Source organism: Colidextribacter sp. OB.20 (assembly GCF_009911595.1).
In the GTDB taxonomy this organism is placed as follows: Bacteria; Bacillota; Clostridia; order Oscillospirales; family Oscillospiraceae; genus Lawsonibacter.
The window spans coordinates 1-56,285 of record NZ_QWKG01000004.1; the positions used below are offsets into that span (position 1 = coordinate 1).

A 56,285-nucleotide genomic window follows, 5' to 3' on the forward strand; every position below is an offset into this window, starting at 1 on the left:
TGGTGGCAGCACAGCACCGGTTCTCCACCTACTACATCAACTGCCACCAACTCATTGAACAGCTCAAGAAGGCCCACTTTGAGAACCGTCTGCCGGACAAGCTCAAGGTTCTCGCCAAGTACAGGATGCTCATCATCGACGAGATCGGCTACCTCCCCATGGACATCCAGGGCGCAAATCTCTTTTTCCAGCTCATTGCCAGACGGTATGAGAAAACGTCCACCGTTTTTACCTCCAACAAGACCTTCTCCCAGTGGAACGAGGTCTTTGCCGACGTCACCATCGCCTCCGCCATCCTGGATCGTGTCCTGCATCACTGCACTGTCATTAACATCAAGGGCGAGTCTTACCGCTTGAAAGAACGCAAGGAATTTATGCGCCAGAAGCAGCAAATTGTGAACACTCTTTTTGAGCAAGGCAGCTGCTGATTTTGTTACCCATCCCCGCCGAAAAACTACAAAATTTCTTCGGCGTTTTCTTACAATTTCATATCGGCGTTGACAGCCCGGGATGTGGACGAATATGAGTCTATGGGCTTCCCGGTCTATGCCAAGGGTTTAGTCTGCCGGACTGCGCGGGGGCGCATGGTCCAACTCAGTGTCAACCAGCCCATCCGCTTCGGAGAGGCCCAGGTTCGTCCCGGCGATATCATCTACGCCGACCGCAACGGTATCTGCATCATTCCCCCGGACCGGCTGATGGAGGTTATCGAGCAGGCGGAGATTATCGAGGCCAATGAAAACGCGGTGATCGAGGAGATGAAGCGGGGCATGAGTGCCGTAGAGGCCAGCCAAAAGGCCAACTATGAGGATATGCTGAAGAAAAACTGAGGACAGAAAGGTGTGAGGAGTTTGGGGAGCACAATCATTGAAAAGGTATTTGCCCGGACAGCCGGAAGGCCGGTAAAACCCGGTGAAATTGTGGGTGTCACCGTAGACCGCCTGTTCATCAATGATTTCCAGGGCCCAATCGTATTTTCTCAGTTTGAAACATTGCATGCGGAAGCCGTAGTCCGTCCGGAGATGATTCTGTTCGGCATGGATCACCGGGTTCCTCCGGCGGATGTGAAGTCGGCCAATAACCACAGGATTTGCCGCAAATTCTGCAAGGAGCACGGGATCGAGCGTTTTTCTGAGATCGGCCGGCATGGGATCGGCCACCAGATGATGGTAGAGCACTTTACCCGCCCCGGCGAGGTGGCCTTGGGGACGGATTCCCATGCCACTATGTACGGCGCTCTGGGGACGCTGGCCTGCGGCATCACCTCCTCAGATGCCGCTGTGATTATGGCAACCGGGAAAATCTGGCTCCAGGTCCCGGCAAGTATTCGCATTAACGTGGTAGGCAGGTTGAAGCCCGGTGTAACAGCCAAGGACATCTCACTGGCTATGATCAAGCTGGCGCCTTTGAACCAGTTTATCTACAAGGCGGTGGAAATCGGCGGCGAATGTATCCGTGAGATGAGCGTCTCCGGGCGGCTGGTCATTGCGAATATGGCGGCGGAGATGAATGTAAAATGCGCCATTCTCGAGGCGGACGAAAAGACCTTGGATTTTGTGGGCTGTACTGCGGATGAGTGCCACATCGAGCGGCCTGACTCGGACGCCGTCTATGAGCGGGTACTTACCCTGGATGTATCGGAGCTTGCGCCGCTGATTGCCTGTCCGCACAACGTGGATCAGGTGCGGACCATCTCCGAAGTGGAGGGCCTGGATGTGGATCAGGTTTTCCTGGGCTCCTGCACCAACGGGCGCATTGAGGATCTGGAACAGGCGCTGGAAATACTGGATGGAAAAAAGGTGCATGAGGGAGTCCGGCTGATTGTCGTACCGGCCAGCCAGGAGGTTATGCTGGAGGCAGTGCAGAAGGGGTATATCGAAAAGCTGTTGAAGGCGGGCGCGGCCATCATGACGCCCTCCTGCGCCTCCTGTGCAGGCGCGGGCGCAGGCCTGATCGGCGACGGCGAGCGGGCCATCGCTACCACCAACCGTAACTTTAAGGGCCGTATGGGCAGTCCCAACAGTGAGGTTTACCTTGCCTCTGCCTATGCGGCGGCGGCAGCGGCGGTGACTGGAAAAATCTGTGACCCGCGGGTGTTTTTAGAAGGGGAGGCGGTCAAGTGAAGCGCATCATCAAAGGTAGCGTCTATCTGTGCGGCGACAATGTGACCGCATACCAAATCATTGCGCAAAACCGCTGGGGCCTCGGTCTGAATCCGGAGGAGCTGGGAAAGTGGGCCATGGAAGGCGCCTGTCCGGAGGTCCTTAATGTGGAAAACGGCTTCCGGGATAAGGGGTACTCCATTGTTATCGGAGGTGAGGACTTCGGCGGCGGCGGAAAGAGTATCGAGCATCCTATCGCCGCCCTTCAGGGCGCGGGAATTGAGCTGTTAATTGCCGACTCCTTCTCCCGCTACAGCTTCCGCAATGCCATCAACCGGGGGCTGCCCGCAATTTTGTGTCCGGGTATTACAAAAGTGGTCCACACCGGGGATATCATTGAGGCAGACCTTACCACCGGGACCGTCCGAAACTGCACCACTGGAGCGGAAATCCAGAGCGCGCCGCTCTCTGATCTGGTATTGGAATTTGTGGAGTACGGCGGTATGCTGGCGTATTACCGCAAGAAAAATCAGCAGGACCCGGCCTAAAACGAGATTTTGAGGGAAATGCCGGTATATAAAACTGGCATTTCCCTCGTTTTAGTGGATCAATATGGGACTGCGTCCGGGTAAATGGAGCGAATCACCTTAATGAATTTGGATATGGGAGGAGAGAGGTGTGCCGCCCGTTTCCAGAGGAGGAGATGAGAGATTTCCACAGTGTCCAGGATCGGGATCAGCACGACATTGTTCAGCTGTTGAGCCAGGCTGTCTGAGATAATGGCGCAATCGTGTCCGTTCTGCAGTGCGGATTCAATGAGACTGCTCTGAGCCGTATAAAGGAACACATTGGGCGTGATTCCCATCGCTTGAAACCGATTTTTCACTTGGGTTGTCAAATGGGAATCCTCCTTGGTGAAGATAAGGGATTCATTTGCCAGATCGGCAAAGGTACAGCTGGGAAGGTCGGCCATATGGTGATTTTTTCCGATGGCTAGTATACTGGATGTTTTATAGAGCTGCAGCCCGTCTACAAAGGGAAGCTGGTGCAGATAATCAATGGTCAGTGCCACGTCAACTTGACCGCTTTTCAGCTTCTGAGCCGCTTCCTGCGCATTGCACTCAAACACCTGCACCTGTGTGTTGGGACATTGGGTACGGTATTGCTGAAGAATAGACTGAAAAACCTGGGAGAATGAAAGTGGGACAACGCTGATTCGTAATTGCCGTACATTGCTTTGCAGGGTCTTCATGCGGTTGTACATGGCGTCCACATTGGCCAACAAATCATTGGTCAGGGAGAGAAACGTGCGTCCGGCATCTGTAATTTCAAAGGTCCGGTTATCACGTTTGAGCAGCGTGACGCCGAATTCCGACTCCAGATTGCTGATTGCGATGGAGACGGCGGGCTGGGAGACGTGAAGAAACTCACTGGCCCTGGAAATACTGTTGAATTTGCAGACAGCTTGGTAGTAATATAGTTGTGTTAAGGTCATAGAGCACCTCCATGGACGGCCAGCGGGTCAGAGAGCAAGGTTTTTAATAAGACTATCACAAATATGAAAAAATGTAAAGCGACCGGGATAAGATGCGTCCTGCTTTGGACATTTTCGCAAAGAAGAAGGGATCGACTTGACAAGACAAATCGACTTCACTCAAGGCAGTCTGAGCAGACAGTTGATCTTGTTTTCCGTTCCGCTGGTTATGGGAGAGCTGCTCCAAAATCTATATAACACCGTGGACGCCATTGTGGTCGGAAATTTTGTCAGTGACACTGCGCTGGCGGCAATCAGCGTCTGTTCTACACTGTCCAATCTGCTGATTGGCTTTTTTAATGGCATGTCCATCGGCGCGATTGTCATTGTGTCACGGGTGTTTGGCAGCAAACAGGAGGAACTCTTGCGGCGGTATATCCGGGTTACCTTTACGTTCTCGGCGATATTGGGCGTATTCCTGTCGGTGGCCGGTATTTGCGGGACCGAATTTTTGCTCCGGCTTTCCGCTGTCCCGGACGACGCCTATGGAGAGGCAGTCATTTATCTGCGCGTCTATTTAGCGGGGATCATGTTTACTGTAATTTATAACGTAAGCGCGGGAATCCTGCGTGCTATCGGAGATTTTAGCACACCGTTTATGATCTTGCTGCTGACCTGCTGTATCAATATCGTACTGGATGTCCTCTTTGTGGCGGTTCTTCACTTAGGGGTCGCGGGCGTCAGTGTTGCCACGGTAATTTCCCAGTTTATTTCCGTTGTGGTTGTGTACATGAAAATCTGCAGACAGAGCCGTGCTCCGTGCTTTTCCATTCGCGAGACGATGTACTATGGAAAGAAAATTGTGTTGGAGCTGCTGAGCATAGGGATGCCATCCGGACTGCAAAGCTCCTTGGTTTCCTTTTCCAATCTATTTGTCTGGCGGTATGTCAACCAATTCAGTTCGGTGGCCACGGCGGGCATCGGTGTGGCCCAGCGGCTGGATAAATTTATTGCCATGCCCTGCAAGGCGTTTGGGACAACGGTCACAACCTGCGTCAGCCAGAATATTGGAGCAAAAAATTATAAGCGGGCCAGCAGCAGCGTCCGAATTTGCATCAGGCTGTCGCTATCCGTCACAATTACACTGGAGCTGGTCGTCCTTCTGTTCAGACGGCAGTGTGTGGGACTGTTTAACGATAACCCAGAGGTCATTGCAATCGGTGCGGCTATGATGCGGACAATCTTGCCCATGTATGTGGTTTTTGCTTTGAGGGAGATCCTGTACGGTGTCCTGCGTGGTCACGGCTATACGCATATTACCACAATTCTGTCGCTGATTGGGATGGTTGGCGTTCGTCAGCTGTTCCTGGCTGTTTCTATGGCGGTCAATCCAACAATTACCAACATTTATTGGTGCTATCCAATTGCGTGGGGGAGCACTTTGGTTCTGATTTATGGCTACTACCTCGTTGTGAAACACAGACCTGAATGGGAAAAAGAAGCAAATAAGGAGGAGATAATCACATGAAGCCAACAATCTACATCCCGCGCGTCATCGCAGAAGAGGGAACAAATTATCTGACAGATCGCGGCTTGGCCGTTCGAATTGGGACTGCCATGGATGAAGAGTCCATGTGCCGTGAAGTGAAGGGCTGTCAGGGCATTCTGGTCCGCACCGCACAGATCACACGGAAGGTGATGGAGGCGGAGCCGGAGCTGAAAATAATAGCCCGGCACGGTACCGGGCTGGACATCATTGATGTAGACGCCGCGACGCAACTAGGCATTCAAGTGACCAATACACCTGAGTCGAACGGCCCCTCTGTGGCGGAACTGACAATGGGCGGAATGATTGCAGCGGCCAGAAAGCTTCCGCTGCTGAATGAGTCCGCAAAACGGGGAGACTTTTTCTTCAAGACCCACTGCCCGGGCGCTGAGTTGACCGGAAAAATGTTGGGCTTGGTGGGCTTTGGTGACATTGGCCGGCGGGTCGCTCAAATTGCCGCACTGGGCTTTCAAATGGACATAGCTGTTTATGAGGGACACATGGAGGGTAAGCCGGTCCCGGATTATGTGCGGTTGGTCAGCTGGAAGGAGTTGTTCCGGTCTGCGGATTTTGTCTCGCTGCATATTCCGATGCGTCCAGAAAATGAGAATCTGGTGGGCAAACGGGAGTTCGGATGGATGAAGCCGTCTGCAATTTTTGTCAACACGGCCCGAGGCAAGGTGGTATGTGAGCAAGCGCTGCTGGAGGCACTGGAGTCCAGCGAGATCGCCGGAGCCTTTTTAGATGTTCTGAGCGTGGAGCCGTTCTCCGCCGGTCATCCGCTTCTGAACCAGCCGAACGTTATTGTAACGCCGCATATTGGCTCAAACACCGGGGAGGCGCTGGCACGTTCGGGCCTCCATGCGGCCATGGATATCGTCTCTTTCTTCCGGGGAGAACCGCTGCGCTGGCCAGTCAATCATGTATATTAGAAAAGACAGCCACCCACTGTGTTTATAAATCAAATTTATACATAATTTATATTCTTAATTTTACAATTGATACCCACTGTGATATAATTTTCATACACAAGTTATCCAAATTGAAAACGTAAAAGGGGTAAGGAGGGTGACCGTGAAGAAGACGATAGCAGAAACAATTATCGCGGCATACACCGGCCTGGAGAGGTCCATCCTGGTGATAAAGAGAGGGGTATTTTGATATGGCAATGGGAAAACGGGTATTTACGCAGCGCAAGCTGGTTGATCCGGACATTTTAAAGGGCTTTGTGGGCCTGCCCGCCTCTAATATCGGCGATAGCTTTGAGCGTATTGGTTGTATGGATCCCCGCATTAAGCTGATGTCGGCCCCTCAAGGTGTGTCCTTTGTGGGAAGTGCGTTGACCATTAAGTCCCGGGGCGGGGACAATCTGCTGATCCACTATGTTTTGGAGAACATTGCCAAGGAGGGCGACTTCCTGATCGTTTCCAACGAGGGCTGTCCTACCCGCTCTGTGATTGGCCAAAATATGGCCTGCTCCATGCAGTCGCTGAAGCTGGCCGGCATCGTGATTGACGGCCCCATTCGTGATCTGGATGCCATCAGGGAGATGGACTTCCCTGTATACGCCACAGGCGCCTGCCCGGGTGGGCCATTTAAGGACGGCCCCGGCGAGGTCAACGTTCCTGTGGCCTGCGGCAACATTACGGTCAACCCCGGCGACGTGATTGTCGGTGACCAGGACGGTATCTGTGTGATTCCACGCCAGGAGGCCACAGTGATTCTGGAGGAGGCCAAAAAGAAGTTTGAAATCGACCAGGCCAGTCTGGCCAAGGCCAAGGCGGGCAACAGCTACGGCCAAGGCAAATGGGCCGCCGCACTGGAGAAAAAGGATTTTGAAATTATTGATGGCTGCTACACATTCTAATTGAGAAAAGTAATTCCGTTGAATTAGAACTGTGCTGGGAAGATGAATTTTTATGATTATTGATGTTCGTCCCTATAGGCTGCAACTGTGCTATCGAAACGACTTTGCTGAGAAGTATCCCGAGTTTACAGACGAGGAATACGACGTAGTTATGGGCGGAAATGCGAAGAGAATCTACCTCCTATAAGTCATAAAAATTCTGCGCAAGAAACATTCAGCTTTCAGGTAGCGTCTGAAAGCTGAATTTATATATCGAAATCAATATGATGGAGGTCGTAGTTGTGCTGAATCTTGACAGAAGCAAGTTTGTAACGCCAGAGGTTGCCGCAGAAAAAGCGGTTCATTCTGGGTGTTGGGTTGATTATGGATTCGGCGGTGGATATCCGGAGCTGATGGACCGAGCTTTGGCCGCCCGGAAAGAGCAGCTGGCTGATGTCAAAATACGTGGTGGACTTGTGCTGCACCCCCGGATTGAGGCAGTGGAGTGTGACCCGGAACAGACCACATTCCATTACTACAGTTGGCATATCGGAGATTATGAGCGCAAGCTGCAATCCCGTGGTCTGGTACAGTTTATGCCCACGATGCTGCGCTCACTGCCCTATCTCTACCGGGACCGCCATATTCGGTGTGATGTTGCGTTTGTTCCGGTCTCCCTGCCGGATAATCAAGGATACTGCGGCTTGGGTATCTCCAACTACGCCTGGCACACTATTATTAAAAGTGCCCATACAGTGGTTTTTGAGATCAACGAAAAACTGCCAAAGCTGCAAGGAATCAGTGGTTCTCATCAGGTCCATCTTTCTGAGGCCGACTACATTGTAGAAGGGGAGCATGAGCCGTTGCCTCAGCGTGTCTATCGGGAGCCTTCGCCTGTAGACTTGAAAATTGCTGAGCTGGTTGTAAAGGAAATCCCGGACGGAGCAGTCCTTTCCTTGGGTGTAGGCGGTGTGCCGTTTGCCATTGCGAATATGTTGGCGGAATCTGATATCAAAGATTTAGGCTGTCATACCGGCACCATCAGCGACGCATTTATGTGTCTGTACCAGCGCGGAAAACTGACCAATGCCCGTAAGGAGATCGACCGGGGTTATTCTACCTGGAATTTGGCAATGGGTTCCCAGGAGATCTACGACTGGTTAGACCGTGAACCGGAACTGTTTCACCCTGGTGATGTGGACTATGTCCATGCTCCGGACCGCATAGGGCAGATGAGCAATGTAATCAGCATCAATGGAGGTATTGAACTGGACCTGATGGGGCAGGAAAACGCAGAAAGTGCCAGTACCCGTCAACTATCCGGTATCGGTGGTCAATTGGATTTTCTGGAAGGGGCATTTCGCTCTAAAGGGGGAAAAGGATTTATCTGTCTCAACGCAACACATCAAAAAAAGGATGGTACACTGAAATCTAATATTGTGCCCTGTATCTCTGGTGAAAGTACAGTTTCTGCACCTCGGACGATGACTCAATGTGTGGCAACAGAATATGGTGTTGTTAAATTAAGCGGGTTAAGTCTGCTGGAACGCGCTAAGGCGATGGCGTCAATTGCTCATCCGGATTTTCGGGAGGAATTGCTTCAATATGCATTTGTTGCCTTTTCGAGGTGAAAGTCTATCGAAAAAGGCGCTATAGACAACCCAAAATTTGTGTAAAGCTCCGATGTGATGTAGAATATGAGCGACACATTGGAGGTTTAAGAAATGGCCAGAAAGAAGCATACGCTTTTCCGCTACCTCCTTTAGCCCTGAACTAAAGGATCGTTGATTCTTCGGTGCTGACAATGGAGCTCTTTTTATTCTTGGCCTTAACGTTTTTGTACCATTGTACTTCAAAATGTTATAAAAAAGCACAAAACCTTCGGATTTTCCGGAGGTTTTGTGCTTTTGTGGCACCCGCGGGAGGATTCGAACCTCTGGCCTACCGCTTAGGAGGCGGTCGCTCTATCCATCTGAGCTACGCGGGCTTATGAAAATGCCGGACTGAAATCGAACTTTAGACGGTACGCTTGTGCCCCTGAAGTGGGATGCTCTATTCCCTGCTTAGAGGGCGGATATCTCTGCTATTTTAGCCCAACCCGGGCCATCTGTCAACGGTAAAATGACCAACTATCCGCAAAAAATGACCGACTATCCCAAATTGGTGGACAGAGTGGGCCGGAGGGGCTATACTGGAAGGCGGAGAGGGGGAAGGGGCCGTGGAAGTGGAGATTAAAGTGGAGCCGGGCCGGCAGGAGCCGAAAATTGTCATCCTGGCCGGGGAGGAGAGCGGGGAACTGCGCCGCCTGGCGGAGGAGCTGTCCAGACTGGCCCTGAGTCCCGTCCCGGTGAGCCGGGGGGAGGATAAGCTGCTGCTCCCCCAGGGGGAGTTTCTCCGGTTCTATACCGACGGCAAGGGTGTGTCCGCCCAGACTGCTCAGGAGGTATTTACTGTCCGCCTGCGGCTGTATGAGCTGGAGGAGCGGCTGGATCAGACCCGGTTTGTCCGGATCTCAAACAGCGAGATTATCAACCTGGACCGGGTTACGGCGGTGGATCTGTCTCTGGCGGGCAGCATCTGCATGACCCTGGACGGGGCGGTAAAGGCTTACGTGTCCCGGCGGTACATGAAGAAAATCAAGGAAGTGCTGAATGGAGGAAGGAGGAGCCGCGGTGAGAGAGGATAGATGGGCCTGGCTGGTCCGGATGCTGGCCGGAGGGGGGGCGGGCCTGCTGGCTGCGCTGATATTCGTCCCCTATTTTATGGATACCCGGCTTGTGAACCCTGTAATGTGCTTGCTGTGTGTCGCCCTGGGGGTGGCGGCGGGGCTGGCCACCCTGCCCTTCGCCGACGACGGAAAATCTCTGCTGCTGCGCTCCGGCGCCCACTTCGCGGTGACCTCCGCCCTGTTTGTCCTGCTGATGGCCCAGTTCTATGGCTGGTGGTGGGAGGGACTGCTACTGCTGGAGGGGATGCTGGCTCTGCTGTACGCCCTGATCTGGCTGGGGCGTTGGATCGGCTGGTATATGGAGGTGATGCAGCTGCGGACCCTGCTGGGGCTGGACGCCGGGCCGTCCCCCCTGAAATGGCGGGAGACCCTGCCGTATGCGCCCTTTGTCCTGCTGCTGTGTGACGGCCTGCCCCTGCTCCTGCGGTGGGCAGAGCATGAGATACAGAGGGGCAGCATTCTTGAGCTTCCCGTTCTGTCCGCGCTGATTCTGCCCTTTGTGCTGCTGCCGGCGGGGGGCTTCTTCGCCGGAGTGTCTCTGGGCAAGCGGCAGGGTGTGTGCCCCCTGTACCCGCTGGCCTGCTTTGTGTGCTATCTGCCTATGCTGTCCCTGCTGTCCACCGCCGAACTGTTCCACGGCTTCCTGGCGGCGGTTCCCGCCCTGGCAGGCAACGTGCTGGGATGGATGTACCGCCGGGCGGTGCCAAAGAGGGGAGATGCGTAATGGGGAGCATTGTGGAACAGGCATTTTATAATATCTGCGCTTCCGTTATCATTTGGCTTGTACTGGTCCCATGCGGCATCTTCTTTTTAACGGCGTTCATCTTTATTGTGATGAAATGTATCCGAGAACTATGGAAAGAATAAACGCAGAGGCCCCGCCGGTCGGCGGGGCCCTTTTGTGCTCAGGACAGCTGGAACTGTCCGGTGTACAGCCGGTAGTACCGGCCTTTTTCCTCCAGAAGGTGCTCATGACTGCCCTTCTCCTCAATCTCTCCGTGCTCAATAACCACAATACAGTTGGAGTTGCGCACGGTGGACAGGCGGTGGGCGATAACAAACACCGTCCGGCCCTCCATGAGGGAGTCCATGCCCCGCTGAATGAGGGCCTCCGTCCGTGTGTCGATGGAGGAGGTGGCCTCGTCCAGAATCATCACCGGCGGGTCGGCCACGGCGGCCCGGGCGATGGCTAAGAGCTGCCGCTGGCCCTGGGACAGGTTGGCTCCGTCGCCGGTGACCATGGTCTGATAGCCCTCGGGCAGGCGGCGGATGAAGGAGTGGGCGTTGGCGCTCTTAGCGGCGGCGATACACTCCTCGTCGGTGGCGTCCAGCCGGCCGTAGCGAATGTTGTCCATAATGGTGCCGGTGAACAGGTGGGTGTCCTGGAGCACCGCCCCCAGAGAGCGGCGCAGATCGTCCTTGCGGATGGCCTTCACGTCGATGCCGTCGTAGGTGATGAGTCCGCCCTCGATCTCGTAGAAGCGGTTAATCAGGTTGGTGATGGTGGTCTTGCCCGCGCCGGTGGAGCCCACAAAGGCGATTTTCTGCCCCGGGTCGGCGTAGACCGACACATCCTTCAAAATCCGCTTTCCCGGGACATAGGAGAAGTCTACATTTCGGAAGCGCACCGCGCCTTTCAGCTCGGTCAGGCAGAAATCCTCCCCGGGGACGTTGCGTACCGTGCCCCGGATCAGGTGGAGGCTCATCTCCCCGTCGGGACCGGGGTATTTCCAGGCCCAGCCGTGGTCGGCCAGCATGGCCGGGTCGGGGACGGACTCCGGGTCGGTGATCTCGGTGAGGACCTCGTCCTCCCCCACAAAGACGGGGACCAACTCCATGCCGTTGCCCTGGGGAGTCCTCCAGGCCCAGACCTTGGGCCGTCCCTGGCCGGTGAAGGGGGAGAGGGTGCCATTCTGATCCTTTTCCGCAGGAACCAGGGTGACAGAGCCCTGATTTACCTCGGCGGCGGTGTCCATCACCTCGAAGATGCGCTCCGCCCCCGCCATGGCGGACAACAGGGTAGTCATCTGCTGGGAGATCTGGTTCAGAGGCTGGCCCACCTGCCGGGAGTAGTTGAGATAAATCGCCAGTCCACCCAGGTCGAAGCCCTGGAGGACGGAGAGCAGCCCGCCGAAGGCGGCGGTGAGGGCGTAACTGATGTTCATCAGGTTGCTCGCCACCGGCATGATGACCCCGGAATAGAAGTTGGCTTTCTGGGCGGCATCCCGGTAGGCGTTGTTCAGCTCCTGGAACTTGGCCTTGGCCGCCTCCTCGTGGGTGAAGGCCTTTACCACCTTCAGCCCCTCGATGGTCTCCTGAATTTCTCCGTTGACCGCCCCCAGGGCGGCCTGCTGCTTCTGATAGAACTTTCGGCTGCGGCTGCCCAGCTGCTTGAACAGGAACATGGTGAGCACCAGCACCAGAACAGTGGCAAAAAACAGCTTCCAGTTGATGACCAGCATGAGGACCACCAGCCCCACGAACATCAGGCTGCTGGAGAACAGGGAGACCATGCTCTGCTGAAGGGCCATCTGCACGTTGTCGGCGTCGTTGGTGAACCGGCTCATCAGCTCCCCGTGGGGGTGCTGGTCGAAGTAGGACAGGGGGAGCTTCTGCAGGGCGTCGAACAGGTCCTTTCGCAGGCGGTTGACCCCCTTCTCCGCCAGACGGACCATGGCGGCGGACTGGCCGTAGGTGGCCAGGCAGCCCAGCAGATAGACCCCCGCCAGCTGAAGGATGGCGATGCCCAACCCGGCGAAGTCGGTGCAGCCCGACCAGATAAAGCTGTTGATGATAGGCCGCACCAGATAGGACCCGCCCAGATTGGTGCCCACCGACACCAGCAGGCAGAACAGCACGAACAGCAGGGGCAGCTTGCTTTTGGTGAGGTAGCCCACCAGCCGGATCATGGTCTTTTTCAGGTTTTTGGGTTTGACATAGCCCCCTCTTGGGGCACGATTGGGTCCTGGCATTATCCGCCCACCCCCTCTTGCTGAGATTGATAGATCTCCTGATAGATTTTGTTGCCTGCCAGCAGCTCCTCATGGGTGCCCCGTCCAGCGATGTGGTCGTCGTCCAGGATGAGAATCTCGTCGGCGTACTGCACCGAGGAAATCCGCTGGGCGATGATGATGACGGTGGTGTCCTTCAGGTTCTTGTGGAAGGACTCCCGGATGGCCGCCTCGGTGGCCGAGTCCACGGCGGAGGTGGAGTCGTCCAGAATGAGGATGGCCGGCCTGCGGAGCATGGCCCGGGCGATGCACAGCCGCTGCTTCTGCCCGCCGGAGACGTTGGTGCCTCCCTGGGTCAGCTCCGTGTCGAAGCCCTGGGGCAGGGACATGATAAAGTCGTAGGCCTGGGCATCCTTCGCCGCCTGGACGATCTCCTCCTCGGTGGCGTCCGGCTTGCCCCACAGCAGGTTCTCCCGGACGGTGCCGGTGAAGAGGATGTTGGTCTGGAGCACCATGCCGATGCGGGCGCGCAGCTCCTCCAGGGGGTAGTCCCGCACGTCCACCCCGTCCACCAGCACGGCCCCGCCAGTGGCGTCGTAGAACCGGGGAATCAGGTTGACCAAGGAGGACTTGCCGGTGCCGGTGCCGCCTACGACAGCCACAAACTGCCCTGGCTCCACGGTGAAGCTGATGTGGGAGAGTACGTCGTCCCCAGTGCCCGAGGCGGCGTATTTGAAGGACACGTCCTTAAACTCCACCCGGCCTCTGGGGACGGGGAGGGAGGGGGTGTCCTCCTTGTTCTGAACGGAGGGGACGGCGGTGAGCACCTCGTTGATCCGCCGGGCGCAGGCCTGGGCCCGGGAGAGCTGGAGCAGAGACATGGCTACCATCATCACACTCATGAGAACCTGCATGATGTAGCTGAGAAAGGCGTTCAGGTCACCCAGCTCAAAGCTGGCCCCCATGACCATTTTGCCGCCGAAGTAGAGGACGGCCAAGGTGGCCCCGTTCAGGCACAGCATCATGATGGGCATGATGGCGATGATCCGCATCCCTACGGTGAGGCCGGCCTCCATCAGCTCGTCGCTGGAGCGGTTGAATTTCTCCCGCTCGTGGTCCTCCCGGACAAAGGCCTTCACGACCCGGATGGCCACCAGATTCTCCTGGAGGACATTATTCAGCCCGTCGATCTTTTTCTGCATCGCGTCGAAGAGCCTGGTGCACACCTTCATCAGTACGGCGATGGCCAGCACCATCAGCGGGATGATGACCAGCAGGATCAAGGCCAGCCGTGCGTTGAGGTACAGGCTGACCCCAAGCGCGGCAATGAGCATCACCGGTGCACGAACCAGCATACGCAGGCCCATGGCCAGCATCATGGTCATGGCGTTCACGTCATTGGTCATGCGGGTAATCAGGGAGGCGGAGGAGAAGCGGTCGATATCGGCGAAGGAAAAGTCCTGCACCTTGTTGAACAGGCACTGGCGCAGGTTGGCGCCGAAGCCCTGGCTGGCAAAGGTGGCGTATTTGGCGGAGCCCACGCCGCAGGCCATAGCCAGCAGGGCCAGCACCAGCATCAGCCCGCCCAGGAGGAAAATGTGGCCCACATCCCCCGAGGGGATGGCAACATCCACAACCTCCGCCATCACCAGGGGAAGGACGAGCTCGCAGACGACCTCCAGGATGATGAGAATGGGGGACTTGACTGCCTCTTTTTTGTAACCCTGCAAATGGGTCAGGAACAGGGAAAGCAAGGTAAAATCACTCCTTTTTGTGAGAATTTGTCAGATTGTCCAGCATCCGGCGCTGAAACTGGGCCAGCAGCGCCAGCTCCTCCCGGGAGAAGCCGGCCAGCATGCGGTCGGAGACCCGGACGAAGACCTCCCGGCAGCCCTCTACGGCGGCGGCACCCTTTTCGGTGAGGATGACCCGGTTGCGCCGGGCGTCCCTGGGCCAGGGCTCCCGGCGGACATAGCCGTCCCGCTCCAGGCACTTCAGCGAGTTGGCAACGGCGGGAGGGGAGACGTGAAGCAGGTCGGCCAGCTCCCGCTGAGCCTGGCACTGGCCCTCCGGGTCCTCGTCGGCGGACTGGAGGATGGACACCAGCAGGGGATGGCCCACCTTTTCCAGCCCGGCGGCGTTCAGCTCCGCCTGCACCGCCGCGCGGTGGGCGTTGCTCAGGCTGCGGGACAGCAGCTCCATCTCGTGAAACGAAGCTTCCACGAGAAAACCTCCTTTCAAAATAGTTAATCTGTTAATGATTAATCCGTTGATTATTTTACTCGGAAAGAAAAAAATGTCAAGCGGTTTTTGCCGGGTTCAAAAATTGTTTACAGATGAAAAACAATCTGGTTGTGGAGCTTGCTGAAAATCCCGCTGTCATTTCTGGCGGCGGGTTACACTTGCATTACTTAGAGCGTGACGCTATACTATTGTTAAGTGTTAGTGAAATGAGGTTTACAAATGTACGATGTAATTGTTGCCGGCGCTGGCCCTGCCGGAGGCACGGCTGCTCCCTTCTGAATGGGGCCAGGCGGTTTCATAAAATGCTGAAAACGGTTTTTGTCCTGCGGGCAGATTGACAAATCGGGCCGGCGTGTTATACTAAACAAAAGCGGTACTGTATAGACGGAGGTGATTTTCTTGCTGATTACCCGGGAGACGGAGTATGCCCTGCGAATCCTGCGCGCGCTGAGTCGGGGAGAGCAGCTGCCCGCTGCCGCTGTCGCCCAGCGGGAGCATATGTCCAAGGCGGTCACGCTGAAAATTTTGAAGTGCCTCCACGCCGCCGGCCTGGTGGACAGCCGTCGGGGGCCCAGCGGGGGCTACCGCCTGGAGCGGCCCTGTGAGGAGCTGTATCTGTGGGATCTGTTTTGCGCCATGGGAGATCCCTTCCTGGTCAACCGCTGCCAGCAGCCGGATTACCACTGTGAAAACCGGCCCCAGGGGGAGTGCGGCCTGTGCCGGGAGCTGACCCGGATTCAGGGCGTGCTGGACGCCGAGCTGCGCAAAACGCCGCTGAGCGTCATATTCCAGGAAATGGACGGATAAACAGGACAAAGCCTGTGCGCTGTGCACAGGCTTTGTCGTGCATCCGGGGCGGCTGTCAGGCCTCCAGCTTTTTGGCCGCCTTGGCCAGAAAGCGCTCGTCGATGATGATGAAGCGCTCATGGATGCCCTGGCCGATCAGACCCTTTTCGTCGTAGGCGGACACCCTCAGGACAAGGCGCTTGCCGTCCACCTGGGTGACCTCGCTCTCCGCCCAGACCTTCAGTCCCACCGGGGTTGCGCTGTCGTGGGAAATATCCAGCTTGGTGCCTACGGTGCTCTGTCCCAGGTCCAGATGGGGGGCGATGGACTTCCAGGAAGCCTCCTCCATGAGGGCGCACAGAAATGGGGTCCCAAATACGGGCAGGGCCCCGGAGCAGGCCGCCTGAGCGGTGTTGGCGCCGCTTACAACGGCTTCTGCCCGGCCCTTCAGGCCGACTGTAACAGGCATAATGATGTCCTCCTTATCTTTGGTTGTCTGATTATAGCACAGGGAAAAGGAAAAATCCAGTAGGGGGCGGCCTCCGTGCCGCCCCGCTGTTTAATTTATGACCTGGCCGAAGGGGGCGGCCTCCGCGCCGCCCCGCTGTTTAATTCATGACCTGGCCGAAGGGGGCGGGACAGAGCCCGCCCCCTACATCTCAGACCGGATATCCGTCATCGCGTTGATAACTACCCAGCCCTGGGGGAAGGGCCGGTCCAGGTTCCAGACGCCCAGGCCGTACAGGCCGTAGTCAAGGGCCAGCTGCGCCTTGGCCTGAATGGAGCGGGCGTCCTCGAACCAGACCTCGTGCTCAGCCCCCCGATCATCCACGTAGCGGAACCAGGGGGACTGGGCGCTCTCGTCATACCGGATGGCTGTCCGGCGGTTCCAGGCCAGCCGGACGGCCTCCACATTGTTCAGGGATTTGGCCCGGCCTCCCTCCCGGAAGGGCAGGGTCCAGTCGTAGCCGTAGTTGGGGACGCCGAGGAAGAGCTGGCTGGGGGTAAACTCAGTGAGGGCGTACTCCACCACCTGGCGCACCTGGGGGAGGGGGGCTACTGCCATGGGCGGGCTGGCGAGGTTGCCCCACTCATAGGTCATCAGCAGAGCGAAGTCCACCGACTGGGCGATGAGGCGGTAGTCAATGCCCTCATAGAGCCGGCCGGGCTGACTTGCGGAGGTCTTGGGGGCCAGGGCGGCGATAAGGGGCCGCCCGCTGGGGGCCAGAGCCCGGCGCAGGCGGGCCAGGAACCGGGCGTAGGCCCGGGCGTCCTCGGCCAGGACAAGCTCAAAGTCCACATCCACCCACCGATAGCCCCTGCGATCCGCAGTGCGGATAATCTCCTCGATCAGCTCCTTCTGGTCGTCCTCATCCTCCAGCAGCTCGTGGGCCAGCTCACCGGAGAAGCGCTCGTTCTCGTCCAGGTTGGACAGGTGGAGGACGGGGGCCACCCGGCTCTGGAGGGCGGCATTCACCAGCGGCTCGTCCCGGAGAGGGATCAGGTCGTCCCCATCAAAGCGGTAGGTGAAGGGGGTGAGCAGGGACAGGTAGGGCAGGGTGGCCCGGAGCAGGTCCCGGTCAATGGTGGGGTAGGCGTAGGCGTTGACGGAGAGGGTCCCCTGGGGCGGGACGCCGTACCGGACCACGATGACCTGCCCGGGACAGATCAGGTCCCGGCCCTGAAGGCCGGGGTTGTTGCGCAGCAGCTGGGCGGCGGTGGTGCCGTGCATCCGAGCGATGGAATACAGCGAGTCCCCCGCTTGGACGGTGTGGGTCAGCTCGGGGTACTGGATTACGATGGTCTGCCCCACCACCAGCTGGGAGGGGTCGGGGAGCTGGTTGTCCTGAATCAGCCGCTCCATGGGGACGCCGTATTGCTGGGCCAGCCGGTACAGGGTGTCGCCGGGCTGAACAACATGGATGTCCATAATATTACCTCCAATTATGTAGGGGCGCATATTATGCGCCCATTTTTGAGATTTCGAGGATTTGCGGCTCATATCCGCCCTACAGCTTACACCACTGTCACGTACTGGCTGCTGGCGTAGCCGATGGTTCCGTTATAGTTCACCAGGTGCCAGCCGCCGGCGGTATTGATAATGGTGAGAGGCGCGCCGTCGGGGGCCTGGGCGACGATGGCGGCGGAGGTGTTGGGCCGGGCCCGGATGTTCAGACTGCCCCACTCCACGTCTACCACACCGGGGCGGCGGTGCTCCGTCTCGAAGAAGGGGATGCCGAAATATTCCGTCAGGGCCAGGGCGATGACCCGGGCGGCGCTGTCGATGTTGGCCTTGATCCAGTCGGCGTCCTCCGGATTGTCGTGGAAGGCCAGCTCGATGAGAACGGCGGGGGCCTTGACCTTGGCTACCTCCCCCAGGGTGGTGGTGGCCTCGGTGCGCACCCTGTTGGGGTCGGGGTAGATGGTTTTCAGGCCGTCGGCGATGAGCTCCGCCGCCCGCTGGCCGTCGGCACTGCCGGGGTAATAGAAGACGATGGAGCCCCGGGCCTTTCCCGCCTGGTCACCGGCGGCGGCGTTGGAGTGGAGGGCCAGGTGCAGGTCGTAGTTTCCCGCGTTGGAGGCGGCAATGGAGGACGCGGCAGTCATATCCGGGGTGTTCCGGGCGTACCGGATGCCGGAGGCGTCCAGATAGGGGACGATCTTGTCGGCCAGCAGATTCATCCACTCCTCCTCTGTTCCCCCGTTGACGTAGTGGTTCCAGTCCTGTGTAGATGGAGATAAATATATAATGGGCATAGCAATGCACCTCCCGAAATTTACCTATCCTATGAAAAAATTTTGGAATCTGTGCAACCTTTTCTTCTGGCTTGCGTCTATACAAATGAAGCGGTATTATGTAGGGCACGACGACCCGGCGTGCCGATTACAGAGACATGGGGGCGGCGTGCCCGGTGGTCACGCCCTACACGCTGAGATTAGGAGGGGTGTTATGAAAAGAAGAAAGCTGTTTGCCATCAGTCTTGCGGCCATGCTGCTGCTGGGGGCGGGGTGCGGAGCGAAAAGAGCAAATTCCGCCTCCCCCAGCGTGGGCCAGCCCGCCACCAGCGCCGGGCCCATCGGGCCCTGCGGGGAGGCGGAGAACGAATACTGGGACATGAACATGGGGGGCGAGGACTTTTTGCCTGCCCCCGAGGAACCCGGCGAGCCCGACATGCCCCAGGGAGGGGCTGAGGGCGGCTCCATCTACCAGAACCCCCAGGCCAAGCTGATCCGCCGGGCGGAGCTGACCATTCAGACGGAGAAATTCGACGAGAGCGAGGCCGCCCTGAAAAGGCTGACGGCGGAGTGTGAGGGCTACTTTGAAAACGCCTCCCTCTACGGCGGCAGCCGCCGGGACGCCTACGCCAACCGCTCCGGGGAGTACACCGTCCGGGTGCCGGCGGAGAAGTATGATCAGTTCCTGTCTGGAACCGGGAACCTGGGCTATGTAACGAATAAAGCCGAGAGCAGCAAGGACGTGGGGGAGGAGTATTTCGACATTGAGGCCCGCCTCAAGACCCAGCGCACCAAGCAGGAGCGGCTGCTGGCCCTGCTGGAGAAGGCGGAGACCATGGAGGATATCATCGCCCTGGAGAGCGCCCTCAGCGATGTGGAGTATCAGATCGAGATGTACTCCTCTGATCTGCGGCGGTACGATGCCCTGATCGGGTATTCCACCTTCAACGTCTACCTCAATGAGGTGAACCGGGTCACCGAGGAGGTGGGAGAGACCGCCTCCCTGGGCGCACGGATGGCCGCCGGCTTCCAGGCCAGCGTCCACGGCTTGGGTCAGGGCTTCCAGAATTTCCTTGTTTGGGTGTCCTACAACGTGTTCCTGCTGGTGGTCCTGGCCGCTGCTGCCGCTGCGGGTGTGGTCATTGGAAAGCGGAAGCTGAAAAAGCTGCGGGAGCAGGAAAAAAAGCCGGATGGGGAATAAAACCAGAGCCGCCTTGTCACATTTGACAAAGCGGCTTCTTTTTTGAAAAAACTCTTGACATTGCCGTAACGTCAGCGGTTAAGATAGTCCCAGGAGGTGATCGTTATGGAATATACCATTCAGAAGCTGTCGCGCCTGTCGGGAATGACCACCCGCGCCCTGCGCTGGTACGACAAGATCGGCCTGCTGAAGCCAACCGGCCGGACGGAGGGCGGATACCGCCTCTACGGCCCGGCAGAGGTGGACCGGCTCCAGGACATCCTGTACTACCGGGCCCTCGGGGTGGAGCTGGCCCGGGTGAAGGAAATTCTGGATGACCCCTCCTTCGACCGCCTGGCCGTCCTGCGCAGCCATTTAACCGCCCTGGAGGCGGAGCGGGACCGGGTCCAGGGGCTGATCGACTCCGTAAGGGAGACGATCCGAACACAGGAAAGGGATGAGAGCATGTCAGACGAGAAGAAATTTGAGGCCTTCAAGCGGCAGTTTGTGGAGGAGAAGGAGCGGCAGTACGGCGCCGAGGCCAGGGAGAAATATGGAGACGCGGAGGTGGACGCCTCCAACGCCCGGGTGATGGGGGTGACCCTGGAGCAGTATCAGGAGTATGAGCGTCTGGGGGAAGAGATTCTGGACAAGCTGTCCGCCGCCGTGGCCGCCGGGGCCGACCCGGCAGGGGAGGCGGGGAAGGAGATTACCGCCCTCCACCGCCGCTGGCTCACCATTATGGGTGACAGGTACGACGTCCAGCGCCACAGGGGCATCGCGGAGCTCTATGTCCAGGACGAGCGCTTTACCGCCTGCTATGACAGAGAGCGGCCGGGCTGCGCCAGGTTCCTCCGGGACGCGGTGACCCACTGGACCAAATGATCGAGGGGCGCGGGATTTCTCCCGCGCCCTTTTGTAGCTTTGGCAGAAAAACTTGCAATTTCTCCCTTTCTCAGGTATGATAAGGCTGACCCTCAACAGGAGGAAGGAGAGAAATTTTATGAGAGAACTGACCCCCCAGCTGATCCACTCCCTCAAGCATTACTCCAGAGAGGATTTTACCAAGGACCTGACGGCCGGCGTGATCGTAGCCATCATCGCCCTGCCCCTGTCCATCGCCCTGGCTCTGGCCTCGGGGGTGTCCCCGGAGCAGGGCCTGTATACCGCCATTGTGGCCGGCTTCCTCATCTCCGCTCTGGGTGGGAGCAAGGTGCAGATTGCCGGACCTACGGCGGCCTTTGCCACCATTGTGGCGGGCATCGTGGCAAAAAACGGGATGGACGGCCTGGCGGTGGCTACCATCCTGGCAGGCATTCTGCTCATTTTGATGGGCGTGCTGCGCATGGGCAGCATGATCAAATTCATCCCCTACACCATCACCACCGGCTTTACAGCCGGCATCGCGGTGACCATCCTGATCGGCCAGCTGAAGGACTTCTTTGGCCTGACCTTTACCCACGCCCCGGTGGAGACCATGGAGAAGGTGGGGGAGGTGGTCCGCACCTTCCACACTGCCAACTGGATGGCCGTGGGGGTGGGCTGCCTGGCCTTGGCGATCCTAATTGTCTGGCCCAGGTTTTTTAAGAAGATTCCTGCCTCCCTCATCGCGGTGATTGTCACGGCAGGGGTGGTCAAGCTGTTTTCCCTGCCGGTGAACACCATCGGAAACCTGTACGCCATCTCCAGCGCCCTGCCTCAATTTTCCCTGCCCGCCGTCTCCTATGAGACGGTGGCGGCGGTGCTGCCTGACGCCTTTACCATCGCGGTGCTGGCGGCCATTGAGTCCCTGCTGTCCGCGGTGGTGGCCGACGAGATGACCGGCTCCCGGCACAACTCCAACATGGAGCTGGTGGCCCAGGGGGTGGGCAATGCGGCCTCCGCCCTATTCGGGGGCATCCCTGCCACCGGCGCTATCGCCCGGACGGCGGCCAACATCAAAAACGGCGGCAAATCCCCGGTGGCCGGCATGGTCCACGCAGTGGTTTTGCTGCTGGTGCTGGTCCTCCTCATGCCCTACGCCGCCCTGATCCCCATGCCCTGCATCGCCGCCATTTTGTTCCAGGTGGCCTACAACATGAGCGGCTGGCGCACCCTGGTCCAGGTGGTGCAGCACTCCCCCAAGAGCGACGTGGCCGTGCTGATTGTCACCTTCCTGCTCACGGTGATTTTTGACCTGGTGGTGGCAATCGGGGTGGGCCTGTCCCTGGCCTGCCTGCTGTTCATGAAGCGAATGGCCGATGTGGCCGCGGTGAAGGAGTGGGACTATGTGGAGGACACGGGGGACGACCAGGGCCGGCTCAAGCCGGTGCCCTCCCACGTGATGGTCTATGAGTTCACCGGCCCGCTGTTTTTCGGCGCGGCGGATAAGATCCCCCACATGGAGCGCAACACCGGGAAAAATGTGCTGATCCTGCGGATGCGCTCCGTCCCTGCTGTGGACATCACCGCTCTGAACAGCCTGCGGCGGCTCTGGCATGAGTGTCAGGACAAGAACATCCGGGTGCTGTTCTCCCATGTGAACGAGCAGCCCATGTCGGTGTTTAAAAAATCCGGTCTCTGCGACCTGGTGGGGGAGGACAGCTTTGCCCCCAACATTGACGCCGCGCTGGAGCGGGCGGCTTCGCTGGAACGGACCGAGGTATAAAAGAAGGGCTCTCCGGAGGATCGGAGGGCCCTTTTATTGTTTACATAACGCTTGCAGCTGCCCGGGCTCCCGAAGGACAATGGCCCGGTAGCCCAGCTCCACCCAGCCCTGCCGGGCGAAGTCGTTGAGCACCCGGCTCACCGTCACCCGGCTGGCAGAGACGGCGGCGGCGATGTCCTCCTGGGTGCAGGCCGCCGCTCCGTCCCGGCCGGCCAGGGCGAGGAGATAGCTGGCTACCCGCCACCGGGCGGGGCGGAAGGCCATCTGGTCCACCTGACCGGAGAGCAGCCGCACCGTCCGGGCCAGATATTTCATCATGGCAAGGGCCAGCTCCGGGTTGCGGGCGAACTCCTGGGACACCAGCTCCCGGTCGATGGGCACGATCTCGCAGGGGGACAGCGCCGCCGCCGAGGACACCCGGGGCAGCTCGTCGAAGAAGGAGGCCTCCCCGAAGAGGCTCCCGGCCTGGTAGACGTTCAGCACCCGCTCCACCCCGTCCTCCGACTGGAGGAAGCTCTTCACCTTGCCCGATTTCAGAAAGTAGAAGCAGGTGGCCTCGGTGCCCTGGAGGTAGATGAGATACCCAGGCGAGCACCGCACCGGAGGCCGGCTCCGGGCAAAGGGCTCCCATATCCCGGCGGGGAAGTCCAGCTCGTGGTTCATAGACGATCCTCCAGTAAAAAATTAGGGCGGGATTTCCCCGCCCCGTGCCTACTGTTCTGCTCCGGTGATATAAGCGTCAAAAATTTTATCCAGCTCATCCGGTGTATATGTTTTATCAGGTCTTTCCCTTATAATTCGTTTGAGGTCGTACACTGTCGCTTTTTGGACGATCACAATTTCCTTTTCACTTGGCATATAGTCGGCCTCCTTTCAGTTTATGATTTATTTTACCATAGATCGGTATAGTTGTCAAAAGATTTTCCTATATGGTATCATGCTTTACATTCTTTCGGCAAGCCCTGTGGTAAAATTCCCTCAATAAACCGCTAAGGAGGTAATTTACCCTATGGGAATGACAATGACGCAGAAAATTTTAGCCAGGCACGCCGGGCTGGACAAGGTGGAGGCCGGCCAGCTCATTGAGGCCAGGCTGGACCTGGTGCTGGGCAATGACATCACCGCCCCGGTGGCGATCACCGAGTTTGAGAAGGCGGGGTTCACCCAGATCTTTGACCGGGACAAAATCGCCATCGTCCTGGACCACTACACCCCCTGCAAGGACATCAAGTCCGCCCAGCTGTGCAAGCAGGCCCGGGAGTTTGCCCTCAAGCACAAAATCACCAACTTCTTCGACGTGGGCCAGATGGGGGTGGAGCACGCCCTCGTCCCCGAAAAGGGCCTGGCCGCCCCCGGTGAGATCATCGTGGGCGCCGACTCTCACACCTGTACCTACGGCGCTCTGGGGGCCTTCTCCACCGGCATCGGCTCCACAGACATGGCCGCGGGTATGGCTACCGGCCTGCTGTGGTTTAAGGTCCCCTCCGCCATCAAGGTTACATTGAAGGGCAAGCTCCAGCCCCACGTGTCCGGCAAGGACGTAATCCTCCACCTCATCGGCGAGATCGGGGTGGACGGAGCCCTGTATCAGTCCCTGGAGTTTGCTGGGGAGGGGGTCGCCAGCCTGACCATGGACGACCGCTTTACCATCTCTAATATGGCCATCGAGGCGGGGGGCAAAAACGGCATCTTCCCCGTGGATGAGAGAACTATGGAGTATATCAACGGCCGGGTGTCCCGCCCCTGCGAGGCCTTCGCCGCTGACCCGGACGCTGTCTACGAGCGGGAGGTTGTGATTGACCTGGACAGGCTGGAGCCCACCGTGGCCCTGCCCCACCTGCCTGAGAACACCAAGGTAGTCAGCGAGGTGGCCGGTACTCCCATCAATCAGGTTGTGATTGGCTCCTGCACCAACGGCCGCATCAGCGACCTGCGGGCCGCCGCCGCCATCATGAAGGGCAAAAAGGTGGCCTCCAACGTGCGGTGTGTGGTCATCCCTGCCACCCAGGCCATCGTTCTCCAGGCCATGGAGGAGGGCCTCATCCAGACCTTCATTGAGGCGGGCGCGGCGGTGTCCACCCCCACCTGCGGCCCCTGCCTGGGGGGACACATGGGCGTGATGGCCGAGGGGGAACGCACCGTCTCCACCACCAACCGCAACTTTGTGGGCCGCATGGGCCACGTGAGCTCTGAGATTATCCTGGCCTCTCCCGCCGTGGCCGCCGCCTCCGCCATCGCCGGCTGCGTGGCTGACCCCAGAATGTAGGGCGCGACGACCCCGGCGCGCCGTTCTCCGGAGGACGGCGTGCCCAGTGGTCACGCCCTACATGTAGGGGCGGATATCATCTGCCCGCATTTTAAACAGAAAGGAACAATACCATGAAAGTTTACAAATACGGCGCCAATGTGGACACCGACGTCATCATCCCGGCGCGGCATCTGAACGACCCCTCCCCGGCGGCTCTGGCCGCCCACTGCATGGAGGACATCGACGCGGACTTCGCCTCCACTGTCCAGGCGGGGGACATCATTGTGGCCGGGCCCAACTTCGGCTGCGGCTCCAGCCGGGAGCATGCCCCTCTGGCCATCAAATCCTGCGGGGTGAAGTGCGTCATCGCCCCCTCCTTCGCCCGCATCTTCTACCGCAACTCCATTAACATTGGCTTCCCCATCGTGGAATGCCCCCAGGCCGCCGAGGAAATCCAGGCAGGAGACCAGGTGGAGGTTGACTTTGCCAGCGGCGTTATCACCGATGTGACCACCGGAAAAACCTACAAGGCCGCTCCCTTCCCCGAGTTCATCGACGGCATCATCCAGAGCGGCGGTCTGCTCAACTCCCTGAAGGAGCGGGGGCTGGGGAGATGAAAACGCCCAAACGAATGCCGCTGACCTTTGAACCAGGGGAGAAGGCAGTTTTTCTGGGGATTGACGAAGCCGCTGTTCGAGCGCACATTGAGCTGACGGAGATACCGTTGAGCTGTACCCTGGAGGGGGACGACAAGTCCCTCTGTGCGCAGGTCCGGGATACTGCGGTGCGGGAGGAGCTGAAAGAGCTGTCCTGCTTTTTCCCGGGTGACGCAGTCACTGTCCAGGCTCTGGTGGGGGCGTTGGAGCCGCTTGGATTTTCCTGTGAGCTCCGCCAGGATTTTCTGGAGGAAAACCGGCTGATCCGCCTGCGGTTCCAGAAGATGCAGTCCATCATCATCAGCATGGACTCACGCAAGCTGGAGAACCCGGACCTGGACATCCGCTACAATCTGCCCGACCGGATTGCGGAGTGGTCCCAGGGGGCGGTCCAGGACAACGGCTATGACTACATTGGCGAGGATGGCTGTGTGTTGGCTGTCTGGCTCAAGACCGAGGACGCGGAGAGTTGGTGGCCTAAGATTTTGGAGCTTCTGAAAACCGAAAAATTCGAGGACAACGACCTGTCCAAGAGCGCCCTTGTACTGGTATCCGAAAAGCCCAACGCCGATCTGACCGACTGCCGCCAGGTCTGGCCGGAGTAATGATAAGGAGTGAACAGTATGAACTATAAAATTGCCCTCATCAAGGGCGACGGCATTGGCCCCGAGGTGGTGGGGGAGGCTGTCAAGGTGATGGACGCCATCGGCGAGAAGTTCGGCCATAAATTTGAGTATGTGGACATCGTCATGGGCGGCTGTGCCATCGACGCGGTGGGCAAGAGCTACCCCGACGGCACCGCCGAGCAGTGCAAAGCCTGCGACGCCGTCCTGCTGGGGGCGGTGGGCGGACCCAAGTGGGGCCACGCCTCCGACCCGAACAAGCGGCCCGAAACCGCCCTGCTGTCCATCCGCAAGGACCTGGGGCTGTACGCCAATCTGCGTCCCGCCGCCCTGCGGCCCGCCCTGGCCGACGCCTGCCCTCTAAAGAAGGAGACCGCCGACCGGGGGATCGACCTGATGATCGTCCGGGAGCTCACCGGGGGGGTCTACTTCGGCAAGCGGGACCGCTATCAGACCGAGGACCGGGGGGAGGAGGCCAGCGACCTGATGGCCTACTCCGAGAAGGAGATCGAGCGCATTGTCCGCCGGGGCTTTGAGCTGGCCCGGCTGCGCCGGAAGAAGCTGGCCAGCGTGGACAAGGCCAACGTGCTGGAGACCTCCCGGCTGTGGCGGCAGATCGTGCATAAGCTGGCCGGGGAGTACCCCGACGTGGCGTGTGAGGACGTGCTGGTGGACAACGCCGCCATGCAGCTGGTAAAGGACCCGGGACAGTTCGACGTGGTGGTCACCGAGAATATGTTCGGCGACATCCTCTCCGACGAGGCGTCCATGATTACCGGCTCCATCGGCCTGCTGCCCTCCGCCTCCATCGGCGACACCGCCCCCGGGCTCTATGAGCCCATCCACGGCTCCGCCCCCGACATTGCCGGCCAGGACAAGGCCAACCCCATCGCCACCATCCTGTCGGTGGCCATGATGTTCCGTTACTCCTTCAACCTGCCCGACGAGGCCAAGGCCATCGAGGAGGCGGTGGACGCCGTCCTCAACGAGGGCTGGCGCACCGCCGACATCGCCAAGCCCGGCGAGGAAGCGGTGGGCACCTTGAGGATGGGTGAATTGATCCGGGAGAAGCTGTGATTATTTCGGCACGGCGGTTATAGGCCGCCGTGCCATATTTGTTGCAAGAAGGAGGACCGTATGGAAAAAAGTGAATGGGTCATAGATGTAGTAAGAAAACTGGAGCGGATTTATCACGCAAAATGTGGACGATGTGGAAAGCGGCTTGTATATACCGTGGCGACCGCCGACACAGATATGGTCCCGATCTATTGCGGCAGTGCCTATGACCTGGAAAATAAAGTGCTTGCGGTTGCTGAGCTGACCAGAGACGAATATGATTATGGGTGTGAAGGCCGTCTGCCTGAGCGGATGGCGCAGATTTTTGGAGGCCATTTTGTCTATTTGAACTACAGTTCAAAATGCCCGTTTTGCGGAGACGACCTGAAAGAGAGGAACACTGTTTCCTGGGATGCCTATTTGGGCGGAGAAGGAAAAGCGTTTATCGTGTTTTATGATGAACATGATCAACAGAACGTGAAAGAAATTTTATAAAGGCTTCCTTAAACTTTTGTGAAAATTTTCCGCAAGGGTAGCAAAGAGGGGAGAAATGCGTTATAATGAATTAAAAATACGGAAAGATGAGAGGTCGATATTATGTCAACTAACCGCTATGAGAGTCCCCTGTCCTCCCGCTACGCCAGCGACGAGATGCAGTACATCTTCTCCCCGGACAAGAAATTCTCCACATGGCGGCGGCTGTGGGTGGCTCTGGCCCGGGCGGAGATGGAGCTGGGCCTGCCCGTCACCCAGGAGCAGGTGGAGGAGCTGGAGGCCCATATTACCGACATCGACTATGAGAAGGCCGCCCAGTGGGAGAAGAAGCTGCGCCACGACGTGATGGCCCACGTCCACACCTACGGAGAGCTGTGCCCCAAGGCCATGCCCATCATCCACCTGGGGGCCACCAGCTGCTATGTGGGGGACAATACTGATGTGATTCTCATGCGGGAGGGGCTGGAGCTGGTCCGGGACAAGATTGTCCGGGTGCTGGCCCACCTGGAAAAATTTTCCCGTGAGTATAAGGCCCTGCCCACCCTCGGATTTACGCACTTTCAGGCCGCTCAGCTGGTGACCGTGGGTAAGCGGGCCACCCTGTGGATGAACGAGCTGCTGATGGACCTGCAGGAGATTGAGCACCGCATCTCCACCCTGGCCCTGCTGGGCTCCAAGGGGACCACCGGCACCCAGGCCTCCTTCCTGGAGCTCTTCGAGGGGGACCACGAGAAGGTGCGCCTGCTGGAGGAGAAGATTGCCGGAGAGATGGGCTTTACAGCCGTCGTCCCGGTCAGCGGACAGACCTACTCCCGAAAGCTGGACTACAACGTGGTGTCCACCCTGGCCGGGGTGGCCCAGTCCGCCAGCAAGTTTGCCACCGACCTGCGTCTGTTGTGCCACCTGAAGGAGGTGGAGGAGCCCTTTGAGAAAAATCAGATCGGCTCCTCGGCCATGCCCTATAAGCGCAATCCCATGCGCTGCGAGCGTATCTGCTCCCTGGCCCGGTATGTGATTGTGGACGTGGGCAACCCCGCCGTCACTACCGCCACCCAGTGGTTTGAGCGCACCCTGGACGACTCGGCCAACAAGCGGCTCAGCGTTCCCGAGGCCTTCCTGGCGGTGGATGCCATCCTGAACATCTGGGCCAATGTGGCCTCCGGCCTGGTGGTCCACCCCAAGGTGATTGAAAAGCACGTCCTGGAGGAGCTGCCCTTCATGGCCAGCGAGAACATCATGATGGACGCGGTCAAGCGGGGGGGCGACCGGCAGGAGCTCCACGAGCGCATCCGGGTGCTGTCCCAGGAGGCGGGCTACAACGTGAAGGAGCTGGGCCTGTCCAACAACCTGATCGACCTGATGGCCGCCGACCCGGCCTTCGGCATGACGAGGGAGGAGCTGTCCGCCCATCTGGACCCCGGCGCCTATATTGGCCGGTGTCCGGAGCAGGTAGAGGAGTTCCTGCTCTGGAAAATCGCCCCCGTGCTGAAAAAGTATGCGGGGGCGCTGGGCGGAAAAGAGACGGAGCTGACGGTGTAACGCCCGGAGGATTTTAAAAAGAGGTAGGGGAGTGGAGCTATGAAACGAGAGGACCGGCACCCGTATCTGGCCGCCGGGCTGACCGCCTTCGCGGTAATTGCGGCGTCTCTGCTGCTGTTTTTTCTGCTGTTCCATTTGAAAACGGTAACCGCATTTCTGAATACCATCGGGGGTATTCTGCGGCCCATCTTTATGGGCGCGGTGATCGCCTTCCTGCTGCTGCCCATCCATCGGACGATCCTGACATTCCTCCTGGCCATTACCCCGGACAAGCGGATGGAGGAGCGAAACAGCCACGCCTTTCTCAGCTTTGTGGCTATCGTCCTCAGCCTGCTGCTGGCGCTGTTCCTCATCTATCTGCTGCTGGCTATGGTGGTCCCCCAGGTATATGAGAGCGTGGTGGGCCTTGTCCAGGCCATCCCTGACTATATTGAGGTGGTCCAGGGCTGGCTCCAGACCTACTTCGAGGACAACCCGGAGATCCAGTCCGCGGTGATGTCCATCTACAACTCCTCCGCCGCCTCGCTGGAGCAGTGGCTGAACTCCGACATCCTGCCCAATCTGGAGTCGGCCACCTCTGCGCTGGAGTGGCTGCGCAAGGACATCGTGCCTAACCTCACTGGCGTGGTGGCTGGGGTGTCTGGTGTGGTGGTGGGCTTTCTGGTGCTGGTGAAGGACCTGCTGATTGCTGTAATTGTATCCGTCTATCTTCTGGCCCGCAAGGACACCTTTGCCGCCCAGAGCAAGAAGATTGTCTACAGCATTTTCCCTACCAGCTTTGCCGACCTGGTTGTGGAGGAGGTCCGGAGCGCCTATAAAATCATGAGCGGCTTTATCAATGGCAAGCTGCTGGACTCCCTGATTATCGGTATTCTCTGCCTGGTCTGCTGCAACATTTTCAAATTCCCATACCCAGCCTTGATTTCTGTGGTGATTGGCGTGACCAACATTATTCCCTTCTTTGGCCCCTTCATCGGAGCGATTCCCTGTGGGCTGCTGATTTTCCTGATCAGCCCGCTCCAGGCCGTCTACTTCGCCATCTTTATTCTGGTCCTCCAGCAATTTGACGGCAATATCCTGGGACCCAAAATCCTGGGAGACTCCACCGGATTGGCCTCCTTCTGGGTACTGTTTTCCATCCTGTTGTTTGGAGGACTGTTCGGCTTTGGCGGCATGGTGCTGGGGGTCCCCGTCTTTGCCATGATCTACAGCATCATCAGGCGTATGGTGGCCCGCGGCCTGCACTCCAGGGGTCTGCCAGTAGAAACAAAGAAATATATGGGAAAGACAGGGCCGATGGCCTGAAAGCATAAAACACCTCCGTCCTGTGGGACGGAGGTGTTTTTCAGCTGAATCGCCCGCAGCGAATTTTCCACGCGTCAGGCTTGAAGTACATGGGCTTGTCCAGCTGAGCCAGGATGGGCTGGAACCATATGTTCAGGGCGCGCAGGCGGGCCAGCAGCTCCTCCTCATCCGGTTCCTCCAGGGCCTTGCCGTCCAGTATGTGGACGGCCTGCTTTCCGCCGTCCATGGGGAGAAGGGTGATGCTGCTATTTTTGGGGAGGGAGGACAGAGGAGCAGTAAGCTCCTCGCTCAGGACCTGGATCAGGTTGGGGCACTGAATGGTGCGGTCGCTTCTTCTGAAATACCACTCGGTGTCGTAGCTGTTGACCAGGGGCAAGTCCCGCAGGGTACGGATGGCCGGAGGGGAGAAATGGAATGGATTGACAGCCAGCTCATATCCGGCGCTGGCGTACTGTACGTCCAGCATTTGATTTACATAAAACAAAAAGTCCCAAACTTCCCTCCAGGGGACAGAGCGGCTGAACTGGAGATAAATCTTGCTGGAGGCCTTGACCCAGCGCTTGAAATTGTACAGGGCCAGAAAGCAGTGGACGGTCTGCAAATGCTCGCCATCGCAGTTGGACAGGGAGAGAACCCCCGACCCGTCCTGAGACGGTGTGGATGCAAACTGGCCGTCAAACTCTCTGTGGAAGATTTTCTGCCAGCTGCCCCGGATATTCCGAAAGCCGGAGGGGCAGCTCCTTCCTGGGTAGGCGTCCAGACGTCCGGAGCGCTTTTTGGTAAAGGTCTCTCCGGTCATGGACAGAAACCGGGACAGAACCTCCTCCACTGTATCCACCTTTTCCGGCGTAAACCAGTCGGCGAGATAGAGGATGATTCCCTTCTGAATGCCGTATTTGGGCTCCACAGTGTGCTCCCTCCTCACCGTGCCGGGGTCTCGTCGGGGATATTCCACCCCTCCAGCAGCTCGCCCCACTCCTTCCGCCACACGTGGACGGGGTAATCCTCTCCGTCAATGCGGAAACGGGGATCGTTCAGGTTCAAAATCAGCTCATGCCGTCGCAGATAGAGCCTGGGGCTGAGGTAGAAAGGTCCATAGTGGGGCTCCGCGATGGAGTGAAATTGCGCCTTGACCGCTTCTGCCAGGGACAAATAGAGGGTATTGCCATAGAGGCTCTGGAAGTGGTTGATCTGGGTGATGTCAATAATTCGATTGCTCCCATTCCAGCGCCCGCCAAGGCTGGCGAAATTCAAAAAGGTCCGGGTGTCCTGGTCGTAGAGGACCAGTCGTTTGATCTGCCGCCACGCAGGGCCAAGGGAGAGCAGCTGCTCCGGGTCGTTCAGGGGTCCGGTCCGGGAGGCAGGGTGCTCCAGATAAAGAAGCGAATCATACTTCTGAGACAACTGATGAAACAGCTCCAGCAAATCCTTCTTCTCCGCGAAAAAAGAGAATATGCGCTGATCGTTGGGGAGGCGGGGGAGCTGTTCCAGCAGGGTCTTGTCCTCCGGGACCAGGCAGTTTAGAGGGACCACCTGGTCCCGTTCGTCCAGCCGCCAGGGGCCGGCGACCATGCCAAAGGTGCCGCAGAAAAACAGATAGTCCCGCCGGTGCTCCCAGACCGAGGGGGACAGCCAGCCGTGGCCTGCCTTTTTGAAGTGGAACTGCCTCTGAAAGCAGCTGCGCAGAGTGCGGAATAAGGTCTGGTCCTTTTCGAATTTGTATTCCGATTCCAGGACCAGGCTGCCCTCGCAAAGAGCCAGTCCGCCGGTGATCTCCCCCGGCGGGCCGCTGTAGTCCAGAATGATAGGGAAGGCGCAGCCCCGCTCCGGGTCGCCGCCAGGAGCGGGGTAGACCAGCAGGTGGTGGGGCCACAGGGAGTATCGGCCGAAATTGTGGATGTCCCGGCAGGAGCACAGCGGCTCCCGCAGCAAATTGTCCAAGGTGGGCAGATAGGAGAGATTCTGGTCCAGCCAGGAGTATTCCATGGGCTGAAGCTTTTCCGCGGCGGAGAAGACCGCCCGCAACTCCTCCGGCGTACAATAAAACCGGAACCTCATTTTTCCAGCTTGGCCTTGCCGGTGATTTCCGCTATATGGATTTTCCATATGGCGGTGATGGCCAGGCTCGTTTTCACAGCCGCCTCGAAGCTGTCCATATGCTCCGGGGTCAGCTTTTGGCACAGGGCCCGGAGGGCGGCAGTTTTTTCTTCGGGGTCGGTCACCTCGCTGGCTGTTCCGGTGACAATGACGGACTGGAAATAGGTAGTGTACACAGCGGGCGGGACAAGAGCGGGGCGGTCCTCTCCCACAAAGGTGACGCACACCTGGGGGGAGAGGCGCAGCAGGCCTGTTTTCCGCCCCTCCCGGGCGCAGTGGAAGTAGAGCTCGTCCCCCACCCGGACAAAGGACAGGGGCAGGCAGTAGGGAACTGCCTCGCCGGTGGTGAGGGCCATAACTCCGTGGGTGCAGCGGTCGATGAGGGCCAGGGAAAACGCACGGTCCTGAGCACGATCAATTCTTCTCATGAAAATCCTCCTGACTCAGCAGCTTGATGATCCCGTGGTAGACAGCGGCGGGGTCCCGCTTAAACGCTTCGGCCCACTGCTCCGCCTGGGGGCGGCCTGGGACCAGCAGAGCCGTCTGGAGCAGGGGAGAGGTTCCGTCCTCCAGGGTGAGGCACAGGGTGACAGTGCCATCCTCCCGGTCCACGGTTTGGGCTCTGACCTGGGCCTCCTGGCGCAGGGCCTGGTTGACCTTTACCAGGTTCTCGTCGCAGTGCCGCCGCACCGAACGGGGCAGGCTGCTCTCGCAGATCTGGCTGTTCCGGCGGCCCTTGTCCGTGATGGCGTAGCGCTCCTCCTCCTTGGTGAGCTGGCCGGTGGCCACCATATGGCCCACGGCTTGATTGAGGGAGAAGTAATCCACCCCCGCGTCGCACAGAGCCAGCTCAAACAGCTGTAAAAAGGTGATGGGTCCCGCCGCCCGGTCCATAATATAGAGGACCAGCAGCTTAAGATCCAGATCGTCCTGAATGAATCCGATGGACATAGCGGACCTCCTTTCCGGTGAGCTTATTATAGTCGCAAAGGCCAAAAAGGGCAAGAGAAAAACTGCCTGACCCGCACCAAAACTTGCCCGCTACATAAGATGTGTTGTAAGCAAAACCCTTACCGGGCGCTCAGGTGCCCATTACCATCCAAATTTAGGAGGGAATCTTATGCCAGAAAAGGTCGTGCCCGGCCCCGTCTGTGACGATCGCAGTATCCGGGAGGCCGTGTGCATACACACGAAAAAAATCTTTGACTCATGCCGTGAGTAAGATATAGCGCTTTATAGATTTTGAGGCATAAGAAAAAGTCAGTTGGGTGACAGAATAAAGTCAAGGTAAAAAGCGGTGGGTTTGGTCTTTTTCTCCTTATGATAGAAAATGACCTGGATTACAGAGTGCAGCAGAGCATTACGCTGGGCGGCATCAGAAGTAGCATAATTCTCCAGTACATAGCGGATCTTCTCAGCCAGCGCGGCAGGATCAGCCGCTTTGGCGTCTTGGATAGCTCGTAAGGTGTCAGTTGCTTTACGTTCCAGTACGGTCTCCTTGTTTCGCACTACCTCCATCCGTTCCCGGAAGGTGGGAATATCATATTCACCCAGCTCCAGCAATTCATAGAGCCGTGATTTTTGCCGCTGAGTTGATGCCAGTTCTTTCTGGACGGTATCCAGTGTAGTTTCCAGGACCGAGGTGTCGTGACTGGCCAAAGTATCGGCAGGGAAGAGGGTAAGTTCTGCTAAGGTCCGAGTTAAATATTCCAGCACACGATCCTCTACCAAGGAAAATTTCGTTGAGGCACAGCACCCTGGCTTATTGCACAGAAGATATGGCTCACCTTTCATTACCAGCCGTTGCATGTTCATCCCGCAGTTGGCGCACTTGACTAGGCCGACTAAGGGACTTTTTACGGTGCCGTCGTTTTTGGAGGGAATGTATCGCTTGTCCAATATAGCTTGAACCTGGTCGAATAGTTCCTGATCAACAATAGGAGGATGACGGCCGTCTACGATGGTCCACTTCTCTTTTGGCTGGTAGATCACCACATTTTTATCGTTGCCCTTGACACCTTTTTTGATATGCTTTTTCTGATTCCAGACAATTTTGCCCACATAAACAGGGCTGTGCAGTATCCTGGATATGGTGCTGCGATTGAACTCAGCGGCGCGATGAGGGTGGGCTCCCAGAGCATTGATATGACGGGCGATGGAAACGCAACCATAGCCTTGGGCGTAGAGTTGGAACATCATACGGACAAATTTCGCTTCCGACTCGCAAATTTCCAGGGTAGGCTTGCGGTCGATATTGACCTTTTTGTATCCATAGGGGGCGTTAGCCACATAGTAGCCATCCTCAATGGTCTGCTGGAGTCCGCGACGCAGGCGTTTGTTGATGATTTTGTACTCCCGGCGGGACATGAAAGTTTTTAGTTCTGCATACTCTTCGTCAATCTCGTCGGACAGGTTGTAGACCTTTTCCGGAGTAACAATCAGCGTCTCGGAGTCCTTGAAAGCATCCAGAATGATGCCTTGGTCTTTCATCCGTCCGCGAGAGAGCCGGTCCAGATCCATACACAGCACGCAGTCATACCGACCCTCCTCAATATCCTGGAGCAAACGGAGCATTTGCGGTCGGGCATAAAGAGACTCACCGCTGACTACCTCAGGATAGGTCTCTATAATATGGATACCGTTCTCCTTGGCGTAGTTTAGGAGGGTCTTCTGGTGCTTGGCCAGCACCTCGTCGGTGTCCAGCCCCTCTTCCATGCGGGATTTGCGGAGGTAGAGGCCAGCGTCCAAGCCTGACAATTCTTGTTTATATAGGGGCATAATTGGCCTCCGGTTCTCTTACTTTTAGTATATCAGCAGGGACAAATCGAAGTTTACCTTGGGAATGAATACGATTTACTTCCTCTCGTCCAAAAATAGAAACCAAGTTTGTTATGAGAGAAGGTAAGACACCTGGATCATGAAAATAAACCGTGATGGAGCATGATTTTTCAAAAATTAATTTGATGAAATCTCCATCAGAAGAATCTAAAGAATGTCCATAAATAACAGTTCTAAATTGGCAGTTTTGAGTTGAGTTGTTTATCCAGCTATAGATGTAATCTTTAGTTTCATGCAGTATTCGTTGAAAAAATTTCTCAAAAAATAGAAATGGAGTCGGGTTAGTATCGGAGTTGGGGTTATCCGAATGAAAACCTAAGATTAACGGAGTTGACAACTGAAAATCTGGTTCGAGCATATGAGCTTCGAGTTCATCAGGGTTCCTAAGTTTTCCGTGGATATATTGTATGTTCGCTATTTTGTATCTTTCTTCGGTGGTAGTAGTGTAATTAAAAGAAAGCAAAAAATTGTTTCTGGTGCCTGTTTCAAAAAAACGGAATAAAGGATCAGGGGTATGTTGAGGGAATTTGGACGGTAAGATTGGCATGATGCAGGCAAGGTATAATTCAAAACAAAATGTATAGCGGCGCAATTCATCATATAAAAAAAGAGAAAGCTCTTTATAAAAGAGTTTATTTGCAAGATGACTATCAATGTTTAGTTTATTATTGAGATAATTTACCTTAGGTGGAAGGAAAAAAGGAGATGTGCAGTTCAGCAAAGTTTGGAGATTGGAAGTTGAGATACAACGATGGGGATTGCTATTCTGATATTCTTCAATTTGTAGAATAAGTGACTGTATTTCCTTCTCAAAATCAATCCACGTTTCAAGATTTTCTTCCCGATTAATAACAGATTCGAAATAAGAACACCAGACATTCATTAGCATCGAGTCATCTAAGCGTAATATTTCAATAATTCCTGTAGAAATAGGATGATTTATAATAAGGTTTACTTCATTAAAATCAAGATAGTGGGCAAACAATGAGGGAGTATTTGAACCTGAAGATTTCCTCAATTCTTCCAGGTAATAGAAAAAATCCATATAACTAGTCCGGAGCCCATGCTCCAGATCAAACCCATTCCCAATCATAAATAGTGTGCGAGTCTCCAAAGGACAACCCTCTTTTCTATGTGTCCAGCTTGGACACTTTTACATTGTTCGGTAAAATACATCCTCCAGGCTGATGGTGAGATCGTCGTACAAGCTACACTGGAACTCCGTGACCAGCTCCGCCCGCTCTTTCTCTGACATACGCTCCAAGACCCAGTCGGGGTGGAGCACGTAGACAGCGTGCAGGTCATAGCGTCCATCCTTCAGGAGGTACTGCTCCACCGTTTTGTCGCTGGGGCTGACGATCCAGTACTCCTGGACACCGCAGGCCCCATAGATGTCCATCTTTCGGCCACGGTCGTTCTTGGCCGTGCTGGGCGAGAGGACCTCCGCTACCAGATCAGGAGCTCCATGGACACCGTCCTGTTTGACCTTATCCGGATCGCAGACCACCATAAAATCAGGAACATAAACGTCGTCTGCGGTCAGGTAGAGATCAACACCGTCAGCAAAGGGTCTGCATTTCTTTTTACGCAGGTAATGCGCAAAAAGATAGTAAATATTGCTTGCGATTTGGCTGTGGTTTACAGAAGGCCTGGGAGACATCGCTACCACTTTGCCGTCGATCAGTTCCTCGCGGCAATCGTCCTGATATGCCAGGTTGTTGCTCATACTGTGTTCCTTTCCAGTGTCCAAGTGGGACACCTAATCAATGTTTCGATTCTTTCCGTAGAAAATACGGCCAGAGCTCAAGATTTTTCGATAGCCGCATCCAAGGGCGAATGATTTGTCAGGATGTACGCAGGTTTTGGCATCACTGCATTCCAAGTATCGAGAGCAACAATCCCATTCCTTTGGGTAGCGGTTTACAGTTTCGCCTGCAATTTGAATCAAAAAATCATAGTAAGATTCAATTGGGTGATCTTTGTCGATCAAAATGCGAATGTATTTTGAATCAGATGGTAATTGTTTGGTAGGGAAAGAGTCCGGAATTAGATCTGAAAAAACTGATGGAAGAGAGATGTAGTGCTGTGCTCCTCGAAGGTGTAGCCGGAAAGTGGTAAGTTTTTTAAACGAGACAGCAGTATAGCCGTTTCCAGTTTTATCGCTCTTTGTGGATTTATAGGTCAGGTGTTCTGGTTTCCCGCCGCAATCGCCAACAGCAGATTTTAATTCAGGAATAATAGACTCCAGGAATGTGACCTCTTTATACTCCACGGGCTCAAAGCCTAAGAGGGAAATTTGTTCATCCATGTTAGATCAATGCCTCCTGTTTAATTAGAACAATGAACTCATTTTCGCTTATGATCTGTATATTTGCTTTTCCGCTTTCATTTAGCTCTTTAGCATATGCTTCTTTACGGCTAAGGCCGTTTTCATCGACAAATTCTGGTTCTTTTTCTCCAACTACCAGAAAATGAACTTTTTTAGATATATTACTTTTTACAGTAGCGCCTACATCAACTGCATATTGCATAGCTTTTTTGCGGTCTATCGATAGCTGTCCTGTAAAAACAATGCATTTTTGATAGAGAGGATGGGTCTCATCAAATTCTGTTGCTTTCGGAGTGATATCCTTTACTGAAATTTTTTGATAGTATTTGCGCTGAGGTTTGCTCTTTCCGTGAATCTGATATGTCTCTTGTGTGTCCAGATCAAAAAAATGATTGATTTTTATATTCTCCTTGGAAAAGCAGAACTGTCCAATGTTGTTTAGCCCGGAAATATCCAGACACTTTAAAACGATATGAGCACATGTGATTGCGTCATCAAGTGCATTGTGATGTTGCCCCATGTCGATACCTAAATATTCTGCGCAGTGCTGGAGGGATTTTGTTCCAGGTACATAGTCTCGCGCAATAGAAACTGAATCTACATACTTAAAATTAGGAGAATTGTAATAATACAAAGATTGGTTTAATACAGACATATCAAAGTATGCGTTATGCGCAACAACCAAATAAGGACCAAAGAACCTGCAAATCTCTGATAGCCACAAGTCATCTAAAGATGGACTTTCTTTTACCATATCGGCTGTAATACCGTTGATTTCTATATTCTTTGCATTGAAATTCAGATCATGAGGCTGTATCAAAGAATAGAAAGTATCCACTATCTCTCCATTTTGTACTGCAGCAATTCCAATAGAACAGGCACTATCATAACGATTTGAAGCAGTTTCAAAATCTATAGCAACAAAATCGAAACGGTTCATGAAAACATCCCTTTCACAGGTTTATACAATTTTCCTATTGACACATTAGTACATACGTTCTACAATGGAAATATAGGTATAAGGGAGGGCGGTACATGTGACAAGGGCAGAGGTGTGCAAAATTGCGATGGAAATGGATGCGGGTGAGCAGGCAGATTTTAAGGTTTTTCTCGTTGCTCTGCTTGAAAGCGAAGATACCGCTCTACCTCTGGCATCCGATCGTTCGGAATGCGTTTGATTAGCTCTAACAGCTCAGGGTCCAGCCCGTCAGTGGAATCACTGGCGGGTTTCTTTTCTTTCTCATCGCGGCCTAAGAGATAATCGACAGATACGTCAAAATAATTTGCAATTGCGATTTTCATGTCATCGCTTGGGGTCCGCGTGCCAGTTTCATATTGCGATAACGTAGAATTGTTGATTTTTAGTATTGCAGCCAGTTCGAATTGTGCCAGGTTTCGCTTTTCTCGCAATAATTTTATTCTCGGGCCGATATCCATACATCCACCTCGTTTCGCATTTCGTGAAGCAATCATATCACATGATTTGCAGATTGAAAATATTTTTTTGCAAAACGTGAAAAAATATCTTGACATTTGCTAACTGTGAATTTATAATGCGGATAGAAGGAGGTGATGAATATGTCCAAGCTGGAAGAACTCCGGGTAGCAAAAGGTCTGACCCAAGACGTCATTGCTGCCTACGCTGGTATTGCCATATCGACCTATTCTCAGTATGAAAATGGGCTCCGTTCTGTTCCGCTAAAAACAGCTGAACGTATTGCGGAACTCCTTGGATGTGAACTATCCGAAATTTTTTTGCCGCAGAAATTCACAGTTAGCAAATCGATGGATGAATGCGCAGAAGTACAGGACAGCGCATGAAAAAGCCGCCCGGGCGAGCGGCGGAGGGGGCTGACATAACGGACAACCTCCGGCCCATACCATGACAGAAAGGAGGTGCAGCCACGTGGGGCGCAGAGAGGTTTACTGCATCGGCGAAAGACAGCAGATATACTTCACTCGCTGGGAACTGGAGGGACAGCCGGTGGAGGTAGAGGAGACGCAGAGAACGACACTCTACCGCCACAAAGATTATCCGACCCGCTGCGTCCGCTGGACTGGGCTGCACCTCACCAAGTACGGAGACCTGCCGGAGCAGCAGTCAATGGGATCGCTGGTCAGCGACGCCGGCCCGAAATGCGGAGTATCGGTAGTGACTGAACGGGCCCCTGAGGTGCCTTACACCTCAGAGGAACGGGCAGCTGGCCGGGAGCGGATCAGGCAGGCAGTAGAGAAAATCTATGGCTGCCGGTGTGAGTGGAAAAACAAAGGAGGTGCCCCAGATGTGGGGGAGGACGAAGAAAGTGTTACTCAAGTTGTGTAGGCTCAACGGGGAGGGGGAGTGTCCAGCGTCCCAGGCAGACAAGCGCTGCGGGGCCGCTCTGCTGGGCCTTCTGGCCGCGATTACCGTCTGCTATGAGCTGACCGACGGCGCGGCGCTCCAGGAGGTCCGGCAGGAGGACAAGCCCTCGGTGGAGATTATCTGGGAGGCACCCATAAGCCAGCCCCGGCTGCTGGAGGCTGTGAAGCTTCAGCTGGAGCCGGACCCCTACCGGGAGGACGTCCCCCTGGAGCGGGAGCTTCAGGCTGCCCTCCGTGCGACCTGCGAGGAAAACGGCGTCCCCGTCGCTCTGGCCCTTGGGCTGATCGAGGAGGAGAGCCAGTTTCAGCCGGATGTGGTCAGCCACAGAGGGGCTTATGGTCTTTGCCAGCTCAATCCCAAGTATTTCCCCCGGGAACTGACTCCGGCTGAGAACATTGCCGCCGGGGTGGGCTATCTGGGGGAGCTGCTGGAGCGGCATGGGGACACAGCGTCGGCCCTGCGGGCCTATAACCTGGGTTATGACGACGGAGACCGGAAATTTGCAGACGCCGTCCTTGCGGCGGCGGAAAAATGGGAGAAGGACTGACTATGTATCAGGGGATAGAGCGCAAAGTACGGGACGCGCTGAACGGCTGGTTTGGCCGGGGCAGGGTCGAGAGTGCGGAGCCTGTGGAATCTGGTGTGTTCCGGGCCCGGCTTATGGACGGCGGCCTGGCCTATGCTATCGTGGCGGAAGACGGTTCCGTCATCATTGACGAGCGGGAGGCGGCGTACTGATGAACATTATGCCGCACGCCACCCGTACCAGCCTGCGGCGGCTGCTCCTGAGCAAGGGGGTGGAGGTGCCCCCTGTCCAGGATCTGGTCATGGGGTACCGCTGCCGCCTGCGGGCTTATGCCCCCACCTTTGTGCTGCGGTGGAGGGACAGCCGGGGGAAGCACCATATGGTGATTTACTATTTTTGTGATGGACAGCCCTATCTGGATGTAGACAGCAAAACCGTCCCCATTACGACAGAGGAGGTGCAGCTCCATGGACTGTACAAGGAAAAAGAATAAACCCCGCACAGCGGGCAGGCTGTGCGGGGCAGGTTGCAGGCTTCGCAGGTATCTGCAACACGATCACTAGCAACGCTTAACAAGGGCATACAGGCCATAGTATAAAACGCAGAGAGAAAGATTTTCAGATTTTCCACTCAAACGAAACGCGGTCGCTGGTGGCCTGGACCTGAGAGAGAATAATGTCCGTCACCTGCCGTCGGTCGTCAAAGTCAATCGTGTTCCAGTTTTCCAGATGGGCAGACAGAAACTCGATTTTCTGTGGGGAAATTGTTTCCGCGTTCAGTGCCGCGATTTCCTTTATCAACCGTTGGCGGTTTGCGTCCAGCTCCTCAATTTTCCCATTGGCATAGGACAGTAGAACCGCATTGGCCCCGGTCAGAGTGTTCAGCAGTTTTTCAATTTCGTCCTCCACCTGGGCCAATTCCACATTCAAGGCGGTCAGCTTGGGATTGACGGTCGTTGCTTTTGCGGTCAGGGTTTGAAATTCGGAGAGCTTCTTCACCATCTCCCCATAGACAAATTGCTCAAACTCTGCCGTCCGAAGCGTCCCGCAGCCCTCACAGCTTTTATTGTCCGCCCGCTTGGAGCACCGAAGATACTGCGTCCCTGCCGGGTTGCCCACGCTCATAAGGGCATACCCACAGCGCCCACATTTGATTTTTCCGGCCAGCCAGGTATTCCGGGCCTTGCGCCCTCCCTGGAACGTGATATTTGCCAGCAGCTTCTTCCTGCACCGCAGCCAGGTATCGGCGGGGACAATGCCCTCGCTGGGGGCCAGCACAAGGATCTGCCCCCGCAGATCCTTGTGTTTTCGCTCCTGCACGTCCCGGCCCTGGTAGAGATAGCAGCCGTTTGTCCCGGCGAAGTCCGCCGCGTCGTTGACCACCACGGCCCCCTGGCCCTTGAAAAATTCGTACAGCTCCAGGTCTGCCTGGGCGTAAATTGGGTTGCGGAGCAGTTGGGAGATAAACCCCCGTTTCAATTCCTTGCCGTAAATCAGGATATTGTTTTCGGCAAAGTACCGGGCAATATCCCCGAACGACGTAGACGGCTCGGCGTACATTTCAAACATCAGTCGGGCAATATTCGCCGTGGTGGGGTCCGGGATCATCATTTTCGTGCGGATACCTTGGAGGGTGGTAGGCTCCAGCTTGAAGCCATAGGGGGCGGCACCGCTCATGTGGAAACCCCGCTGACACCGGGAGTAGTAAGCGTCGGTCACGCGCTTCTGGATCGTCTCGCGCTCTAACTGGGCGAACACGATACAGATATTCAGCATGGCCCGGCCCATCGGGGTAGATGTGTCAAACTTTTCCGTAGAGGAAACAAACTCCACGTTGTACTCCTGGAACAGTTCCATCATGGTTGCGAAGTCCAAAATGGAACGGCTGATACGGTCCAGCTTGTAAACCACCACCCGGCGAATTAAACCCTGGCGGATGTCGGCTAAAAGCTCCTGGAATTTTGGCCTGTCCGTATTCTTCCCGGAATAGCCCTTATCTTGATAATCTTTGTGGTTCCCACCTCTTAACTCGTACTTGCAGAACTCGATTTGACTTTCAATACTGATACTGTCCTTGCGGTCCACGGACTGTCTGGCGTAGATAGCGTCGATACGGTTTTCCATGATAACTCCTTTCCTGTCGGAAAATGGAGCTGTCAACCTTTACAAGTATATTATACCAAAGACAGCCCCACGGCACAAGGATGCCGCCCGGTCAGCGCATTTCCGCGCGGCCCGGCGCGTATTTGCGGAACACAGTGTAAAGCCCCGCCTCGATCTCCCGCTTGCGCCTGTTCCGCACCTTGGGCGCAAGAATGGGGGTCAGATTTTCAACAGTGATGGTTCGGCCCTGGAGAGAGGCCGTTTTCACTTCTCTGTGATAATTGGTTCGGGTATGCGGCATATTCTATCCTCCTGTGTAAACGGGGGTTTTAAGCAAACAAGTTTCCCTCTTGTCCCGTGGGGAAACGCAGAAAGGCAGCACCCGGAAAAGTGCCGCCCTTCAACCTTGCCCCACTTCTGGTCACGGTGGCCAGAAGTCCAGCGAGGATAAATCCATTTCGATCTATGATTGCGCCGTATTTGCCACGCGCCCCGGCACAGGGGAGTATCCCAGGCCGCCGGGCGGCTCCGGCTGTCATAACTCCGCAGGATTGCGAAGCTCCCCCGCAAGTCTATGGGAGGGCGTGAGCAAGTTTCATTATCCCCTGCGCTGTCGCCGCGCCCGGCTTGCCAGGGCCGGGTCAAAGGTTCGCGCTGATCGCTCGGCCCGCTTCTGTCACCTCCTTGAGCGGGCTGTCCTGGCGGCGCGCCTTTTGTCGCTGTTCACGCAGGTTTTGTGCCTGGAATACTGTGTATTCAGTTGTCCTCAGTGCATAAGTCTCCTCATACATCAGGCGGGTTTTGGCCGATTTCGGGTACACCTCAATGAAAATTTTTCAAAATTTCTGAAAGATTTTTTAAGCCCCGGCGGATACTGTCGCAAACGGCGCTCCCCTCTACATTTTCGGCCCTGGCAATCTCAGATTTTTTCTTGCCCAGAATGTAGTGGGCATACACCCTTCGAGCCTGGATGGGCGGGAGCTGGTCAAGAGCGGCGTAGAGGATAGAACGGTTTTCCTCCTCCAGAATGATCTCCTCCGGGGTCAGGGGCGGGAACATCACATCCGGCTCAAAGCCGGGGTCAACGTCCAGGGAGCACTCGTCATGCTCCCGCTTGCGCCGCTTGTAGCTGTCACACTGGCGGCCCCCGATGGAGAGAACAACGGCGATTTCATCCGATACCTCCAGGGTGATATTCTCGGTCAAATAGGGATAGTAACGGTTCAATTTGATGGTTGTCATATGTAACCTCCATTTCGATATTGGTGGAAGGGGACAGATCGAAATGGAGGGGCGGGGAGCGGCAGCGGGCCTCTGGACACCGTGTCCAGAGGCTTCGGAATAGAGAAACGCCCGCACAGCGCAAGGCTATACGGACGTACCGGGGCGACAGGATATTACAATTTTCGCAGTTGCGGCCAGGGCTTCCCGTCAGCGGGGGTGGGCTTTTTTTGACAGTAAACTATAAGAAAAGGACATAGCGATACCTCCAGGATACCGCCGTGTCCTTAAAAATGGGCGACTTTAACACACCCTCCGTTTTCCGTTTTTTCAAAAGAACGCGGCGGCTTGAAATTTACTATTTCAAAACCGCCGCATGGCTACTTGTATTTTGTTCGGGCGCACAGATACCAGCCGCCGAAACAACGGTTTTTTTATATGCCGTTGTTCTGGCAGAGGTGTTGAATTATCAGGATGCGTCTGCTGACACAATCGAAACGCTGCCCCTTACAGTTCCCAAAGCACCGTCCGGGGCTTGGAGGTACAGCTTATAGGTTCCGGGCGTTGTCGCTGGAGGCCCAACGGTAAAATCCGCAATACATTCCAGCGGTTCGCCCGGCTGACGCAGGTTATTCACTGACCAATAGGCCACATCTTCCTGATTGTCCTTTGCAAAAAAGACCTTCATTCTGTTCCCTGTTTTCGCTGAAATGTCGTACAAAATTTCATCTCCGTCGGACAATGTGTATTCCCCCAGGAAGATAGTTTCTCCTGCCGCTACGGTTTTGAAATCAACGGGGATTATTGCCACACCAGTTTTATCATCCGGATCATCCATATCCCTCAACAGTTCAATCACTTCCGCTTCGGTCATATAGGAAACGCCTGTGATTTTGTTTTTCGCATCACGGACAATTTTGATATTGACGGTTCCTTTCGGGTTCATATTCAGCGTATAGAAGGAGCCTTCCTTCCGGATGTCCAGAAAGATATTGACCAGCTGTCCTTGATAATAATAGGTCTTTTCATCGACCATCGTGACGCCTGCCTTCTCATATTCCGCCATCTGCGCTTCGGCCCATTCTTTCTGCTGCTTCTCTTCCAGCTCGTCAAACTCCTCGCTCCGGTTCAGCTTATCAAAGAGCATAGATTGAAAAGCCCAGTTTCCATCTTCCAAAGCCCTGTCCAGCCAAAGTTCCAGTTCCGCTTTGTCCATACAGTCCGTTAAAGTGGAGAAAAACGCCATTTCTTCATCGGTATATGCCTTTTCTGCAAAGTCGGCAAGCAGAGGAGAATTTGAGCCAAGTCTGCGCACAGCAACAGAGAAAAAAGCGAAATCGCTCTCGGCATACAGCTTTTCAAGCCATATCCTTTGAGCATTTTCGTCCAGCCGGGGGAAAGTTATTTCAAACAGAGGCAAACTGTCGGCTTTATAATACCGCTCTATCTCTGAAGAATTATCCTCAATGCTCGCGCCTGCTTCTTTGGGGTAGACAAAATTATCATAGGAACGGCTGCCTTGCCCAATCGCAAGGACTGCACCAACCGACTTATTAGTGGCATTTTTTCCTGCACTCGCAATGTCATAATCCCGCAGGGTAATGTTGTAAATATGTGCATTTTTCGCAACCCCAAACAGTCCTATAATCTCTGCGTCCGGGTCGGTCATAGTGAGGCCCGTGATCTCAAAGCCATTGCCGTTATAGGTTCCTGTAAAAGGGACATCCCATGTTCCGATGGGAACCCAGTCACCTGCGGACAAGGAAATATCCGCTTGCTGCATATAATTCAGGTTCATGCCATACTTGCCTGTGCCAATCGCTCTGAGCTGGGCTTCATTATAAACTAAATAATATGATGTTCCCTTAAAATCCAATGTTTCCATTTCTAACGAATTGTCTGCATGTATCGAATTTGGCACATCTGCGGCAGCGGCAGTAGAATAAATTCCGACGAAAGCTGCACTGAAAATGATACACAACGTCAGCATACCAGTCAAAAGCCGAATTGCTTTTGATGCTTTCTTAAAACTCATAATTGCACCTAACCTTTCTTTCAATAGCTGTTTATTTTCGCTTAAAGTGACAGCGCCGAGATTTTCTTTGTATCTCCCAACTGCGGCCATCGCGTCAAGCAAGGTTTTCCCGTAGTCCTGCGCGTTGCCGCTCCCCATTTTGGCAAGGACGGCTTCATCGCAGGAAAATTCACAAGCCTTGGTAATTTCCAGGCTCATAAGATATACAAGCGGGTTAAACCAATGCAGGCAGACTGTAATCTGCACCAGCCATTTATAGAACATATCCCGCCGTTTGTAATGCGTCAGTTCATGCAGGATGATATAGCGAAAATCTTTTTCAGGAATATCTGCGCTGGGCAGTACGATACACGGACGGAAAAAGCCAATCAGCAGAGGGGAAGAAACCAACGGGTTGACGCATAATTCAATGGGCTTTTTGATGCCCGACTGCTCCGCAACAATAGAAAGTTCGTCTAACCGCTCAATGTCAGAAACCGGGGTTAATCCAGCCTTGATATACCGCATAAAGCCCTGATAGATTGTTATTTTTCGTATCAACAAGCCCAGCGCGGCCACCAGCCACACCAGCCAGATCTGATTGATTAACAACACTCCAATATCTTGAAGTGGGTGGGCAGTTGTTACATCATCTGCCGGACTACTTACCGTTTCATTGTGATGTTCCGCCCCAACAGCGGGAGCAAGATTGCTTTCCGGAGCGTTTAATGGGAGCTGTTGCTGCGGCGGTAAAGGAGCGGTCTGGGATATTGCTTGATCGACAGCCTGATATGCCTTCCCCATCAGGCTTACTTCCGTCCCGAACGGGAGCAGTAGCCGCAAAACAACAACCAGCCAAATGTAATACTGCCATTGCCGGCTGATTTTGTTTTTCAAAAACTGTTTTCCAAAAAGTAAAGCCAGAATAAGTAAACTGCCGGAAAAAGACATGGACAGGAAAATCTTCAAAACTGCGTTCATTGCGGCCCTTTTCCTTTCTCCAGCAGCCGTTTCAATTCCTCATATTCCTCGTCTGCCAGCATATCGCCCATAATCAGATTGGAAACCAGACCTTTTGCGCTGCCCTCATAAATCTTGTCCAGGAAATTTTTCGTCTGCACCGTCTGGTACTCCGCTTCCGAAACAAGTGTGGTATATTCGTTGCGGCGTCCGATTTTCTTTGCGCTCAGAAAGCCTTTGTTCATCAGCCGCGATAGGAGTACAATCAAGGTGTTCTTTTGACACGGCTTGCCTCTGGCAGCTAGCCTATCCATGATATAGGGAAACAACGTCACATCCTCTGGGTTTCCCCATACGATTTTCATAATTTCAAGTTCAGCATCGGAAATTTGCTGTACCACGTTTTTATCCTCCTTAATGTATAACATCGTGTTGATGATTAAAATATAACACGATGTCGTCCTTCTGTCAAGTCCATAATTTTACAAAAGAGATTAGGAATACGCAGTCTCCACTATTACGCAATTCTGGGGGGTGCGCTAAACGGCAAGCAGGGCGAGTGTCAACACACTCACCATTTTCGCCTTGCGAAAATGCTTGTTGAGGTTGCACCCCAAACCCGCCGGAGGCCTCTGGACACCGTGTCCAGAGGCCTCCCTGTCTGCGGCCCGTCGCTTTGCTCCTGGGCCTTACGCGCTTACAGCGCAACCACCTCCGAAAGCCTCTCCAGCAGTTCGGAAAGCGGCCCCCATAAGTCCGCATAATCTTTTTGCAGGGCCTTGATTTCATCCGGGTAAACCCCGCCGTTGATATTCTCTCGGACCGCGATTTGATTGAGGTTATTCGCACACCGCCTTTGCAGAGAAACAATGTCTTTGACGGGAGCGAGGTCAACGTGGAGCACATAGCCGTTGAGGGCCATTTTCCGCACATAGGCTGAAAGGTTGCGGATACCCACATCCGCCATGCGCTCCTGGATTTTTGCCCGTTCATCTGGAGACAGCCAAACATGGAGCAGCGTGTTCCGAACACGTTTCTTTCCCACAACCACAGTTGACGGACTTTGGAGGCTGCAAAACGTTGATTTTTTACCGTTCATAGATACCTCCCATAAATTCAAATTGTTGACAGTATCCCGATAAATCGGGCCTGGGGAATGATACTATACCAGCCCCTATGAAACCAAGGCCGGAAACCCTTGCGGGGCAAGGCGTTGAAATTGCCAATTGTCCACATATCAGCCGTGGAAAGATAGCGATTTGAGAAGAAGCGGTTCGACCCTATCCCCCCGCCCTTTCCCTATCCAGGGAAAGGGGGCGGCTCTGGAGGATATATCCCCCGTCGCGCCTTGAGAGGTAGCACAGCCGGGACAGCCAGTCAAGGGTGCGGAGCACCGCCGCGCAGCGGCGGCTTTGCCCTTGACAGGCAGCCCCGGCTGTGCTATGGGTGGTGCGGCGACGGGGGATACATCCAGCAGAGCCTCCGTGGACGAAGCGGGGAAAATGGGCGGGTCCCTTCTGGTCACGGTGTCCAGAAGATATACAAAAACACCGCTCCGGTTTTTTGTCGGAAGCGGTGTTTTGCGTAAGGTTGACAGTCCATTCATTGTCATGTTTTTGTATGCTCTTGTTAAGGGAAGATATGATCATTATAGCACACTCCCCGAAAAATACAAGGGGTGGATGATATGATTTCCGAGAATACTTTCAGGTCCGGCCGCAAAAAGGGATTTATTGTTCTGTACAGGGAAGCGGCACAGGATGACCGGCTGACTCTGGAAGCCCGGGGGTTGTTCGCCCTGATGGTCAGCCTGCCAGACAACTGGGAGTACACTGTCTCCGGTCTGGCCGTCAAGGCGGGGTGCGGAAAAGACAAGGTCCGCCGGCTGCTGGGAGAGCTGCAAAGAGTAGGGTATCTGGTCCGGGAACAGAGCCATGATATGGGAGGCAAGTTCGCTTCCAACGTCTATGTTTTGCAGGATGAAGCACCGTTGTCTGGAAACACCGTCAACGGTGAAAACCGTCAACGGTCAGAACCGTCAACGGGAAAACCGTTGCCGGTTTTTACGACACAAAAGAATAAAGAAGAAAAGAATACAGACTTAAAAGAACCCCCTAAAGCCCCCCAGGGGGCGAGTGTGGCGGAAAAGCCGAAAAGAGCTCGGAAGCCGAAATCGGTGCCCGGCTGGCAGCCGGAGAAGTTTGAGGGCTTCTGGAAGGCCTACCCTCGGGACGAGGACCGGGCCAAGGCGGTGGAACAGTGGGACAAGCTCCCTCAGGATAAGGAGCTGATGGCGAGCCACGGGGACAGTGAGGAGGCGCTTCTGCTGGAAATATCCCGGGGGCTCAAGCGGCATCTGGAGAGCCGGGAGTGGCGGGAGGATGTGGGCATACCACACGCCTTCCGGTGGCTCCGGGACCGAAGGTGGACGGAGAAGCGCAAGCGGCCGGCCCTGGAAGCTCCCTCCGAACCTCCAGCCCCTGTCCCGCCCAGGCCATTCCACACGGAGATTATCAACGGGGAGGAGGTAACCGTCTACGATGAGAGCGCTTGAGGCAGAGCAGGCGGTCCTGGGCTCAATCCTCATTGACTCCAGGTGTCTGGAGGCGGCGGCCCGGATCCTGCGCCCCCAGGACTTTGCCCTGGAGCTGAATCGGGAGCTGTACCAGGTAATCCTGGCGATGGACCGGGGAAAACAGCGCATTGATCCGGTGACCGTGCTGGAGGGAATGAAGCGGGCGGGCTGTTACGTCGAGGGTGCATCCCGCAGCTATCTGCTCCAGCTGATGGACGTCACGCCAACAGCGGCCAATGTGGAGGAGTACGCCAAGATCGTCCGGGAGGAGGCGTTGAAGCGGGGAGTGGCGGCGGTGGCCGAGTACATCACGACGGAGCTGGCCGAATACACCCCGACCCCGGACGTGCTGATGGAGGCCGTCCGGCGGCTGGAGGACCTGCAAAAGGACGGCGTGAACGAGGACCTTTTGGACCCGGACAGCGCCATGCTGGCCTTCTATGCCCACCGGGACCTGGTTGCCCAGGGCGGCGGTGCGTTTGTGCCGACAGGCTATCAGGATCTGGACCAGCAGCTGGGGGGCGGGATGCTGAACAGCGGCATGTATGTCCTGGCCGCCCGGCCGGGCATGGGAAAAACTACCCTGGCAATCAACATCGCCGACCGGCTGGCTAAGCAGGGCAGGCCTGTGCTCTTTGTGTCGCTGGAGATGGACCCGGAGCAGCTGGAGTCCAAACGCCTGGCCCGTGAGACGGGCATCCCCGCCAACCGGCTGCTGATGGGTGTGCTTACGGACGAGGAGGAGGCCGCCGTCGCCGATGCGGCGGATGTGATCCGGGCTTTGCCCGTTCACATCAACCGCCGGGATACAGCGACGGTGGCCGATGTGGAGCAGATGGCCCGCCGGGTAAAGGACCTGGCTCTCATCGTCATTGACTACATCGGCAAGCTCCGTCCGGAGCTGCGTGGGCGGAGCCCCGGACGGGTGGAGTACATGACGGAGATTTCCGGGGACATCAAGAGTCTGGCCCGCCGCTTCCGGGTGCCAGTGCTGGCCCTGTGCCAGCTGAACCGGGCGGGCTCAGACCGTAAAGACCCAACGCCTATTTTGACCGACCTGAGGGACACCGGAGCCATTGAACAGGACGCGGACGGAGTGATATTTCTCCACAGGCCTGACTATTACCAGTCTCAGAAGGCCGCAGGGACGATATCGGAGCTTCAGGTCATTCTGGCGAAGAATCGCCACGGCTCTTCCGGAGAATGTACGATGGCGTTTGATATGAGGTCCAGCAAAATGACGACCTCCCATTACCGGCCGGTGGCGCGGAGGAGAGACCCGGAGCAGCTGGGCCCCACACAGATGACATGGGAAGAAATGGAGGACAAGTGGGACAAGGAAAACCCCTTTACGGATAAGGAGGAACAGCATGACACAGACAGATAAAGCGGCCCTGTCGGACCGGCTAAGCAATATCGGGCTGGTGACGCCAACCCTGGCGGAGGGCCAGCCTGGTCAGATGGACGCCGTCCGGGACATTGAAACCATCACAGGCGAGATTTTGGAGGCTAAGCGGGTAGGTGGTGAGGCGATTCTTACTATTGGTCGGGGCCTGATTGAGGCGAAGGCCATGCTGGAACATGGTGAGTGGCTGACATGGCTGAGCGAGAAGATAGAGTTTTCCGAGCGTCAGGCCCAGCGGCTCATGAAGATTGCCAGAGAGTATTCAAATCCGACACTGGTGTCGGATTTGGGAGCCCGCAAAGCCTTGCAGCTGTTGGCGTTGCCGGAAGCTGAACGGGAGGAGTTTCTCACTGAGACCCACCAGGTGAACGGGGAGGAGAAAGCGGTTATCGACATGACCTCCCGGGAGCTGGAGAAAGCCATCAAGGAGCGGGATGAGGCCCGGAGGGTGGCGGAGCAGGCAAAGGCAGACAGCCGGGCCGCTGAGGAGGAGCGGCAGGCGCTGATGGAGAGCATTAAAGCAGCCAACGCGCTTTTAGATTTGGCCAAGTCGGAGAAAGAGGAGACAGCCAACTATGTCGAGAAGCTGAAGAAGCAGCTGTCCGAGTTGAAGGCGGCGCCAGTGGACGTGGCAGTAATGGAAGTGGACCAGGCAGCGCTGGACAAGGCCCGGGCCGAGGGCGAGGCCGCCAAGGCGGAGGAGATTGCGGCCCTCCAGGCCAAACTGGACAAGGCCAATGAGTCGAAGAAAAAAGCCGACGAGAAGCGAAGAAACGCCGAGGCCACTGCGGACATTCTCAAGCTTCAGCTGGAGGAGGTAGCGAAAAACAGAGAGAAAGCCGCTGCTATGTCCGACCCGGATGTGGCTAAATTCCAGGTCTACTTTGACCAGGCTCAGGAGGTAGTCAACAAGCTGCGGGGGCTTCTCATGAGGGCCCGGGGGCGGGAAGAACAGACCACCGCTGAAAAATTGACCAGGGCTATCCTGGCGTTGAGCGACGCGATAAGGGAGGCTGCGAAATGAACAGCTGGTATGAGCAGGCTAAGGGTAAGTTGGAGAAGGGCGCCAAGGAGGTCAAAGGCCAAAAGGAAGGTGCAATGAAGTCCGCTGTCAAAAATACTCTGCTTGACTTCTGCCAGCAGAATGAGGAGTTCGCCCAGGCTGTAGCCCAGGGCGGGAGCTTTCCTGAGTGCATGGCGGCGGTGGCCAAGGGGGCAGGAAACAGCATCTCCGACCTGGACGCCTATAAGCGGGCCGTGTCCTTCTACTTTCCCGGTGCAGCGGTCTCAATGATCATGCGGATCGACCTGTGCGGGAGCGTCCGGGCGGAGGAGCCGGAAGAGGACAACGTCCTGCAGCTCAACTTCGACGACTTCCTGTGAGGTGGACGGTATGGCAAAGTGTAATGTGGACGCCATCGCCGGCGCGGAACTGCTGAGCCGCTTCCAGGCATACCTGACGGGCGAGGAGGAGGAGCAGGTCAAGGAAAGGTTCACCGGCCTGTGCTTCTATGAGACCTTCGGTCGGCGGGACTACCGGGAGTGCTGCTGCACCAAATGCGAACAGACCTTTAGTGTGGAGAAAGATGAAGACAAGGATTTTTTCAAGGCACATCACAACGACTACGTCACCTGCCCGGCGTGTAGGGAAGAGGTCCAACTGAAAAGCCTGGGGCGGATCCGAAATTTCTCCAACCTCCGGGAGACCATCCCAGCGGTCTTCCTCCGGGCGGACAAAGAGGGCGCCCTGCTGATCTCCGCCGGACTGGCGACCCGGAAGATCCCAGGCTGGAATGACCTAACCCCATGGGTGGATTGGACCGAGAAGGCCCGGTATTATCTGGCCCCCGGTCGGGTGATGGGGTGGAAGCGGTCAATCGACTACTATTTCGGGATGATAATGGGCCCTCAGCCCTGGACGCAGATGAAAAACATCTGCAAGCCCTTCCAGAACAATCCATACCGTTGCCTCACCGACCATTACTGGCTGTTCGGGCTGGAGGCCCTGGAGCGGTCAAAATTCCGGTACTGCCAGATCAATGAGTGGTATCGTGATGTAGTGGGGTGCTGGTTGGAGGAGGACAACAAGGTCCGGCTGTGTATTGAGTTTCTGGCAGAGTACGCCCTCCACCCTCAGATGGAGCTGGCGGTGAAGCTGGGGCTTACCGATGCGGTAACCGATCTGTGTGAGGGAAAGAAAAATCACCAGGACCTGAACTGGCAGGCAGACAAGCCCTGGGACTTTTTCCGGCTGTCCAAAGCGGATGCCAAAGCCTTCCTGGCGGCGCCCTCCCTGACGCTGCTCCACTGGATCCACGAGGAACAGCGGGCCGGGGCGGAACTGCTGGTCCGGGACATGATCCGGTTGTGGAGCTCCTTTGGCGGGGCCCAGGCGAAAAAGCTGGCCAGCTGCACCCTGCGGTGTAAGGTCAGCCCTCAGAAGGCGGAGCGGTATGTGCTGTCTGTCCTGGGGCCGATCGCCCAGGACCAGGCGGCGGAGCTGTGGTACGACTACCTGGATATGGCCGGGAAGCTGGGGTACGACCTGAACCGGGAGGATGTCTTGATGCCAAAGGACCTGCGGGCGCGGCACGACGCGGCGGCTCAGACGATACAGGCGGAGGAGGATAAGAAGCAGTCCAAAGCCTACGCCAAACGGCTGGAGGAGCTGCGGAAAAAGTATGAGTTTGAGCTGGACGGCCTGCGGGTCGTGGTCCCGGAGAACGCCCGGCAGATCGTGGAGGAGGGGCGGATCCTCAAGCACTGTGTGGGCGGCTACGCGGGCCGGCACATCCAGGGCAAGACCACGATCCTCTTCCTGCGGCGCTCCCGCCGGCCAGAGCGATCCTACGTCACCATCGAGATGACGGGAGCCGGCCAGACAGATATCATGCAGATCCATGGGTACAGAAACGAGCACTACAGAGGCGGCATTAGTCCCAGAGATCAGTATGAGCACTTTTTGTCCGTATGGAAGGGGTGGCTGAAGGCCGGGAGCAGACGGGACCGGCAGGGCCGGCCGGTGCTGCCCCAGGAGCAAAAGGCAGGCGTTGCCTGATGCTGACCATCGTCTGTCAGGTGGACCGCCCGCCCGGCCAGGCTATCGGCGTGAAGGAGCAGGTGGCCATGGCCCTGGAACACATTGGCGATGTCCGGGTAGTGTCAGTGACAGAGACCCACCCGGAGCAGCTGAGGATTGGAGGATAATATGAGACTTTTAAAACCTGGTGAATCATGTCCCCTATGCGGGATGTCTATCCGAGAGGGGCTTCCTAAACGGGAATTGCTGCTTCTTAGCTATGTGGCAGAAGGTATGTCATTGTTGGATGCGATAAATGCTCTAACCGAGGTGATGGAGCTGCCTCCACTGGGCGGGGTGGTGGTGCAGGGAGATGCTTTGGCGGAACCTCTTGAGCCTGGGCCTCCAGAACAGGTCAAAACGGAGTCAGAGGACATAGGGGCGGAAAAGCGGGCTATTGTACAAAGGCTGAAAGCATACCGGGATGCCTACGGGCTGGGCTGTCTGGATAAGGTCGCTGAAAAGACTGCCCACAGGAAGGGAGCCCGCATATCGGAGGATACTCTACGGGATATCGCTGGCGGCTGTGCCCCTAAAATGGAGCTGTCTGAGTGGCAAAAGATTGCCAAAGCTCTGGATGCGCTGGAGGCCAAGGAGGCAGCGAATGGCTAAAACATTAAAACAAGTTCGCTGCGGCCGGCTGGTGTGTGCTGTTGTGTATACTGCACCGGCAGTGGGAGACTCCCCGAAAGCCAGGGCCCAGAAGCAGAAGGCAAGTACCGCCGCCCGGGAGCGGCTGAACGCCAGGACTTCCTTCCAGAAGCTGGAGCGGACACTGGCCGCTAATTTTGACAACGGGGATTTGTTTCTGACCTTGACTTTTGGCGACAAATATCTTACTGAGACCAGAGAGCAGACAATAAAGCGGGCCCGGAACTTCTTTGGCAAGTTCCGGGCAGCGAGAAGAGCCAGAGGACAGCCTCTGAAATATATCTATGTAGTGGAGGGGCACTGCCCCGGGGGGCGGCCTCATATCCATGTGGTTGTTAATTCTACCGGGGATGACCTGGAGGAGATTAAACGTCTATGGGTTTACGGTGATAACATAGAAATGAGGCGGCTGATCTTCAACAAGGATTATACCTATGAGGATCTGGCCAGTTATCTGACCAAAGATCCTCGAAACGACTGCCCACAGGAAGGGAGGCCGCATATCGAAGGATACTCTCCGGGATATTGCTGGCAGCTGTGCCTCTAAAATGGAGCTGTCTGAGTGGCGGAAGATTGCCAGGGCGTTGGATTCTCTGGAGGCAGTCCCATGCTGAGGATCATCACCGAAGTGGATGCCCCACCAGGGCAGGCCATTGGCGTCAAGGAAGCCCTGGCTATGGAGGCGGAGCGGTACGGCGATACCCGGGTGATCTCCGTGGTAGAAGTGCTGCCGGAGCAGATGAAGCTGCAAGATTAAAGGACGAAGGCCATGAGGGCTACGGTCTGTTGGATAACAGGAGGCAGACCTCGTGGCAAAATTCAAGAAAATTATTGTCGCCGGGCCGCTGGTGGTAGAGTGCATCTACCCCGCGCCCAACCCCAGGGACAGCGCCGGGGTCCGAGCGGGCAAAAAGGCCCTGTCATCGGCGGCCCAACAGCAGATGAACCTGAAATACGCTTATCAGAAGCTGGAGCTGCTGATTGCCGCCAACTTTGGTGTCAGGGACCTGTATGTGACCCTCACCTATGACGACGCCCACCTGCCCCGGAACCGGGCAGAGGCCCGGGCGGCTATGCGGGCCTTTTGGAAGCGGCTGAGGAAAGCCCGGAAAGAAAAGGGCCAGGAGCTGCGTTACCTCTACGTCACCGAGCACAAGCATGGAGAGGGCCGCTGGCATCACCACGCATTGATCAACGGGACCGGCGAGGACTATGACCTGATCCGCCGGTTATGGGGCCAGGGCGGTGTGGAGTTCAAGCAGCTGCGCATTGACCGGGATAAGAATTTTGAGACCCTGGCCCGGTATCTGTGCAAGGAGCAGCGGGACAAGGCGGGGCTGCGGCTGTGGTCTGGCTCCCGGAATTTGCGCAAGCCGGAGCGGGAGTGCTTCCGGGTTCCCAACGACACACAGCTGACCATCCCTCGCAATGCACCGATTACTTTTAATAACGATAATAGAGACACACTCTATGGCCATTTTCAATTTATTAAGTACCTGGCCGCTGGATGGGAGACTACCATAGGTCCCAGGCCCAAGGCCAAACGCCGGCGCCGACGGAAGCGGCCATAACCTTTTTTAATATTTTTTCAGCCTTGAGGATTATATTAACTTATGGAAAAAGGAGTGGGAAACCTTGCAATTTGAATCCAAACATGGTAAAATGTTGACAGTAAGAGGCAAGTGGCTGGAATGTCCCACATGCCGCCGCAACCGGCAGATGATGCAGATACGCCCAGATACCGAGGGGCACAACATCGTGGCATTCTGCCGGGTATGCAAAACTGAACACATCGTGGATATCGTGAAGGGCGAATGCTTTGAGAGCTACGGCCAATGACTGGCGCTGAGACGCGCAGTTGTTGGCCGTAGCTTTTCGTTTTTCCCGATGACCGTGGAGGTGATAGCCCATGGCTAACAGGCTATTGAGGCCTTGCCGGTATCCAGGATGTGGTGCGCTTACTC

The 56,285-nt window shown here is 56.1% G+C and carries 63 protein-coding genes and 1 tRNA gene (1 of these 64 running past the window's edge); 38 read left to right on the plus strand and 26 right to left on the minus strand.

Going from position 1 to position 56,285, the window contains the following annotated elements; genetic code table 11:
* The 4 genes from D1641_RS00900 to D1641_RS00915 form a co-directional block, all read left to right on the plus strand.
* Positions 1-428: ATP-binding protein (locus D1641_RS00900; protein ID WP_160662515.1), on the plus strand; the 428-nt coding region annotated here is incomplete at its 5' end.
* An 84-nt stretch (positions 429-512) separates the two neighbouring features.
* Positions 513-830, plus strand: coding sequence for a hypothetical protein (locus D1641_RS00905; protein ID WP_160662516.1), 318 nt, complete (start codon positions 513-515; stop codon positions 828-830).
* A gap of 21 nt (positions 831-851) precedes the next feature.
* Positions 852-2,123 (plus strand): aconitase/3-isopropylmalate dehydratase large subunit family protein, encoded by a 1,272-nt coding sequence (locus tag D1641_RS00910; protein ID WP_160662517.1) that lies wholly within the window; start codon positions 852-854, stop codon positions 2,121-2,123.
* Complete coding sequence (locus tag D1641_RS00915; RefSeq protein ID WP_160662518.1) at positions 2,120-2,650, plus strand: 3-isopropylmalate dehydratase; 531 nt, start codon at positions 2,120-2,122, stop codon at positions 2,648-2,650. The genes D1641_RS00910 and D1641_RS00915 overlap by 4 nt, the downstream gene beginning before the upstream one ends.
* 59 nt (positions 2,651-2,709) lie before the next feature.
* On the opposite strand, the gene D1641_RS00920 is transcribed toward D1641_RS00915, so the two are convergent.
* Positions 2,710-3,597 (minus strand): LysR family transcriptional regulator, encoded by an 888-nt coding sequence (locus tag D1641_RS00920; RefSeq protein ID WP_160662519.1) that lies wholly within the window; start codon positions 3,595-3,597, stop codon positions 2,710-2,712.
* A 136-nt stretch (positions 3,598-3,733) separates the two neighbouring features.
* Between D1641_RS00920 and D1641_RS00925 the strand changes: the two genes are divergently transcribed.
* From D1641_RS00925 to D1641_RS00940, 4 genes are all read left to right on the plus strand, one after another.
* The gene (locus tag D1641_RS00925) at positions 3,734-5,104 is read left to right on the plus strand and encodes an MATE family efflux transporter (protein WP_160662520.1); all 1,371 of its coding nucleotides are present in this window, start codon (positions 3,734-3,736) and stop codon (positions 5,102-5,104) included.
* Positions 5,101-6,054, plus strand: coding sequence for a hydroxyacid dehydrogenase (locus tag D1641_RS00930; RefSeq protein ID WP_160662521.1), 954 nt, complete (start codon positions 5,101-5,103; stop codon positions 6,052-6,054). Before D1641_RS00925 ends, D1641_RS00930 begins: the two co-directional genes overlap by 4 nt.
* Before the next feature lie 230 nt (positions 6,055-6,284).
* A complete protein-coding gene (locus D1641_RS00935; RefSeq protein ID WP_160662522.1) occupies positions 6,285-6,989 on the plus strand; it encodes an RraA family protein in 705 nt (234 codons plus the stop codon).
* 281 nt (positions 6,990-7,270) lie between these two features.
* Entirely contained in the window at positions 7,271-8,599 is a 1,329-nt protein-coding gene (locus D1641_RS00940) for an acetyl-CoA hydrolase/transferase C-terminal domain-containing protein (protein ID WP_347707360.1), read from the plus strand.
* A gap of 279 nt (positions 8,600-8,878) precedes the next feature.
* On the opposite strand, the gene D1641_RS00945 is transcribed toward D1641_RS00940, so the two are convergent.
* Positions 8,879-8,955 (minus strand) — tRNA-Arg (locus D1641_RS00945).
* Between the two features lie 231 nt (positions 8,956-9,186).
* On the opposite strand from D1641_RS00945, the gene D1641_RS00950 reads away from it, so the two are divergent.
* Entirely contained in the window at positions 9,187-9,654 is a 468-nt protein-coding gene (locus D1641_RS00950; protein ID WP_160662524.1) for a LytTR family DNA-binding domain-containing protein, read from the plus strand.
* Complete coding sequence (locus D1641_RS00955) at positions 9,641-10,420, plus strand: DUF3021 family protein (RefSeq protein ID WP_160662525.1); 780 nt, start codon at positions 9,641-9,643, stop codon at positions 10,418-10,420. The genes D1641_RS00950 and D1641_RS00955 overlap by 14 nt, the downstream gene beginning before the upstream one ends.
* 181 nt (positions 10,421-10,601) lie before the next feature.
* Here the strand turns inward: D1641_RS00955 and D1641_RS00960 are convergent, their stop codons facing one another.
* Genes D1641_RS00960 through D1641_RS00970 form a run of 3 tightly spaced genes read right to left on the minus strand, consistent with a single transcriptional unit; the run spans position 10,602 to position 14,870 of the window.
* Positions 10,602-12,668 (minus strand): ABC transporter ATP-binding protein, encoded by a 2,067-nt coding sequence (locus D1641_RS00960; protein WP_160662526.1) that lies wholly within the window; start codon positions 12,666-12,668, stop codon positions 10,602-10,604.
* Positions 12,668-14,401 (minus strand): ABC transporter ATP-binding protein, encoded by a 1,734-nt coding sequence (locus tag D1641_RS00965; RefSeq protein WP_160662527.1) that lies wholly within the window; start codon positions 14,399-14,401, stop codon positions 12,668-12,670. The genes D1641_RS00960 and D1641_RS00965 overlap by 1 nt, the downstream gene beginning before the upstream one ends.
* 7 nt (positions 14,402-14,408) lie before the next feature.
* The gene (locus D1641_RS00970; RefSeq protein ID WP_160662528.1) at positions 14,409-14,870 is read right to left on the minus strand and encodes a MarR family transcriptional regulator; all 462 of its coding nucleotides are present in this window, start codon (positions 14,868-14,870) and stop codon (positions 14,409-14,411) included.
* A gap of 420 nt (positions 14,871-15,290) precedes the next feature.
* Between D1641_RS00970 and D1641_RS00975 the strand changes: the two genes are divergently transcribed.
* Positions 15,291-15,698: an Rrf2 family transcriptional regulator gene (locus D1641_RS00975; RefSeq protein WP_160662529.1), complete on the plus strand. Its 408-nt coding sequence runs from the start codon at positions 15,291-15,293 to the stop codon at positions 15,696-15,698.
* 55 nt (positions 15,699-15,753) lie between these two features.
* Here the strand turns inward: D1641_RS00975 and D1641_RS00980 are convergent, their stop codons facing one another.
* From D1641_RS00980 to D1641_RS00990, 3 genes are all read right to left on the minus strand, one after another.
* Positions 15,754-16,146, minus strand: a complete 393-nt coding sequence (locus tag D1641_RS00980) for a thioesterase family protein (RefSeq protein WP_201757187.1) — start codon at positions 16,144-16,146, stop codon at positions 15,754-15,756.
* A gap of 183 nt (positions 16,147-16,329) precedes the next feature.
* Positions 16,330-17,607, minus strand: coding sequence for a LysM peptidoglycan-binding domain-containing protein (locus D1641_RS00985; RefSeq protein ID WP_160662530.1), 1,278 nt, complete (start codon positions 17,605-17,607; stop codon positions 16,330-16,332).
* 86 nt (positions 17,608-17,693) lie between these two features.
* Positions 17,694-18,434, minus strand: coding sequence for an N-acetylmuramoyl-L-alanine amidase (locus tag D1641_RS00990; RefSeq protein ID WP_160662531.1), 741 nt, complete (start codon positions 18,432-18,434; stop codon positions 17,694-17,696).
* A 193-nt stretch (positions 18,435-18,627) separates the two neighbouring features.
* On the opposite strand from D1641_RS00990, the gene D1641_RS00995 reads away from it, so the two are divergent.
* The 3 genes from D1641_RS00995 (at position 18,628) to sulP (ending at position 22,240) form a co-directional block, all read left to right on the plus strand.
* Positions 18,628-19,614, plus strand: a complete 987-nt coding sequence (locus D1641_RS00995; protein WP_160662532.1) for a DUF4349 domain-containing protein — start codon at positions 18,628-18,630, stop codon at positions 19,612-19,614.
* Between the two features lie 105 nt (positions 19,615-19,719).
* Complete coding sequence (locus D1641_RS01000; RefSeq protein WP_160662533.1) at positions 19,720-20,478, plus strand: MerR family transcriptional regulator; 759 nt, start codon at positions 19,720-19,722, stop codon at positions 20,476-20,478.
* Positions 20,479-20,596: 118 nt separating this feature from the next.
* On the plus strand, positions 20,597-22,240 hold the full coding sequence (sulP, locus tag D1641_RS01005) for a sulfate permease (protein ID WP_160662534.1): 1,644 nt from the start codon (positions 20,597-20,599) through the stop codon (positions 22,238-22,240).
* Positions 22,241-22,273: 33 nt separating this feature from the next.
* Here sulP and D1641_RS01010 read toward each other — a convergent pair whose 3' ends face one another.
* Positions 22,274-22,903: a Crp/Fnr family transcriptional regulator gene (locus D1641_RS01010; RefSeq protein ID WP_160662535.1), complete on the minus strand. Its 630-nt coding sequence runs from the start codon at positions 22,901-22,903 to the stop codon at positions 22,274-22,276.
* Between the two features lie 48 nt (positions 22,904-22,951).
* Positions 22,952-23,098, minus strand: a complete 147-nt coding sequence (locus D1641_RS01015) for a hypothetical protein (RefSeq protein ID WP_160662536.1) — start codon at positions 23,096-23,098, stop codon at positions 22,952-22,954.
* Between the two features lie 151 nt (positions 23,099-23,249).
* Here D1641_RS01015 and leuC point away from each other — a divergent pair, with 151 nt between their 5' ends.
* The 7 genes from leuC to D1641_RS01050 all read left to right on the plus strand — a co-directional run bounded on the left by leuC (position 23,250) and on the right by D1641_RS01050 (position 30,162).
* Positions 23,250-24,506, plus strand: a complete 1,257-nt coding sequence (gene leuC / locus D1641_RS01020; RefSeq protein ID WP_160662537.1) for a 3-isopropylmalate dehydratase large subunit — start codon at positions 23,250-23,252, stop codon at positions 24,504-24,506.
* Between the two features lie 113 nt (positions 24,507-24,619).
* On the plus strand, positions 24,620-25,105 hold the full coding sequence (locus D1641_RS01025) for a 3-isopropylmalate dehydratase small subunit (protein ID WP_160662538.1): 486 nt from the start codon (positions 24,620-24,622) through the stop codon (positions 25,103-25,105).
* Positions 25,102-25,749: a hypothetical protein gene (locus D1641_RS19335; RefSeq protein WP_243149180.1), complete on the plus strand. Its 648-nt coding sequence runs from the start codon at positions 25,102-25,104 to the stop codon at positions 25,747-25,749. The genes D1641_RS01025 and D1641_RS19335 overlap by 4 nt, the downstream gene beginning before the upstream one ends.
* 18 nt (positions 25,750-25,767) lie before the next feature.
* Positions 25,768-26,844 carry a 3-isopropylmalate dehydrogenase gene (gene leuB, locus D1641_RS01035; RefSeq protein ID WP_160662539.1) on the plus strand — a complete coding sequence of 359 codons (1,077 nt, stop codon included), beginning with the start codon at positions 25,768-25,770 and terminating at the stop codon, positions 26,842-26,844.
* A gap of 60 nt (positions 26,845-26,904) precedes the next feature.
* Entirely contained in the window at positions 26,905-27,318 is a 414-nt protein-coding gene (locus D1641_RS01040) for a hypothetical protein (RefSeq protein WP_160662540.1), read from the plus strand.
* A 102-nt stretch (positions 27,319-27,420) separates the two neighbouring features.
* Positions 27,421-28,857 (plus strand): adenylosuccinate lyase, encoded by a 1,437-nt coding sequence (purB, locus tag D1641_RS01045; RefSeq protein ID WP_160662541.1) that lies wholly within the window; start codon positions 27,421-27,423, stop codon positions 28,855-28,857.
* A 39-nt stretch (positions 28,858-28,896) separates the two neighbouring features.
* Positions 28,897-30,162 (plus strand): AI-2E family transporter, encoded by a 1,266-nt coding sequence (locus D1641_RS01050; RefSeq protein ID WP_160662542.1) that lies wholly within the window; start codon positions 28,897-28,899, stop codon positions 30,160-30,162.
* A 40-nt stretch (positions 30,163-30,202) separates the two neighbouring features.
* Here the strand turns inward: D1641_RS01050 and D1641_RS01055 are convergent, their stop codons facing one another.
* From D1641_RS01055 to D1641_RS01100, 10 genes are all read right to left on the minus strand, one after another.
* On the minus strand, positions 30,203-31,069 hold the full coding sequence (locus D1641_RS01055; RefSeq protein ID WP_160662543.1) for a hypothetical protein: 867 nt from the start codon (positions 31,067-31,069) through the stop codon (positions 30,203-30,205).
* A gap of 14 nt (positions 31,070-31,083) precedes the next feature.
* The gene (locus D1641_RS01060) at positions 31,084-32,148 is read right to left on the minus strand and encodes a hypothetical protein (protein ID WP_160662544.1); all 1,065 of its coding nucleotides are present in this window, start codon (positions 32,146-32,148) and stop codon (positions 31,084-31,086) included.
* Between the two features lie 68 nt (positions 32,149-32,216).
* Complete coding sequence (locus D1641_RS01065; RefSeq protein WP_160662545.1) at positions 32,217-32,687, minus strand: pyridoxamine 5'-phosphate oxidase family protein; 471 nt, start codon at positions 32,685-32,687, stop codon at positions 32,217-32,219.
* Positions 32,674-33,210, minus strand: coding sequence for a DUF4364 family protein (locus D1641_RS01070; RefSeq protein ID WP_160662546.1), 537 nt, complete (start codon positions 33,208-33,210; stop codon positions 32,674-32,676). The genes D1641_RS01065 and D1641_RS01070 overlap by 14 nt, the downstream gene beginning before the upstream one ends.
* A 309-nt stretch (positions 33,211-33,519) precedes the next feature.
* On the minus strand, positions 33,520-35,037 hold the full coding sequence (locus D1641_RS01075; protein WP_160662547.1) for a recombinase family protein: 1,518 nt from the start codon (positions 35,035-35,037) through the stop codon (positions 33,520-33,522).
* Positions 35,024-36,211 (minus strand): AbiH family protein, encoded by a 1,188-nt coding sequence (locus D1641_RS01080; protein WP_160662548.1) that lies wholly within the window; start codon positions 36,209-36,211, stop codon positions 35,024-35,026. Before D1641_RS01080 ends, D1641_RS01075 begins: the two co-directional genes overlap by 14 nt.
* Before the next feature lie 39 nt (positions 36,212-36,250).
* Positions 36,251-36,823 carry a Uma2 family endonuclease gene (locus D1641_RS01085; RefSeq protein ID WP_160662549.1) on the minus strand — a complete coding sequence of 191 codons (573 nt, stop codon included), beginning with the start codon at positions 36,821-36,823 and terminating at the stop codon, positions 36,251-36,253.
* A gap of 33 nt (positions 36,824-36,856) precedes the next feature.
* A complete protein-coding gene (locus D1641_RS01090; RefSeq protein WP_160662550.1) occupies positions 36,857-37,405 on the minus strand; it encodes a hypothetical protein in 549 nt (182 codons plus the stop codon).
* Between the two features lies 1 nt (position 37,406).
* A complete protein-coding gene (locus tag D1641_RS01095) occupies positions 37,407-38,366 on the minus strand; it encodes an exonuclease domain-containing protein (protein ID WP_160662551.1) in 960 nt (319 codons plus the stop codon).
* 158 nt (positions 38,367-38,524) lie between these two features.
* The gene (locus D1641_RS01100; protein ID WP_160662552.1) at positions 38,525-38,863 is read right to left on the minus strand and encodes a helix-turn-helix transcriptional regulator; all 339 of its coding nucleotides are present in this window, start codon (positions 38,861-38,863) and stop codon (positions 38,525-38,527) included.
* Positions 38,864-39,004: 141 nt separating this feature from the next.
* On the opposite strand from D1641_RS01100, the gene D1641_RS01105 reads away from it, so the two are divergent.
* From D1641_RS01105 to D1641_RS01125, 5 genes are all read left to right on the plus strand, one after another.
* Positions 39,005-39,247: a helix-turn-helix transcriptional regulator gene (locus D1641_RS01105; RefSeq protein WP_160662553.1), complete on the plus strand. Its 243-nt coding sequence runs from the start codon at positions 39,005-39,007 to the stop codon at positions 39,245-39,247.
* An 85-nt stretch (positions 39,248-39,332) separates the two neighbouring features.
* Positions 39,333-39,749 (plus strand): hypothetical protein, encoded by a 417-nt coding sequence (locus D1641_RS01110; protein ID WP_160662554.1) that lies wholly within the window; start codon positions 39,333-39,335, stop codon positions 39,747-39,749.
* Complete coding sequence (locus D1641_RS01115; RefSeq protein ID WP_160662555.1) at positions 39,730-40,335, plus strand: lytic transglycosylase domain-containing protein; 606 nt, start codon at positions 39,730-39,732, stop codon at positions 40,333-40,335. The genes D1641_RS01110 and D1641_RS01115 overlap by 20 nt, the downstream gene beginning before the upstream one ends.
* Before the next feature lie 2 nt (positions 40,336-40,337).
* Positions 40,338-40,526, plus strand: coding sequence for a hypothetical protein (locus tag D1641_RS01120; protein WP_160662556.1), 189 nt, complete (start codon positions 40,338-40,340; stop codon positions 40,524-40,526).
* On the plus strand, positions 40,526-40,807 hold the full coding sequence (locus D1641_RS01125; RefSeq protein WP_160662557.1) for a hypothetical protein: 282 nt from the start codon (positions 40,526-40,528) through the stop codon (positions 40,805-40,807). Before D1641_RS01120 ends, D1641_RS01125 begins: the two co-directional genes overlap by 1 nt.
* 124 nt (positions 40,808-40,931) lie before the next feature.
* On the opposite strand, the gene D1641_RS01130 is transcribed toward D1641_RS01125, so the two are convergent.
* The 6 genes from D1641_RS01130 to D1641_RS01160 all read right to left on the minus strand — a co-directional run bounded on the left by D1641_RS01130 (position 40,932) and on the right by D1641_RS01160 (position 47,710).
* Positions 40,932-42,437 (minus strand): recombinase family protein, encoded by a 1,506-nt coding sequence (locus D1641_RS01130; RefSeq protein ID WP_160662558.1) that lies wholly within the window; start codon positions 42,435-42,437, stop codon positions 40,932-40,934.
* Between the two features lie 91 nt (positions 42,438-42,528).
* Positions 42,529-42,717 (minus strand): hypothetical protein, encoded by a 189-nt coding sequence (locus tag D1641_RS01135; RefSeq protein WP_160662559.1) that lies wholly within the window; start codon positions 42,715-42,717, stop codon positions 42,529-42,531.
* A 521-nt stretch (positions 42,718-43,238) separates the two neighbouring features.
* Entirely contained in the window at positions 43,239-43,658 is a 420-nt protein-coding gene (locus D1641_RS01140; RefSeq protein ID WP_160662560.1) for a sigma-70 family RNA polymerase sigma factor, read from the minus strand.
* 448 nt (positions 43,659-44,106) lie between these two features.
* The gene (locus D1641_RS19340) at positions 44,107-46,632 is read right to left on the minus strand and encodes a M56 family metallopeptidase (protein ID WP_243149184.1); all 2,526 of its coding nucleotides are present in this window, start codon (positions 46,630-46,632) and stop codon (positions 44,107-44,109) included.
* Positions 46,629-47,012, minus strand: coding sequence for a BlaI/MecI/CopY family transcriptional regulator (locus D1641_RS01155; RefSeq protein WP_160662561.1), 384 nt, complete (start codon positions 47,010-47,012; stop codon positions 46,629-46,631). The genes D1641_RS19340 and D1641_RS01155 overlap by 4 nt, the downstream gene beginning before the upstream one ends.
* Before the next feature lie 296 nt (positions 47,013-47,308).
* Positions 47,309-47,710, minus strand: a complete 402-nt coding sequence (locus D1641_RS01160; protein WP_160208270.1) for a plasmid mobilization relaxosome protein MobC — start codon at positions 47,708-47,710, stop codon at positions 47,309-47,311.
* A 588-nt stretch (positions 47,711-48,298) separates the two neighbouring features.
* On the opposite strand from D1641_RS01160, the gene D1641_RS01165 reads away from it, so the two are divergent.
* The 12 genes from D1641_RS01165 to D1641_RS01220 form a co-directional block, all read left to right on the plus strand.
* The gene (locus D1641_RS01165) at positions 48,299-49,165 is read left to right on the plus strand and encodes a helix-turn-helix domain-containing protein (RefSeq protein ID WP_160662562.1); all 867 of its coding nucleotides are present in this window, start codon (positions 48,299-48,301) and stop codon (positions 49,163-49,165) included.
* Positions 49,152-50,573: a DnaB-like helicase C-terminal domain-containing protein gene (locus tag D1641_RS01170; RefSeq protein WP_160662563.1), complete on the plus strand. Its 1,422-nt coding sequence runs from the start codon at positions 49,152-49,154 to the stop codon at positions 50,571-50,573. Before D1641_RS01165 ends, D1641_RS01170 begins: the two co-directional genes overlap by 14 nt.
* Positions 50,557-51,615, plus strand: coding sequence for a DUF3102 domain-containing protein (locus D1641_RS01175; protein WP_160662564.1), 1,059 nt, complete (start codon positions 50,557-50,559; stop codon positions 51,613-51,615). The genes D1641_RS01170 and D1641_RS01175 overlap by 17 nt, the downstream gene beginning before the upstream one ends.
* Complete coding sequence (locus D1641_RS01180; protein WP_160662565.1) at positions 51,612-51,974, plus strand: hypothetical protein; 363 nt, start codon at positions 51,612-51,614, stop codon at positions 51,972-51,974. Before D1641_RS01175 ends, D1641_RS01180 begins: the two co-directional genes overlap by 4 nt.
* A 10-nt stretch (positions 51,975-51,984) precedes the next feature.
* Positions 51,985-53,649: a PcfJ domain-containing protein gene (locus D1641_RS01185; RefSeq protein ID WP_160662566.1), complete on the plus strand. Its 1,665-nt coding sequence runs from the start codon at positions 51,985-51,987 to the stop codon at positions 53,647-53,649.
* Positions 53,649-53,798: a hypothetical protein gene (locus D1641_RS01190; protein ID WP_160662567.1), complete on the plus strand. Its 150-nt coding sequence runs from the start codon at positions 53,649-53,651 to the stop codon at positions 53,796-53,798. Before D1641_RS01185 ends, D1641_RS01190 begins: the two co-directional genes overlap by 1 nt.
* Position 53,799: 1 nt before the next feature.
* Entirely contained in the window at positions 53,800-54,282 is a 483-nt protein-coding gene (locus D1641_RS01195) for a hypothetical protein (protein WP_160662568.1), read from the plus strand.
* On the plus strand, positions 54,275-54,868 hold the full coding sequence (locus D1641_RS01200; protein WP_160662569.1) for a hypothetical protein: 594 nt from the start codon (positions 54,275-54,277) through the stop codon (positions 54,866-54,868). Before D1641_RS01195 ends, D1641_RS01200 begins: the two co-directional genes overlap by 8 nt.
* Positions 54,869-54,928: 60 nt before the next feature.
* Complete coding sequence (locus D1641_RS01205; protein ID WP_160662570.1) at positions 54,929-55,078, plus strand: hypothetical protein; 150 nt, start codon at positions 54,929-54,931, stop codon at positions 55,076-55,078.
* 52 nt (positions 55,079-55,130) lie between these two features.
* Positions 55,131-55,892 carry a hypothetical protein gene (locus tag D1641_RS01210; protein ID WP_160662571.1) on the plus strand — a complete coding sequence of 254 codons (762 nt, stop codon included), beginning with the start codon at positions 55,131-55,133 and terminating at the stop codon, positions 55,890-55,892.
* Positions 55,893-55,956: 64 nt separating this feature from the next.
* Positions 55,957-56,160, plus strand: a complete 204-nt coding sequence (locus D1641_RS01215; protein WP_160662572.1) for a cysteine-rich KTR domain-containing protein — start codon at positions 55,957-55,959, stop codon at positions 56,158-56,160.
* A 70-nt stretch (positions 56,161-56,230) separates the two neighbouring features.
* Positions 56,231-56,285, plus strand: partial view of an HNH endonuclease gene (locus D1641_RS01220; protein ID WP_160662573.1) — the start only. The gene runs 317 nt beyond the window's last position; 55 of the gene's 372 nt are visible here — the first part of the coding sequence; the start codon lies at positions 56,231-56,233; the stop codon falls past the right edge of the window.

Coding starts and splice junctions, on each gene's coding strand:
- D1641_RS00920 (WP_160662519.1), bottom strand. CDS start 3,597: ATGACCTTAACACAACTATATTACTACCAAGCTGTCTGCAAATTCAAC.
- D1641_RS00930 (WP_160662521.1), top strand. CDS start 5,101: ATGAAGCCAACAATCTACATCCCGCGCGTCATCGCAGAAGAGGGAACA.
- D1641_RS00935 (WP_160662522.1), top strand. CDS start 6,285: ATGGCAATGGGAAAACGGGTATTTACGCAGCGCAAGCTGGTTGATCCG.
- D1641_RS00960 (WP_160662526.1), bottom strand. CDS start 12,668: ATGCCAGGACCCAATCGTGCCCCAAGAGGGGGCTATGTCAAACCCAAA.
- D1641_RS00980 (WP_201757187.1), bottom strand. CDS start 16,146: ATGCCTGTTACAGTCGGCCTGAAGGGCCGGGCAGAAGCCGTTGTAAGC.
- D1641_RS00985 (WP_160662530.1), bottom strand. CDS start 17,607: ATGGACATCCATGTTGTTCAGCCCGGCGACACCCTGTACCGGCTGGCC.
- D1641_RS00990 (WP_160662531.1), bottom strand. CDS start 18,434: ATGCCCATTATATATTTATCTCCATCTACACAGGACTGGAACCACTAC.
- D1641_RS00995 (WP_160662532.1), top strand. CDS start 18,628: ATGAAAAGAAGAAAGCTGTTTGCCATCAGTCTTGCGGCCATGCTGCTG.
- D1641_RS01000 (WP_160662533.1), top strand. CDS start 19,720: ATGGAATATACCATTCAGAAGCTGTCGCGCCTGTCGGGAATGACCACC.
- sulP (WP_160662534.1), top strand. CDS start 20,597: ATGAGAGAACTGACCCCCCAGCTGATCCACTCCCTCAAGCATTACTCC.
- D1641_RS01010 (WP_160662535.1), bottom strand. CDS start 22,903: ATGAACCACGAGCTGGACTTCCCCGCCGGGATATGGGAGCCCTTTGCC.
- D1641_RS01015 (WP_160662536.1), bottom strand. CDS start 23,098: ATGCCAAGTGAAAAGGAAATTGTGATCGTCCAAAAAGCGACAGTGTAC.
- leuC (WP_160662537.1), top strand. CDS start 23,250: ATGGGAATGACAATGACGCAGAAAATTTTAGCCAGGCACGCCGGGCTG.
- D1641_RS01025 (WP_160662538.1), top strand. CDS start 24,620: ATGAAAGTTTACAAATACGGCGCCAATGTGGACACCGACGTCATCATC.
- D1641_RS19335 (WP_243149180.1), top strand. CDS start 25,102: ATGAAAACGCCCAAACGAATGCCGCTGACCTTTGAACCAGGGGAGAAG.
- leuB (WP_160662539.1), top strand. CDS start 25,768: ATGAACTATAAAATTGCCCTCATCAAGGGCGACGGCATTGGCCCCGAG.
- D1641_RS01040 (WP_160662540.1), top strand. CDS start 26,905: ATGGAAAAAAGTGAATGGGTCATAGATGTAGTAAGAAAACTGGAGCGG.
- purB (WP_160662541.1), top strand. CDS start 27,421: ATGTCAACTAACCGCTATGAGAGTCCCCTGTCCTCCCGCTACGCCAGC.
- D1641_RS01050 (WP_160662542.1), top strand. CDS start 28,897: ATGAAACGAGAGGACCGGCACCCGTATCTGGCCGCCGGGCTGACCGCC.
- D1641_RS01060 (WP_160662544.1), bottom strand. CDS start 32,148: ATGGAATACTCCTGGCTGGACCAGAATCTCTCCTATCTGCCCACCTTG.
- D1641_RS01065 (WP_160662545.1), bottom strand. CDS start 32,687: ATGAGAAGAATTGATCGTGCTCAGGACCGTGCGTTTTCCCTGGCCCTC.
- D1641_RS01070 (WP_160662546.1), bottom strand. CDS start 33,210: ATGTCCATCGGATTCATTCAGGACGATCTGGATCTTAAGCTGCTGGTC.
- D1641_RS01075 (WP_160662547.1), bottom strand. CDS start 35,037: ATGCCCCTATATAAACAAGAATTGTCAGGCTTGGACGCTGGCCTCTAC.
- D1641_RS01085 (WP_160662549.1), bottom strand. CDS start 36,823: ATGAGCAACAACCTGGCATATCAGGACGATTGCCGCGAGGAACTGATC.
- D1641_RS01090 (WP_160662550.1), bottom strand. CDS start 37,405: ATGGATGAACAAATTTCCCTCTTAGGCTTTGAGCCCGTGGAGTATAAA.
- D1641_RS01095 (WP_160662551.1), bottom strand. CDS start 38,366: ATGAACCGTTTCGATTTTGTTGCTATAGATTTTGAAACTGCTTCAAAT.
- D1641_RS01100 (WP_160662552.1), bottom strand. CDS start 38,863: ATGGATATCGGCCCGAGAATAAAATTATTGCGAGAAAAGCGAAACCTG.
- D1641_RS01105 (WP_160662553.1), top strand. CDS start 39,005: ATGTCCAAGCTGGAAGAACTCCGGGTAGCAAAAGGTCTGACCCAAGAC.
- D1641_RS01120 (WP_160662556.1), top strand. CDS start 40,338: ATGTATCAGGGGATAGAGCGCAAAGTACGGGACGCGCTGAACGGCTGG.
- D1641_RS01125 (WP_160662557.1), top strand. CDS start 40,526: ATGAACATTATGCCGCACGCCACCCGTACCAGCCTGCGGCGGCTGCTC.
- D1641_RS01130 (WP_160662558.1), bottom strand. CDS start 42,437: ATGGAAAACCGTATCGACGCTATCTACGCCAGACAGTCCGTGGACCGC.
- D1641_RS01135 (WP_160662559.1), bottom strand. CDS start 42,717: ATGCCGCATACCCGAACCAATTATCACAGAGAAGTGAAAACGGCCTCT.
- D1641_RS01140 (WP_160662560.1), bottom strand. CDS start 43,658: ATGACAACCATCAAATTGAACCGTTACTATCCCTATTTGACCGAGAAT.
- D1641_RS19340 (WP_243149184.1), bottom strand. CDS start 46,632: ATGAACGCAGTTTTGAAGATTTTCCTGTCCATGTCTTTTTCCGGCAGT.
- D1641_RS01160 (WP_160208270.1), bottom strand. CDS start 47,710: ATGAACGGTAAAAAATCAACGTTTTGCAGCCTCCAAAGTCCGTCAACT.
- D1641_RS01165 (WP_160662562.1), top strand. CDS start 48,299: ATGATTTCCGAGAATACTTTCAGGTCCGGCCGCAAAAAGGGATTTATT.
- D1641_RS01170 (WP_160662563.1), top strand. CDS start 49,152: ATGAGAGCGCTTGAGGCAGAGCAGGCGGTCCTGGGCTCAATCCTCATT.
- D1641_RS01175 (WP_160662564.1), top strand. CDS start 50,557: ATGACACAGACAGATAAAGCGGCCCTGTCGGACCGGCTAAGCAATATC.
- D1641_RS01180 (WP_160662565.1), top strand. CDS start 51,612: ATGAACAGCTGGTATGAGCAGGCTAAGGGTAAGTTGGAGAAGGGCGCC.
- D1641_RS01185 (WP_160662566.1), top strand. CDS start 51,985: ATGGCAAAGTGTAATGTGGACGCCATCGCCGGCGCGGAACTGCTGAGC.
- D1641_RS01190 (WP_160662567.1), top strand. CDS start 53,649: ATGCTGACCATCGTCTGTCAGGTGGACCGCCCGCCCGGCCAGGCTATC.
- D1641_RS01195 (WP_160662568.1), top strand. CDS start 53,800: ATGAGACTTTTAAAACCTGGTGAATCATGTCCCCTATGCGGGATGTCT.
- D1641_RS01200 (WP_160662569.1), top strand. CDS start 54,275: ATGGCTAAAACATTAAAACAAGTTCGCTGCGGCCGGCTGGTGTGTGCT.
- D1641_RS01205 (WP_160662570.1), top strand. CDS start 54,929: ATGCTGAGGATCATCACCGAAGTGGATGCCCCACCAGGGCAGGCCATT.